Source organism: Paenibacillus sp. Dod16 (assembly GCF_049893405.1).
Lineage (GTDB): Bacteria > Bacillota > Bacilli > Paenibacillales > Paenibacillaceae > Paenibacillus_AQ.
Map to the genome: position 1 here is coordinate 1 of NZ_JBNDYG010000020.1, position 57671 is coordinate 57671.

Annotated in this window: 49 protein-coding genes, 2 pseudogenes and 1 riboswitch (1 of these 52 running past the window's edge); of the genes and pseudogenes, 10 read left to right on the forward strand and 41 right to left on the reverse strand. The window is 47.9% G+C overall.

The annotated features are described in order from the left end of the window. Positions 1–8 precede the first annotated feature (8 nt). Positions 9–104 (forward strand): IS3 family transposase, encoded by a 96-nt coding sequence (locus tag ACPV3A_RS15950; RefSeq protein ID WP_426200258.1) that lies wholly within the window; start codon positions 9–11, stop codon positions 102–104. A gap of 177 nt (positions 105–281) precedes the next feature. On the opposite strand, the gene ACPV3A_RS15955 is transcribed toward ACPV3A_RS15950, so the two are convergent. From ACPV3A_RS15955 to ACPV3A_RS16020, 14 genes and pseudogenes are all read right to left on the reverse strand, one after another. Continuing rightward, positions 282–2225: a beta-N-acetylhexosaminidase gene (locus tag ACPV3A_RS15955; RefSeq protein WP_426200221.1), complete on the reverse strand. Its 1944-nt coding sequence runs from the start codon at positions 2223–2225 to the stop codon at positions 282–284. Between the two features lie 100 nt (positions 2226–2325). After that, a complete protein-coding gene (locus tag ACPV3A_RS15960; protein ID WP_426200259.1) occupies positions 2326–4551 on the reverse strand; it encodes a beta-glucosidase in 2226 nt (741 codons plus the stop codon). A gap of 35 nt (positions 4552–4586) precedes the next feature. Next, positions 4587–7133, reverse strand: coding sequence for a glycoside hydrolase family 3 N-terminal domain-containing protein (locus tag ACPV3A_RS15965; protein ID WP_426200222.1), 2547 nt, complete (start codon positions 7131–7133; stop codon positions 4587–4589). Positions 7134–7180: 47 nt separating this feature from the next. Next, entirely contained in the window at positions 7181–8065 is an 885-nt protein-coding gene (locus tag ACPV3A_RS15970) for a carbohydrate ABC transporter permease (protein WP_194543030.1), read from the reverse strand. Positions 8066–8077: 12 nt separating this feature from the next. Continuing rightward, complete coding sequence (locus ACPV3A_RS15975; RefSeq protein ID WP_426200260.1) at positions 8078–8947, reverse strand: ABC transporter permease; 870 nt, start codon at positions 8945–8947, stop codon at positions 8078–8080. A gap of 396 nt (positions 8948–9343) precedes the next feature. Then, entirely contained in the window at positions 9344–10858 is a 1515-nt protein-coding gene (locus ACPV3A_RS15980) for an ABC transporter substrate-binding protein (protein WP_339294034.1), read from the reverse strand. Between the two features lie 95 nt (positions 10859–10953). Then, the gene (locus ACPV3A_RS15985) at positions 10954–12573 is read right to left on the reverse strand and encodes a response regulator (protein WP_426200223.1); all 1620 of its coding nucleotides are present in this window, start codon (positions 12571–12573) and stop codon (positions 10954–10956) included. Then, on the reverse strand, positions 12548–14332 hold the full coding sequence (locus tag ACPV3A_RS15990) for a sensor histidine kinase (RefSeq protein WP_426200224.1): 1785 nt from the start codon (positions 14330–14332) through the stop codon (positions 12548–12550). Before ACPV3A_RS15990 ends, ACPV3A_RS15985 begins: the two co-directional genes overlap by 26 nt. Positions 14333–14417: 85 nt before the next feature. Continuing rightward, positions 14418–15575: pseudogene (locus ACPV3A_RS15995) on the reverse strand (alpha/beta hydrolase). A gap of 143 nt (positions 15576–15718) precedes the next feature. Beyond that, positions 15719–16798 carry a glycoside hydrolase family 88/105 protein gene (locus tag ACPV3A_RS16000; protein ID WP_426200225.1) on the reverse strand — a complete coding sequence of 360 codons (1080 nt, stop codon included), beginning with the start codon at positions 16796–16798 and terminating at the stop codon, positions 15719–15721. Between the two features lie 70 nt (positions 16799–16868). Beyond that, positions 16869–18512 (reverse strand): extracellular solute-binding protein, encoded by a 1644-nt coding sequence (locus tag ACPV3A_RS16005; protein WP_426200226.1) that lies wholly within the window; start codon positions 18510–18512, stop codon positions 16869–16871. 53 nt (positions 18513–18565) lie between these two features. Continuing rightward, positions 18566–19465 carry a carbohydrate ABC transporter permease gene (locus tag ACPV3A_RS16010; protein ID WP_071220825.1) on the reverse strand — a complete coding sequence of 300 codons (900 nt, stop codon included), beginning with the start codon at positions 19463–19465 and terminating at the stop codon, positions 18566–18568. 14 nt (positions 19466–19479) lie between these two features. Beyond that, a complete protein-coding gene (locus ACPV3A_RS16015; RefSeq protein WP_233354967.1) occupies positions 19480–20445 on the reverse strand; it encodes an ABC transporter permease in 966 nt (321 codons plus the stop codon). Positions 20446–20655: 210 nt separating this feature from the next. After that, on the reverse strand, positions 20656–22926 hold the full coding sequence (locus tag ACPV3A_RS16020) for a helix-turn-helix domain-containing protein (protein WP_426200227.1): 2271 nt from the start codon (positions 22924–22926) through the stop codon (positions 20656–20658). A 395-nt stretch (positions 22927–23321) separates the two neighbouring features. On the opposite strand from ACPV3A_RS16020, the gene ACPV3A_RS16025 reads away from it, so the two are divergent. The 4 genes from ACPV3A_RS16025 to ACPV3A_RS16040 are packed head-to-tail and all read left to right on the forward strand — an operon-like array spanning position 23322 to position 27923. Beyond that, positions 23322–25445 (forward strand): MMPL family transporter, encoded by a 2124-nt coding sequence (locus tag ACPV3A_RS16025; RefSeq protein WP_426200228.1) that lies wholly within the window; start codon positions 23322–23324, stop codon positions 25443–25445. 23 nt (positions 25446–25468) lie between these two features. Next, positions 25469–26140: a response regulator transcription factor gene (locus tag ACPV3A_RS16030; protein WP_426200229.1), complete on the forward strand. Its 672-nt coding sequence runs from the start codon at positions 25469–25471 to the stop codon at positions 26138–26140. After that, positions 26137–27555: an ATP-binding protein gene (locus tag ACPV3A_RS16035; RefSeq protein ID WP_426200230.1), complete on the forward strand. Its 1419-nt coding sequence runs from the start codon at positions 26137–26139 to the stop codon at positions 27553–27555. The genes ACPV3A_RS16030 and ACPV3A_RS16035 overlap by 4 nt, the downstream gene beginning before the upstream one ends. Continuing rightward, the gene (locus tag ACPV3A_RS16040) at positions 27528–27923 is read left to right on the forward strand and encodes a hypothetical protein (protein ID WP_220684992.1); all 396 of its coding nucleotides are present in this window, start codon (positions 27528–27530) and stop codon (positions 27921–27923) included. The genes ACPV3A_RS16035 and ACPV3A_RS16040 overlap by 28 nt, the downstream gene beginning before the upstream one ends. A gap of 138 nt (positions 27924–28061) precedes the next feature. Here the strand turns inward: ACPV3A_RS16040 and ACPV3A_RS16045 are convergent, their stop codons facing one another. After that, positions 28062–28424: a DUF4181 domain-containing protein gene (locus tag ACPV3A_RS16045; protein WP_220684991.1), complete on the reverse strand. Its 363-nt coding sequence runs from the start codon at positions 28422–28424 to the stop codon at positions 28062–28064. A gap of 177 nt (positions 28425–28601) precedes the next feature. On the opposite strand from ACPV3A_RS16045, the gene ACPV3A_RS16050 reads away from it, so the two are divergent. Continuing rightward, positions 28602–28991, forward strand: a complete 390-nt coding sequence (locus ACPV3A_RS16050) for a hypothetical protein (RefSeq protein ID WP_220684990.1) — start codon at positions 28602–28604, stop codon at positions 28989–28991. Here the strand turns inward: ACPV3A_RS16050 and ACPV3A_RS16055 are convergent. The 7 genes and pseudogenes from ACPV3A_RS16055 to ACPV3A_RS16085 form a co-directional block, all read right to left on the reverse strand. Further along, the gene (locus ACPV3A_RS16055; RefSeq protein WP_426200231.1) at positions 28986–29864 is read right to left on the reverse strand and encodes an ADP-ribosylglycohydrolase family protein; all 879 of its coding nucleotides are present in this window, start codon (positions 29862–29864) and stop codon (positions 28986–28988) included. The two genes, ACPV3A_RS16050 and ACPV3A_RS16055, sit on opposite strands and share 6 nt — an antisense overlap. A gap of 264 nt (positions 29865–30128) precedes the next feature. Beyond that, positions 30129–31379, reverse strand: a complete 1251-nt coding sequence (locus tag ACPV3A_RS16060; protein ID WP_071220814.1) for an MFS transporter — start codon at positions 31377–31379, stop codon at positions 30129–30131. A 241-nt stretch (positions 31380–31620) separates the two neighbouring features. Then, a pseudogene (locus tag ACPV3A_RS16065) lies at positions 31621–31983 on the reverse strand (SRPBCC domain-containing protein); the annotation flags it as partial. Positions 31984–32175: 192 nt separating this feature from the next. After that, a complete protein-coding gene (locus ACPV3A_RS16070) occupies positions 32176–32673 on the reverse strand; it encodes a DinB family protein (RefSeq protein WP_220684987.1) in 498 nt (165 codons plus the stop codon). 44 nt (positions 32674–32717) lie between these two features. Continuing rightward, entirely contained in the window at positions 32718–34973 is a 2256-nt protein-coding gene (locus tag ACPV3A_RS16075; RefSeq protein ID WP_426200232.1) for an ATP-binding cassette domain-containing protein, read from the reverse strand. A 240-nt stretch (positions 34974–35213) separates the two neighbouring features. After that, positions 35214–35990, reverse strand: a complete 777-nt coding sequence (locus ACPV3A_RS16080) for a TerC family protein (protein WP_220684985.1) — start codon at positions 35988–35990, stop codon at positions 35214–35216. Between the two features lie 259 nt (positions 35991–36249). After that, the gene (locus tag ACPV3A_RS16085) at positions 36250–36621 is read right to left on the reverse strand and encodes an iron chaperone (RefSeq protein ID WP_194543050.1); all 372 of its coding nucleotides are present in this window, start codon (positions 36619–36621) and stop codon (positions 36250–36252) included. 488 nt (positions 36622–37109) lie between these two features. On the opposite strand from ACPV3A_RS16085, the gene ACPV3A_RS16090 reads away from it, so the two are divergent. Then, positions 37110–37517: a FixH family protein gene (locus ACPV3A_RS16090; protein ID WP_426200233.1), complete on the forward strand. Its 408-nt coding sequence runs from the start codon at positions 37110–37112 to the stop codon at positions 37515–37517. Positions 37518–37523: 6 nt separating this feature from the next. On the opposite strand, the gene ACPV3A_RS16095 is transcribed toward ACPV3A_RS16090, so the two are convergent. The 12 genes from ACPV3A_RS16095 to ACPV3A_RS16150 form a co-directional block, all read right to left on the reverse strand. Beyond that, positions 37524–38210: a sulfite exporter TauE/SafE family protein gene (locus ACPV3A_RS16095; RefSeq protein WP_339296695.1), complete on the reverse strand. Its 687-nt coding sequence runs from the start codon at positions 38208–38210 to the stop codon at positions 37524–37526. Positions 38211–38305: 95 nt separating this feature from the next. Further along, positions 38306–38929 (reverse strand): flavin reductase family protein, encoded by a 624-nt coding sequence (locus tag ACPV3A_RS16100; protein ID WP_426200234.1) that lies wholly within the window; start codon positions 38927–38929, stop codon positions 38306–38308. Positions 38930–39109: 180 nt separating this feature from the next. Then, a complete protein-coding gene (locus tag ACPV3A_RS16105) occupies positions 39110–39535 on the reverse strand; it encodes a disulfide oxidoreductase (protein ID WP_426200235.1) in 426 nt (141 codons plus the stop codon). 231 nt (positions 39536–39766) lie between these two features. Beyond that, positions 39767–40180 (reverse strand): nuclear transport factor 2 family protein, encoded by a 414-nt coding sequence (locus tag ACPV3A_RS16110; RefSeq protein ID WP_426200236.1) that lies wholly within the window; start codon positions 40178–40180, stop codon positions 39767–39769. A gap of 20 nt (positions 40181–40200) precedes the next feature. Further along, positions 40201–40677 (reverse strand): MarR family transcriptional regulator, encoded by a 477-nt coding sequence (locus tag ACPV3A_RS16115; protein WP_259445235.1) that lies wholly within the window; start codon positions 40675–40677, stop codon positions 40201–40203. Positions 40678–40959: 282 nt separating this feature from the next. Further along, on the reverse strand, positions 40960–42504 hold the full coding sequence (locus tag ACPV3A_RS16120; RefSeq protein ID WP_426200237.1) for a right-handed parallel beta-helix repeat-containing protein: 1545 nt from the start codon (positions 42502–42504) through the stop codon (positions 40960–40962). A 76-nt stretch (positions 42505–42580) separates the two neighbouring features. Continuing rightward, a complete protein-coding gene (gene trxA, locus ACPV3A_RS16125) occupies positions 42581–42892 on the reverse strand; it encodes a thioredoxin (RefSeq protein ID WP_220687390.1) in 312 nt (103 codons plus the stop codon). 13 nt (positions 42893–42905) lie between these two features. Further along, positions 42906–43796: a class I SAM-dependent methyltransferase gene (locus tag ACPV3A_RS16130; protein ID WP_426200238.1), complete on the reverse strand. Its 891-nt coding sequence runs from the start codon at positions 43794–43796 to the stop codon at positions 42906–42908. Positions 43797–44315: 519 nt separating this feature from the next. Continuing rightward, positions 44316–45041 (reverse strand): hypothetical protein, encoded by a 726-nt coding sequence (locus ACPV3A_RS16135; RefSeq protein ID WP_194543057.1) that lies wholly within the window; start codon positions 45039–45041, stop codon positions 44316–44318. After that, entirely contained in the window at positions 45028–45750 is a 723-nt protein-coding gene (locus ACPV3A_RS16140; RefSeq protein WP_194543058.1) for an ABC transporter permease, read from the reverse strand. Before ACPV3A_RS16140 ends, ACPV3A_RS16135 begins: the two co-directional genes overlap by 14 nt. Beyond that, positions 45747–46601, reverse strand: a complete 855-nt coding sequence (locus ACPV3A_RS16145; RefSeq protein WP_220684977.1) for an ABC transporter ATP-binding protein — start codon at positions 46599–46601, stop codon at positions 45747–45749. Before ACPV3A_RS16145 ends, ACPV3A_RS16140 begins: the two co-directional genes overlap by 4 nt. After that, on the reverse strand, positions 46598–47230 hold the full coding sequence (locus ACPV3A_RS16150; RefSeq protein WP_426200239.1) for a TetR/AcrR family transcriptional regulator: 633 nt from the start codon (positions 47228–47230) through the stop codon (positions 46598–46600). The genes ACPV3A_RS16145 and ACPV3A_RS16150 overlap by 4 nt, the downstream gene beginning before the upstream one ends. Before the next feature lie 163 nt (positions 47231–47393). On the opposite strand from ACPV3A_RS16150, the gene ACPV3A_RS16155 reads away from it, so the two are divergent. Then, positions 47394–48638, forward strand: a complete 1245-nt coding sequence (locus ACPV3A_RS16155) for a cation:proton antiporter (RefSeq protein ID WP_426200240.1) — start codon at positions 47394–47396, stop codon at positions 48636–48638. 121 nt (positions 48639–48759) lie between these two features. Here the strand turns inward: ACPV3A_RS16155 and ACPV3A_RS16160 are convergent, their stop codons facing one another. Next, a complete protein-coding gene (locus ACPV3A_RS16160) occupies positions 48760–50124 on the reverse strand; it encodes a TrkH family potassium uptake protein (protein ID WP_194543062.1) in 1365 nt (454 codons plus the stop codon). Positions 50125–50299: 175 nt separating this feature from the next. After that, positions 50300–50447: riboswitch (cyclic di-AMP (ydaO/yuaA leader) on the forward strand. A gap of 110 nt (positions 50448–50557) precedes the next feature. Here ACPV3A_RS16160 and ACPV3A_RS16165 point away from each other — a divergent pair. Next, positions 50558–51241, forward strand: coding sequence for a universal stress protein (locus tag ACPV3A_RS16165; protein ID WP_194544833.1), 684 nt, complete (start codon positions 50558–50560; stop codon positions 51239–51241). A 78-nt stretch (positions 51242–51319) separates the two neighbouring features. Beyond that, positions 51320–52669 carry a TrkH family potassium uptake protein gene (locus ACPV3A_RS16170; RefSeq protein WP_374198236.1) on the forward strand — a complete coding sequence of 450 codons (1350 nt, stop codon included), beginning with the start codon at positions 51320–51322 and terminating at the stop codon, positions 52667–52669. A gap of 80 nt (positions 52670–52749) precedes the next feature. On the opposite strand, the gene ACPV3A_RS16175 is transcribed toward ACPV3A_RS16170, so the two are convergent. The 6 genes from ACPV3A_RS16175 to ACPV3A_RS16200 all read right to left on the reverse strand — a co-directional run. Further along, a complete protein-coding gene (locus tag ACPV3A_RS16175) occupies positions 52750–54009 on the reverse strand; it encodes a glycosyltransferase (protein ID WP_339217691.1) in 1260 nt (419 codons plus the stop codon). Next, on the reverse strand, positions 54006–54623 hold the full coding sequence (locus tag ACPV3A_RS16180; protein WP_426200241.1) for a TetR/AcrR family transcriptional regulator: 618 nt from the start codon (positions 54621–54623) through the stop codon (positions 54006–54008). Before ACPV3A_RS16180 ends, ACPV3A_RS16175 begins: the two co-directional genes overlap by 4 nt. A 205-nt stretch (positions 54624–54828) precedes the next feature. After that, positions 54829–55671 carry a formylglycine-generating enzyme family protein gene (locus ACPV3A_RS16185; RefSeq protein ID WP_426200242.1) on the reverse strand — a complete coding sequence of 281 codons (843 nt, stop codon included), beginning with the start codon at positions 55669–55671 and terminating at the stop codon, positions 54829–54831. Positions 55672–55893: 222 nt separating this feature from the next. Continuing rightward, positions 55894–56529: a glycoside hydrolase family 11 protein gene (locus tag ACPV3A_RS16190; RefSeq protein WP_339217694.1), complete on the reverse strand. Its 636-nt coding sequence runs from the start codon at positions 56527–56529 to the stop codon at positions 55894–55896. Between the two features lie 303 nt (positions 56530–56832). Next, a complete protein-coding gene (locus tag ACPV3A_RS16195; protein WP_426200243.1) occupies positions 56833–57270 on the reverse strand; it encodes a hypothetical protein in 438 nt (145 codons plus the stop codon). Next, positions 57260–57671, reverse strand: partial view of a MerR family transcriptional regulator gene (locus tag ACPV3A_RS16200; RefSeq protein WP_339217698.1) — the 3' portion only. The gene runs 56 nt beyond the window's last position; only the last 412 of its 468 coding nucleotides appear in the window; its start codon lies off the right edge, out of view — the gene reads right to left on this strand; the stop codon is at positions 57260–57262. The genes ACPV3A_RS16195 and ACPV3A_RS16200 overlap by 11 nt, the downstream gene beginning before the upstream one ends.

The following is a 57671-nucleotide window of genomic DNA, read 5'->3' on the forward strand; positions in this document are numbered from 1 at the left end:
AACAGCAAGTGAATGAATACATTCTGTTCTATAACCAGAACCGATTCCAGAAAAAATTAAACGACCGTTCCCCGGTAGAATACCGGGAAACGGTCGCAGCATAAATCATGTCTTTTTTGTACTGTCTACTTGACAGGGTTATGACCATTATCGCGACTTTAAATGCTATGAGTATATCCTCGTAGAAATGAAATTTTCTCCTGTAACTCACCAAACATGACTCCAGACTACCTCTTTCAATTATTGGCGTTTGAATGTGTTGAGGTCTGCTGCTCTAAAACTTATTCTTGAGTTTGCCGAATCCCTTCGTATTGTTCAAGCAGCCTATACATCGCTCGGGTGCTGGTTGTAAGACCGCCTTCCTTATTGCGGATCCGCCATAATCGATTAAATTCTTCAATAACCAGCTTGAGCTGAGATTCCAGATCAATGATGCAATTGACCTCATCTTGTGCATCAGACATATCGATCCGGCACATATATCGGTGAATGCCAACTGCCTGTTCAATCAATCGCAGGGTATTACGCAGTTCGTCTGTAATGACGTCGGCATCGCGAACTTGAAGATCAACTCTTCCCAGCTGTTCTTTACGCTTCTTCAGCCACGCCAGCATGTCATGATATTGAAAATTCAGCTGAAACGAATCGACTGTCGTGCCGTTAAGCTCTGCAAATATCCGCAAAAACAAGCTAAGTTCTTTCTCCAGCTGCTCCCGGCTCTTTAATCCGCGGGTCAGCAAAGCACTCAGATAGGTGCCGTTATCAAGCGAGCTGTTCTCCAAATGGTAGTATCGTCCCAATTCCATCAGGAAATGCCCGATCTCACCGCTGGCGTCTTTAAATACGTACTCCGACAGATAGCTCTTCAGTTCATCTTCCCGATGCAGGTTGCCTTCCGTGCACCAGCTTAACCCCGCTGCATACGCATACCCTGGATAGCTGATGACCGGAACCTGCCAATGTCCGTTATCTCCCCAGTCGGTCACGATAAGTCCTCCGGCTCCGTATTTCTGACCTTGGACCGCTGCGTCCGCGATATTGTCCAGCATATTGTCGGTCCGCCCGGACAGGGAGGACCAAGAGCTGGTACCCGGACAGACGAAATACGATATTCCGTGCTTTTGCAGCATGCTGCAGTGCTCAGCAAAAGAAATGCTGCTGTCATAATTCCAGTCGAGGATCGTCACATCGTCCGGGATCCGTTCGGCCACTTCCGGATGGCGGGTCAATACATCTCCCCACATCATCGCTTTCTTTCCGTGGCTTCGAACGATATCCGTCACGCCCTCTGCATACTCCATATACAGCGGGCCCAATCCGATCGCATCGCAGCGCTCCTTGCTTTTGCCGGATCCAAGACCAAACGGCTCATCCATATTGATGTTCACCCAATCGGATGTGAACGCGGGCAGCAATTCGTCGAACATCCCCCGGATCAAATCTAGAGAACGCGGGTCCACAGGATTCAAGGTGGTGGGAGGGAATGTCAATGGATACGGACCATCAATCGGCATTCCATCCGGATGCTCCGCAAGGTCACGGTATGCCGGTTTACTGAGCCAATCTCCCATGTGGCCCAGACAATTCTGATTCGGCACCAGATCGATAAATCGGCTTGCGGCGTATGCGTCCAATCTCCGGAAATCTTCCGCAGTCATTGGCGTGCTTTCAGGGAACGCCGTCTTATGCTGCGTATATTCGAAGCAGTATCCCTCCATATACAGCTGCAGATGATTCAGCTTTAAACTCTCCATCTGGTCTAGCAGCTGGAACAGCTCGGTCAGCTTCGGAATTTTGCTCCGTCCGATATCCAGCATTAAGCCGCGTACCGGGTAATCGGGCTCATCTTCTATTCGGAAGCAACTCCAAGTAAGGCCTTGGCGAGAGAGTAGCTGCTCCAAGGTAACCACTGCATAATTCAACCCGGCCGGTTGACTGTATTCGATATGGAGACCTGCTTCATCCCATTGTAAGACATAGCCTTCCGGATGCAGCCTCTCCTGTAAAGAGACCGATATCGGAATGGACGAATCTGTTGAAGGATCATCCCGAAAAGAACCAGACAACGCCTGCTCCAATCGAGTTTTCAGTCTCACCTGCTCCACGGCTGGGACTTCTCTTTCCTGAATTTCATACGAAACGCTGCCCGACCAGTTCTTCTCTCCACCCAGCCATTTCACAAGTCGCGGCCGTGGATACAACGGCATGGGTTGCTCCTGTTTCATTGAATAGACACTTCCTTTCCCTGATCCGACACATGAAAAATTTTTTCATATCATGATTGTGGTAATGTTTGAATCAGCTATTCTTAGCGACTCATTCCAGTCAGTTATTCAAATAGTCAATCAAGTCACTCAGCTGCTTCTCTGTCGTTTTGCCGCCGCTGAACGACAACAAGCCGCGCAATGGCATGGCGTCCAGGAACGCCCGAAACATTTCCGCATGGGAACTGTCTTCAATCGCTGATGCAAACGGGAGCTTGCCGATAAAATCCTCTACAAAAGCCGCGCCTTTGACGGTCATTTTCAAATCCGATACGGTGGAGTTGCGATGGAATACAATCTCCCGCACCGTTGTGGACTGCACCTCAACGATCTCCGTAAGCACGATGTCCCGGGAGGACTTGCCGATTCGAAGTTCAAATTCGCCGCTCTCGACGACCCAGTCCTTCAGCTCAACGTCATAATAGGCGAAGCTTCTGTGATCCAACTCGAACGTAATGGTCTTGGCTTCCCCCGGAGCCAATTCCACCTTGTCAAAGCCCTTCAGCTCCTGTTCAGGCCGAATCACGCTGCTCTCCATATCATGAACATAGAGCTGAACGATCTCCTTGCCAGGTCGGGCTCCCGTATTCATCACATCGACGGAAACGGTGAGCTTCTCATTATCTTTTAGCCGCTTCTTATCCACGGTCAGATTGGAGTATTCGAATCTGGTATAGCTCAGCCCGTGACCGAAAGGAAACAGGGGAGCCAGCTTTTTCGAATCATAATAGCGGTACCCGACAAACAAACCTTCGCGGTATTCGACACGGTCGCCTTCCCCGGGAAAAAACAAGTACGAGGGATTGTCGCTTAGCTTAACCGGGAACGTCTCGGCCAGCTTTCCGGACGGATTCGCGTCACCGAATAGAATGTCGGCTATTGCTCCGCCAAGCGCCTGTCCGCCAAGATACGCTTCCAGCACCGCCTTGGCTTCTCCAAGCCACGGCATTTCCACCGGTGCGCCGTTGCTGAGCACCACTGCCAGATTCGGCTGCACCTTCGCTACCGCTTCGATCAGAGCGATCTGATTCGGCGGAATCCGCAGATGCTTCCGGTCGAAGCCTTCCGATTCATAACGGTTTGGCAACCCGGCAAAAACAACGGCAACGGTAGCCTCGGATGCGAGGGCAATCGCTTCCTGAAGCAGCTGCGGGTCAATGTCCTCTTCGTTCAGTTTATAGCCGGGGGCGTAATGGACCTTCGCATCGCCGGCCGATGCCTCTAATTCCTCTAAGATATCGTCCAGCCGGGTCGGACGAATCTTGGAGCTGCCACTGCCCTGATAGCGCGGCTCTTTAGCTAATTCGCCGATGACGGCAATGCGGCCGCTTCGGGCCAAAGGCAGCAGTCCGCCTTCATTTTTAAGCAGCACCATACTCTCTTGAGCCACCTCGCGAGTCAGACGGTGATGCTCCGCCTGATCGAAGGCCGCATCAGGCTTTCGCTGATTTACGGCCTTGAAGATCACGGCAAGCAGACGCTCCACCGCAGCGTCCAGCTTGGATTCGGGCAGCTGGCCGTTTCTTACGGCCTCTACAATTTTTGCATCCCCCTCGCCGTGACTTGACGGCATCTCCAGCTCCATTCCGGCCGCGAGCGCCTTGGCCCGCTCATTAACCGCACCCCAATCCGAAATGACAAAGCCTTCATGGCCCCATTCGTTTTTCAAAATATCGGTCAGCAGCGTCTCATTCTCGGAAGCAAATTCCCCGTTCACTTTATTGTAGGAGCACATCACCGTCCACGGCTGTGCTTGCTTGACGGCGCCTTCAAAACTGGCCAAATAAATTTCACGCAGCGTCCGCTCGTCGACCACAGAGTCCGACGTCATCCGCCGATGCTCCTGGTTGTTGGCCGCGAAATGCTTGAGCGAGGTCCCTACCCCCTGACTCTGTACCCCTTGGATATGATGGGTCGCCATCTCGGTTGATAAGTAAGGATCTTCAGAGAAATACTCAAAGTTGCGCCCGCATAAGGGAGAACGCTTGATATTAGCTCCAGGCCCCAGCAATACGGCTACGTTCTCCGCCTGGCATTCTCTGCCGAGCGCTTCGCCCATCCGGTAGATCAAATCACGGTTCCATGAGCTCGCTACGCCCGCCGCCGACGGAAAACATGTTGCAGGCACGCTGTCGAACAAGCCCAGATGGTCGGACGATGCGCGCTGCTTACGCAGACCGTGCGGTCCGTCCGTCACCATGACGGATGGAATCCCCAGTCTCTCCCCCCCTTTCGTATGCCAGTTATCCAGGCCCGAGCAAAGACTCGCCTTCTCCTCCAAGGTCATCTGCGAAACCAGTGCTTTCAAATCCCGCTGATCGGTCAATTCAATTCCTCCCCGTTATGATTCATTTCATCCAGCAATTCAAACTCTATCCCATCCGATAGATCCCGGCTGCTGGAACCGATGTACACCTTGAATGTGCCGGGCTCAGCCGCGTAGCCGGAAGCCGGCGACCAGAACGTCAATGCCTCGACTTTAATCGTAAACGTAACCTCCTGGCCCTCTCCCGGTTCCAGCCATACTGTCCGGAAGCCCTTCAGCTCTTTAACCGGTCTTACAATACTCCCGCAGCAGTCCTGAATGTACATCTGAACGGTTTCCTCCCCGGAAACACCGCCCGTATTCGTCACTTTCACCGTTACCGTAATCGTATCGTCCGCCGTCATTTCGCGTCGGTCCAGGGTAATCCCCGAGATATCAAAAGTCGTATAACTCAGCCCATATCCGAATGGATATAACGGGTCATTCGGTCCGTCCAAGTATTTGGATATGAATTTATCCTTTCCATTCGTATCAGTTACCGGTCTGCCGGTGTTAAAGCTGTTGTAGTATACCGGCACCTGCCCGATGCGGGCAGGAAAGCTCATCGTCAGCTTCCCTGACGGGTTGTAATCTCCTGTCAACACGTCTGCGATCGCGTGACCTGCCTGCGAGCCTAAGAACCAGGTTTCCAGAATGGCATCGACATGCCGGTCATACCAGTCCAGGACCAGCGGACGTCCGTTCGTCAGGACAAGAACCGTCGGTTTGCCTTCCGCGATCACGGCTTCCGCCAGCCGCTGCTGCGCCTCGGGAATGACGACATCCATGCGGGAAGCGGCTTCACCCGACATATCGCTGCTCTCACCCAGCGCCAGAACGACGATATCGGCCTCTCTCGCCTGCAAGATTGCAGCCTCGATTCCGCCGTCAATCGCTTTATTCACGCCGCTGCCTTGAGCGTAGAGGAGGCGTTCTGCAGGGATGCCCTTCTCCAGCAGCCCTTCGTACAGGGTCACCGTTTCATGGCCGTACCGGGAGAACTGCCACGGTCCGAGCAGGTCCTTGCTATCGGCAAACGGACCTATCAGCGCGATTTTGCCGGCATCCTTTGCCAGCGGGAGCACGCCGTCATTCTTGAGCAGAACGGCCGATTTGCGCGCCAACTCCAAACTCGCCTGCAGATGCGCTTTGTTAAAGTGATATTCGATTTCTTTCTCAGGGCGAATATATCGATATGGGTCGTCCATTATACCAGTTTTGTACTTCACGTATAAAATGCGGCGAACAGCATCATCGATTTGCCGTTCGCTCACCTTACCTTCCCTGACCAGCGTAGGCAAATAATCGAAAGCGCGCGTCACCATTTCGATGTCCATCGTGGCATGAACTGCTTTTAGCGCAGCCTCCTTCGTATCCTTCGCGTGTCCGTGAATCCGAATCTCGTCAACAGAGCCGTAATCGGAAATCAGGATTCCGTCAAAGCCCAGCTCTTCCCGCAGCAGCTCTTTCAGGACGAACATATTAGCCGCAACCGGGACGCCCTGATAAATATTAAAGGCATTCATCACCGAGCCGGCTCCCGCTTTCAGTGCAGCCTTAAACGGCGGAAGGTACACGTTTCGCAGCGTGCCCTCCGAGATGTCCACACTGTTATAATCCCTGCCGGCTTCTGCTGCACCATAGGCAATGAAGTGCTTCAGGCAGGCGACCAGCGTCTCTTCGTTATGCAGAGACGCTCCTTGGTACCCTGCAACTTGAGCTTTGGCAATTAACGCCCCTAAAAACGGATCCTCGCCCGTCCCTTCCGATACCCTGCCCCACCGGGCATCACGGGTAATGTCGATCATCGGGCCGTGATTGAATATCGTTCCGGAAGCGCTGGCCTCCTTAGCGGCGATCGCGCACGCTTCTTGGATCGCTTCCATGTCCCAGCTGCAGGACCATGCCAGCGGAATTGGGAAAATGGTCTGCGAGCCGTGGATGACGTCCGCATGAAACAGCAGCGGGATGCCGTGCGGCGATTGCTCGACGGCTATTCTCTGCAATTCGAATACTCTTGTAATGTCAAAGGCTCCCAGTACCGACCCTGCCCTGCCCTCAGCAATCAGCTTCTCGGGCGGGTCGGATTCCACGGCATTCCCGAAGGAGAAATTGGAGGCCTGGCACTGGCACATTTGACCAACCTTCTCCTCCAGCGACATGTCGGCAAGCAACGCTTCTACAGCCTCTGCAATCTCTTCGTCCGTACGCTCCCGTACCCCGCTCTTTCGATGCACCGCTGCTTCCTCCAGCAAGGATTGCGCTAGATAGGGCCCCCGCCCCCTTTCACCTTGAAGGGGGAAGCTCCCGAACGAGGGGATGCGGAGCTCGCCGGTGAACGAGTCCCCGTCGAACGACAGCTGGACGGAAAGATCCTCATCCGGCTTCCAAAACACTTTACCCAGTCCCCGTAGTTGGCTGCCCTGCACCGTAACGTCGGGGAATGAGAGCGGAACCGGAAGGGGCTCCATGACGGCATCGAGGGTGTAGTCTGCTTTTTTGCTGATTTTAAACTGTATTTTCATTCGCGGTTTGTCGATGATGCAATGCCAATTTCCTATCATTTCGACTTCACTCCTGTCCTTGGTCATCTTGTTTTATACGTTCTGGTTTAGCCCTTTACCGCACCGATCGTCATGCCTTTAACAAAGTATTTCTGGAAGAACGGATAGGCGACGAGGATCGGCAGGACGCCAATGACGGCCACGGCCATCCGGAATGTCTCGCTTGGTAGCTGCTCCAGTGCATTCCCTGAATTCATGCTGCTGTTGCGGGTCAAATACTGGATATCGCTCATGATCCGGTTCAGAAGATTTTGCAGGCTGAACAGCTCCGGATCCGTTACAAAGACCAATCCGTTATTCCAGTCGTTCCAGTATGCCAGCCCTTGGAACATGCCGACCGTTGCCATAATCGGCAGCGACAGCGGCAGAATGATCTTGTAATACATTCTGAACTCCCCGGCACCGTCCATGCTGGCCGATTCCAGCACCGCCGAAGGGATCGTGGTGGCAAAGAAGGTCCGCATCAGCAGCACATTGAAGCCATTCATGAGCAGCCAGGGGATCAACAGAGCTAGCAGCGTGTTTTTCATATCGAACAGCTGGGTATAGACCAGATAGGTCGGAACCAGTCCCCCGTTAAACAGCAGCGTGAAGAACACGATGAACGACAGCACGACGCCGCCGGGAAGATCCTTGCGGGATAGCGGATAGGCCAGCAGCGAAGTGATGACAAGACTTGCGCTCGTGCCGATCACTGTGATCAGGATCGTGATCCCGTACGCATGGAAGATCTGTGCCGATTCTCTCCATAGATATTCATATGCGCCCAGGCTGAGCTTGGAGGGGAAGAAGGAATAGCCCTCCACGGCAATTGTGTGATCGTCCGTGATCGATGAGATGAACAGCAGGATGAACGGAAGAATGCACGCCAGGGAAAAAACAATCATGATAATGTGCGCTGCCCATTGCAGACCGCGAGATTCGTTTTTCATATGGTTCGCTCCTTAGAACAAAGCATTGTTTTTATCAATTTTCCGCACGACATAATTGGAGACCAGCACGAGAACGAAGCCGACCAGCGACTGATAGAATCCTGCCGCCGAAGACATACCGACATCACCGAGCTGCATCAACCCGCGGAATACATAGGTGTCTATCACATTGGTGGTCGAGAACAGTGCGCCGGAATCCATCGGCACCTGGTAGAACAATCCGAAATCCGAATAGAAGATGCGCCCGATACCGAGCAGAGTCAGAATGGTGATCACCGGCGTAATCATCGGAAGCGTGATCTTGCGGATCTGCATCCATTTGGAGGCCCCGTCCAGCTTTGCAGCCTCGTAGTATTCGGGATCGATGCCGATGATGGCTGCCAAATAAACGATGCAGGAATACCCCGCTGCCTTCCAAATATGCACGACCGTCAGAATGAAGGGCCAATATTTCGGCTCCGTATACCATGAGATAGGATCCAGCCCAAGTGCCGGAAGCAGCGTCTTGTTCACCATTCCCGTATTCACGCTGAACATGGCGTAAACCAGGTAGCTGACGATAATGATGGAGATAAGGAACGGCAGAATGATGACGCTTTGATAAAAGCGTGATGCCACTTTGTTTCGGATCTCGTTCAGCAATATCGCGACACCAACCGAAACGATCAAGCCGAGAACGATAAACGCAGCATTGTAAAGAATCGTGTTACGCGTAATGATAAATGCATCATCCGTTTTGAACAGATACTCAAAGTTTTTGAAGCCGATCCAGTCACTGTCCCATATCCCTTTGCTGTAGTTCACGTCTTTAAAAGCGATGCTTAGACCGAACAGCGGCAAATAATTGTTGATGAGCAGGTAGATAAGCCCCGGCAACATCATGATGTATAGCGGAACGTACTTCCGAAGGGATCTCCGTCCCTTACGGCGTGTTGTACTTGTCACCGCACTTCCCCCCTTTGCGGCTTTATAGCCGAATCTATATCTTCATTTTAAAGAGCAAGCACACGGGCCACTACCGCTTAAACGACTTCACATTTGTGCTTTCCCGACTTCAGCGCCAGTAGAGTAGAACCTAGGACAGAAAACGCGCTGGATCATCCCAATTCCCTTGGAAGCGCTATGTCAACAAGAAAAAAGCAGGCTGCCAAGGATATAGCCTTGTGCAGCCTGCCGTTCATGCTTCACTTGATCGATGAGCTTAAACTTTAAACATTTCCTTTCACTATACAAATCAGAAACAGTCACGGGGTAACCCGTGACTGTTCACATGATGTTTTACTTCACGCCGTTGGTTTTAGCCCATTCATCCAATTGCTTCTGTTTCTCCGCAATAATCTTATCGATTCCGGCCGATTTCAATTTGGAGATGAACTCCGGCAAAATTTGTTCCGGATCGACGCTGCCCGTCTCCAGCGGCATTTTATATTGCGTAATGACGTTGCTTACGGCTGCATACTCGGTCTTCACCGGAGAAGCATCAAACAGGAAGCCCATCGCTTTGGAGCGCTTGGAGCTCTTGTTGAATTCATCCATCTTGGACCAAATTTCCGGATCGTCGCCATTTATGACATAAGACAAGAACTGATTCCCGAACAGCCAGCCAAGCGGCATTTTATAACCCACCGAGTTGTAATCAACACCCTCCGGATAATCGATCACATTGTCAAAGCCGTCCACCTTTACATAATGGGTGCCTTCGATCCCCCAGTCATACAGGTTCACGATATCCTTGTCGGTGTACATCAGATTTAAAAATTCCATCGCTTTCTCAGGAGTTTCGGAATTGACCGGAATGCCCCACATCGCGCCCGTTACCGTGCTCGTCGTAGCTACAGGAGGTACGAGTTCTGCAGTGACCAGCTCAAGCCCGGACAGCTTCTTCTCGCTCTCCGCAAAGCCGGGTTTTTGCATAGCCATATAGGCAAAGGCTTTGCCTGCCTTGATCATGTCAAACCGCGTTGCCTGCGTTGTAGCCATATCCTGTGGAATCAGCCCGTCCTGATACCAGCCGCGAATCTTGTTGACAAAGTCGGCATATTCCTTCGTCTCGTAATAATTGACAATCTTGAGGCCATTGTCATAGCTCGGAAGAACACCGATCGTGTCGTTCAGACTATCGTAGTTGACATAATTCTCTCGGAAGGATTGCCCCGCTGCACCGGTAACCAGCGGTGTCATGGTAGGACCCTCTCCTTCCTTTACCTTCCGCAGCACGGCCTCCACGTCATCAAGCGTCTTGATCGAGGCAACATCGATCTTGTATTTATCAACCAAGTCTTTGCTCATGGTCAGCCCATAGCTGGCCGCCAAATCCCGTACCGTCGGCGTTCCATATATCTCGCCTCCGATGCGCGTAGCTTGCAAATAATCTTTACCCAAGGCGTCGGCGATCCCCTGACCATGCTGCTCAAGCAATTGATCCAGAGGCTTCAGCTGACCTTTCGCAACGATGTTGCTGAAGTTATAACCGGATAAGTACAGCAGATCCATTTTCTCACCGCTTGCAAACATCAGATTCGTTTGCTGCTCCCAGTCTCCGACAGAAATATGCTCAAATTTGACCTTGGCCTGTATTTTCTCGGCCGCGATCTTGTTGATGGCGTCCTCCACTTGCTGCATATCCTTCGGTATGGAGCCTGCCACCGGAAGCACGACCGTCAGCTCCGTGAGAGCTTTTTGTTCACTTGCCGGCTCATTGTCTTGGTCGGCTGCTTTCCCTCCTCCGCAGGCCGACAATAGTATGACGGCGCTCAAAAGCATCGTAGATAGTCGTGCGAATGATTTTTTCATCTGTTCCCCCGCCTTTGTGATTGATGTATTTCTAGCTATATTGTAAGAGGGGACGTGATTGTGCACTGCTCTTGTAACGACTTTTCACTGTCACTTTACCGACTTTCCCCGGAGCTGGTGATGCCGGCATGCTCTTGCCGGTACTCGACCGGGCTCATATTCATATATTTTTTGAACATGCGGGAAAAATGAGAGAAGTTGGCGTAGCCGATTCGCGTCGCAATCGAACTGACGGACAGCTCGGTATTTGCGAGCAGCCCGGCCGCCATGCGCAATCGCTGCTGGAGCAGGTAATCCGAGATCGACATGCCGGTCCCTTTTTTGAAGATTCGGGTCAAATAATCCGGATTCAAAAACACATGACTCGCGATATCCTCCCTCGACAGATCCTCGGATAGATGCTCGCGGATATAAGCCTTTACTTTCTCTACGATGCTTGGCGAATGCTCCACCGATGATGCAAAATCCATCGCCCTTTGAACGATATGATGAATCCAGGCCAACGCATCCGTAGCCGAGCGCACCGATCTGGCATATAACTCCAAGGAACGGCTGTCCCTGAGAGGCTGATGCGCCTGGATCCCCTTCAGATGAAGCACATAATAGAGCATTTGCTGAAAATCCTGAATGAATTGATTCAGTAAATCCGAAGTGAGTGAGTTACCTTCGATCTGAGACCTGATGTAAGCCTCCGCCTCCTTCAGGACCTGTCCGCTCGCGCCCTCCTTTAGCAGAATCGCCCACATGCTCATATCCGGAAGCATCTGCTGGAGGGCAGCCGACGGCTTCTCTTCCTTCAGCAAAAAGACTTGCTGATCATAAGCCACATTCATTTCGTTCATCCGATCCAATTGAATATACATCGAAGGGACTTCATGTCCGTGACCCGGCTCCCCGATATAACAGGCGACGCCCGCATAGAAATATTTCCTGCAAGCATCGATATACCTCTCACACATATCCTTGTATGCATCATCATCCACCGATGCCGTATCCCTGTTGATCAAGCCGAGCCAGCGCCCTTTCTCCACCGGCACCAGCATACCATGCTCGGCCCTCTCTTGGATGTGCTCCTCGGCGGATTTGCGTATCGCGTATTCAATGATTTTTTCGTCCCGCAGCGTGACTTCCTTATACCATCTCCGAACTTGAATCAGTATCGGGGTAAAGATCATATCCTCCGAATACGGAATATTGCGATTCTCCGCCTGCTCCTTGATTGCAGCGGAGCGGCTTGGAATCGTTTGATTCAGGATATCCAGCCAGAATCGTTCAACCAACAGGGGCTGATGCTGCATCCAAAACTTCCCATATTGACTGAACTCTGATTGCTCGCGCTCCTGGTCCAGCTTCTCGATCGCTTTACTTACAACGGATTCAAGATCGGCAAAAGGGACCGGTTTCAGTAAATAATCAAAGCTGCCCAGCTGAATGGCCTGCTTGGCATAGTGAAAGTCGGCATGACAGGTAAGGAATATCGCAACGATATCCGGATGATATCCCCGTACCCATTCCAATAGATCCAAGCCGGACCCATGCGGCATTTCAATATCGCATAACAGAAGATCCACGCGCTCCCGCCGGATGATCTCCATCGCCTGGCTGGCGCTATGGGCGGTAAATACAGCGGAAACACCCAGCCGATCCCAGTCCACGCCATGTTTCAGTCCCTCTACAGCAATAACCTCATCATCCACGATCAGTACATGACGCATTGGCGTCCTCCTTTCCATCTTGTCCAGGGCTTAACGGAATGAAGAGTTCGACGACCGCCCCGTGCGGATCGTCGTTATAGCAATCCATTACGGCCCCATTCCCATACTGCAGACGCAGACGTTCCCGTACATTCCACAAGCCAATATGCGCTCGCCCGGTGTTTGCACCTTGTCTGCCGCAGCGGATCGCCTCCAATACCTCATCCGAAAATCCATCTCCGGTATCACGTACGGTCAAGCAAACGGTCGGCTCTTCCGCCAGATCGTCGAGGATCGCTTCAATGACCAGCATCGTCCGAACATCTGCCCTTACGGCATGCTTGATCGTATTTTCTACAATCGTCTGAAGCATCAACGGAGGAACAGGGGTCTCCAGCAGATAATCCGGAACATGAATCTCGCTTTCGAATTGATTGGGAAGCCGCAGCTGCTGAATCCGCAAATAATTTCTCGTATGCTGCAGCTCATCCTTTAATAGAACCAAAGCCTGGTTATTGCTATGGAACATATATCTGAAGTATTGAACCAGGCAAATCGTCATCTCCTGGATCAATTCATATCGCTTCACCTGTGCCAAATGGTACAAAATATTCAGGGAATTCATGAAAAAATGCGGGTTGATCTGGAGCTGCAGTTGCTTCAGCTCCGCCCGCTGCTTGCTCAATTGTTCTTCATAGACGTCAATCTTCAGCTTTTCAATTTGCGACACCATCTGATCTAAGGTGCGATATACCAGCTGAAACTCCTCGGGAGCGGTCGGTACTTTCTCGATTCGCAAATTGAAGTTCCCTTCCCCGATTCTTCGCATTAATTGAACGATCTTCTGCAGTGGGCGAAGCAGCACTTTCCGCAGGAACCACAAGCTAACCGGCAGCAGCAGAACAGCGAATGCCGACAGGATGGCAGCCGTCTTTTTGAGATATGGCAGATTTTCGAGCGTCAGCTTGTCCGGAATGACGGCGACCATGCTGATGTCCGCTTTCTTCGAAGTCTCCCCCACGATGAGATAGTCCTTGTCCTTGCCTGACATGTAATAGCTGTTGAAACCATGGGTGAAATCCAACGTTTCATCCTGCAGGGACTTCGTGTTATAAAGCGGCTTCCCCTGGGCGTCGACGAACAGCATTGCTCCGGTTTCACCCGTGTTCAGAACCGACATCGGCGACATCAAGGTTTTGAGGGATACCCATGACCCGATGCTGATATTGTCATCCCTGAGCACCTTGATCGCGTAATAGGACCCTTCAATCTCTTGCAGCTGCCAGTTCGCCTCCATTCCATAGAAACGGTTCTGGCTCGTGCTGCTTTCCTGCAGGTAATCTCGCATTTTCAATAATCCGTTATAGGTCATCGACCCTTTGTAGGCTTCGACAAAATCATGCCGCGGCAATGAATATACGAAAAGTCCGTCAATATAAGGATAAACCGATAGATCGGAGGACAGCTTCCGGGAAACATCGCTTTTGGCCATCATATACGTATGGTCCGGCACTGCGTCTTTCATCGTCAGCACACTGACTTCCGATCTGGACAGATTCACCAGATGCCGTTCGATCTCCGCGAGCTGGTTATCGATCTGTCTCATTTGGATGGAGATCATATTTTTATTGGAGACCGCCACCTGATTATGAATGACGTTCACACTGTAATAGCTCATATAGATCAGTAAGGCGATTAAAGGGATTGCCACGCCCAAAAGGCCAAGCACCAGCTTGACGCGAATCGAATTCCAAGGAATTGCCTTGATATGGCTGTACATGATGAGACTCCTCTCCCTGGTATTGAGCTATCCCCATTTTACTACTACTCCCGATAAAAGTTGAAGCACCAGTCTTTGTCATTGTTTATCCCCGCTCTTGCAATTGTTCTTCCAAAAAGGATAACGTCATCTCAAAGCACTCCATGGCCTCTTTAGTGTTAAGCTGAAATTGATATTCGTGCTGCACGACGCCATGGGACAGCGGGTAAAACAATGACTTCACGGGCACGTTTGCCTCTTTGAGCCGCGCCTCCAATTCCTTGCCGTGTTTTTCAAAAGAACCCGTGTTGCCGTCCGTTATAAAGGTTGGCGGGAAATCAGTTGTCACATGGTTTGTCGTTGAAGCTTCTTCTGCTTCGGTCCCATCCTTCCAGTTCCGTGTTCCAATATAAGCCCACCCCAGCTGATTCAGGAAGAACTTCTCTAATCTGCCGGTAACGCTCGCCAGCTGTTTGACGTTATACGGACCGCAATACAGCAGCGCCGCTTGTATGGATTTCTCCGGAACCGCCTGTTCAATCCCTGTCCGCTGCGCCAAGTCGGCATTCGTCTGAATTGCGATGAATTGGGATGCAATTTGGGCGCCGGCTGAGTCTCCGCCGACAATTAGACGGTCCAAGTCCAAGGACGGGAAATCCGAAAGCTCCTTCAGATGCTGATAGACCTCAGTCATCTGAAGGACTGGTGCCGGATATCGTGCCTCGGGAGCCACCTCGTAATTCATGCTGACGACCGATTAACCTTTGCTGGCCATCATCGTACACCAATAGGCGGTGCCCGATTTATCTCCTGACACAAAAGCGCCGCCGTGAACCCATAGGATCGTAGGCAGTTTGCCCGCACGGTCTTTGGGGAGGTACAGGTCCATTTCGTTGGATTTGAATGTCGAAGGATACTTGAGGTCTTTATGAACCTCTACCACCTGCCTAAGCTCCGCCCAATTCGAAGGTGCTGCAGGTGCTGCTTCCGGCTGGCTGCGCAGCCAATGGATAAATGGAACAGGCGTTAAATCTACAAGCAGAAGCCCCCCTATGATAACAAGAACAATGACGGACAGCATCCATTTTATAATCTTCAGAATCAATATGCTTCTCTCCTTAATGCTTCTTTGGTGACGACATTCTACCTCCTTTGCATCCCTGTGATCTACCGTTAATCCGACTTCTTCGTTGTCATATGACGACCTGCGCCAGCATTCCGCGTGTTCTATAGAGTAATGATCCGAATCTAAGATATGGAGCATCCTCAGCTAAGGACAAAACTTACATCGCTATAGTAAAAAAAGCCGCTAACTTAGCGACTTCTAAATCATCTATGTTCATATCCTCCGGCATGCTCCATTCGAATCGCCGATGTCCGTTGTTATATGAGCAAGTAGCCTGAGGTCTAATCGACTTGATCGCTACGTTTGCTAAGCTCGCGATCTCCTTGGGCTTCGATAACGTCAATGACCGACGACAGGAACGCTAGCGCCAATCCTTGTCCCCAGCCTTGTGCCCATTTCCGGTCAATGCCGAGATATCCTTCGATGTCGTTCATGACCGCCGTTCCTCCGGACACGTTCAGAACCCGTCCGTTATCCGCTATATTGGCGAGAACCCCGGCCAAGGCTTTTCTCACATATTTCGCATGCAGCGGATTGCCCTGCATCACCATCGCTGCTGCAATACCCGCTGTAGCCGATACTTCGCCGTAAGCTTCCGGGTAATCGAGCACGGTGCCCCACAGACCGTCCTCATGCTGAATCCGTCTAATTGCCGCCAACTGGTCGCGTAAGGAGCTCCATATGTGCATCATGGGAGGATAAAGATAGCCTTCCGGCAGCCCTCTTGCCGCTCGGGACATCGTATAGGCTGCCCAGGCGTTGGCGCGCGCCCAATGAATGCCGGACATATGGTCCTTTTTGACATGGTTATAGCCATGGTACCACAGCCCGGAATCCTCATCTTGCAAGTAATGAATATGCCGTTCGAATTGATGGAGCGCGTCGTCGATGAGCGCCTTCTTTCCGAGGAGCACGCCGACCCGAAGCTCCAAAAATGCCGCCATGAACAAAGTATCCGCCCAGCACTGCTCCGGAAAGTCATTGTTAGCCGACACCGTATGCTGAAGGACCCGGTCACCGAATCGCAAAGCCTGATGCTCCAAATAATCAATCTTGCTTAAAATGAGATCCATATATTTTTGATCCTTCGTCTGTTCATATAGGGTCAGCAGCATATGCCCCATCGCACAGGTGTTCACGGTCCATCCTTCCGGAATGCCCGCCTCTAAGTACTCCTCAACCCAATCGATCATGCGTTCCAGATAAGCAAGATCGCCAGTCACCTCGAACAGCCGGCTTATCCCATAGAATGCGACACCTCCCGGCCAATCCCACGTCAAATCCATCCCGAACGTATAATCTGCAACACGCTTGGCGGTTTGCTTTAAATCTTCTAAAGCGATATCTAGTTTCAGATTCATATTGCCCTCCATATCATCCAGAGCCCCCGCTTTCGGCAGGAGCTCGGAGTTTTGGTTTAGATTTTCGTGATTACCGGAATTGACCTGCATCAATCGCTTTTTGCTTCTCGTCCAAAATCTCTTGATAGCCGGCGTCGAGGAATTTCTGCTTGGCCGCTTCGTATTTCGCATCGAACTGGTCTGCTGGCGCAAGGATAATGTCGAGATACAGCTCTTGGAAGAGGTTGTTCAAATCCGCCTTATACTCGGTAACCTTCTCGAGGACTACGGTGAACAGCGGATCCGGCGTCTGGTATGGCTTGGTCTCGTTTCGATATTGAATCATGTCTTCGACAATTTGCTCATAACCCGCAGGCGTCCAGTTATTTTTGTTAGCTTTAAGCGTTAGCTCTGGCGTTGCAAAGGATGGCGCTTCCGTTACAAGTGCCCAATAGTCCTTGTTATTGTTCTGAGAGAGTACGGATTCGCCCTTGAAATCCGGTTTTTTCACCGGCAAGCCATCGGAATCGAGCGTATAGTTCTCCCCTTCCACCCCGTTCTGCAGGAACATCAGGTTCTCCGCTTGGCTCATCCACTCGAGATACATCCATACAGCAGCACGCTCCTCTTCCGTCGATTCATGGTTAATTCCCATGATCAACCCGAACGGCCAGTCTGCGCGTCCTTGGGGCATATTTCCCTCCGGTACGCCGGAGCCAGGGGGAAGCACGGCAAATTCAGCTTCCGGATTATTCTTCAGCGTTGCTTCAAACGCATCGGTGTTATTGGTCAGGTACAAACCGTAGGTGCCCGTATTTCCCGCAACAAACTCGGCCTTGAGCTTGTTATCATCGTCGCGTAGATAGAACTCCTTATCGATAAGTCCGTTATGGTATTGATAGCTCAGGTTACGCAGCCAGGCTTCGGTTGCCGGTGTCGTAAAATCCGCAACGGATAGATCAGAATAAATCGCGTGCGTCTTCGGATCAACCGGCCAGTCACGGAATCCGTAACTATAGTTGAACACGTTCCGTGTCAAACCGGCCCCGGCAACGCCGATTCCTTCGTCCTTCCATTTCATGAGCATTTCATTGTACTTCTCGAGCGAAGTCAAGTCCTCGATTTTCATTCCTACTTTCTCAACCCAGTCTTTACGAATGATATTGACAAAGTTGCTGAAATCAGGACGAGCAGCGAAGAAGAAGGTGTTTTTTTCATCAACGACGCCGTATTGCAGAATCGTCTCGCTCAAATTGCTCCAATAGGTTGGGGCATAGTGCTCAATCTCTTGCCAGTCCAGCTCCTGCATGACACCTTCTCCATAGTATGCAAGCGCTTGCGGCATGTCGTAGTGGAAAATGATATCCGGCGCCTTGCCGGCTGCGAGCAGCTGCTGATAAGTCGTGACTTCGTTGGTACGGGCGATCGGCGTAAACTTGACCTCGATATTGTATTTGTCGCCGAATTCCTTCTGAATCCAGCGTGTATAGTAGTTGTCGGTTACGTTCCAGCCTTCGAACGCACGCTCATACACTGGAATTTCGAGTGTAACTCTTTCCGGGAAGCCTTGCGAATAATCGGGATAGCTGCCTTCCGCGTTTTGGCTTGGCGTGTTACCCTCATCCGATGGAGAAGGCTTCTTCTCACCATTGGTGCTGTTCCCCGTACACCCCGCTATAAGACCGGCAATTAATATTAAAACCATGAACATAGACATGATTTTCGGTTTGCTCATCGTATTTCCCCCTTATCATTCTCATCATATCGATGCAATAGAATCTGGAAATGCTATTCCTTGATAGCCCCAAGCATGACTCCCTGGACAAAATACTTCTGAATGAACGGATAGACACAAATGATCGGTAAAGTTGCAAAAACGACACATGCTGCTTTGAGCACTTCAGGATTGCTGAGCGAGACTTGCGTCATCTCTAGCTGAAAGCTCTCGCTGGCCTGAACCACCAGGTAATATAGTTTCAACTGCAGCGGCCGCAGATCGACATTATGCTTAATATAGAATAGGGCGTCCTGATAAGCGTTCCAGCGTCCGACCGCGTAAAAAAGGGACAATGTCGCTAGAATCGGCTTGGAGAGTGGAAGTACGATGCTGAACAGGATCCTGAAATGCCCCGCTCCATCCATCCGGGCCGATTCTTCCAGGCTCGCCGGAATATTGCTGGAGATCGAAGTCCTTAAGATCAGCAGGTTAAATGCGCTAAAGGATAGCGGTAATATAAGCGACCACATCGTATCAAGCATCCCCAGGCTGTTGATCAGCATATATTCGGGAATAATGCCGCCTCCAAAGAACATCGTAAACATAAAGATGAAGTTAAAAAACGAACGGCCTTTAAGCTGCTTACGGGATAGCGGGTAGGCTGCACAAATGGTGACGATCATGCCGATCAGTGTGAACAGCACCGTGATGATTACGGATATGTAAAGAGACCTCAGAATACTCTGATCGGCAAAAACTTTGCCGTACGCATCCAGAGTGAACCCCGCCGGCCAGAGAAACACCTTGTTAGCGATGACGTAGGCGTCTTCGCTTAAAGATTTTGCAACGACATGAACGAATGGCAGCAAGCAGGCGAGTGAGGCAGCAATAAGTATGAGCCGTATTAGAATATCCCATATGTCCAGTTTCCTGGTGCGGCGCACCGCATAGCTCCTAGTGAATGTTTTCATCGCTTCCCTCCTTTCTAAATGACTCCATCTTCACCCAGTTTCTTGGCAACCCGATCAGCAATTAAAATAAGGACAAGCCCCACGACAGCTTGGAACAACCCGAGAGCGGTTGCTCGGCTGAAGTTGCCGCCTTCAATTCCCCAGCGATATACCAGAACGGGAATGGTCGTGGTGAACTCCGTGGTTGCTTTGTTCGCTAAGGCAAAGACACGCTCAAAGGAACCCGCCATCACGTGGCCAAGGTTCAAAATCAGCAATGTCACGATCGTCACTCGGATCGAGGGCAGAGTAATGTTCCACATTTTCCGCCACCGGCCTGCACCATCGACGACCGCCGCTTCATACAGCTCGGGGTTAATGCCGCTAATTGCAGCCAGGTAGATGATGGTCCCCCAACCCATGCTTTGCCATACGCCAATAAAGATGTAACTGATTAGCCAATTGACGTTCTCTTGAAGGAACGGGATCCGTGTTCCCCCCAGATTCGCGATCAGATTATTGATCATACCGGTTCCTTCACCCAACAATTGATAAGCGATTGCGCCGATAATGACCCAAGACAGAAAGTGCGGTAAATAAAGCAGAGTCTGATTCACGCGTTTGAAGAAAGCATTCTTGACCTCGTTTAGCAGCAAAGAGAGTATAATCGGCATTGTAAAGCTAAATATAAGGTCCGACACATTCAGCAAAAGCGTGTTGCGGATGGCGCGAGCGAAATCGGGCTTTGCGAATATGTCTTTAAACACTTCCAGACCGACCCATTCGCTGCTCCAGAATCCGTGGGCAATCTTGTAATCCTTGAACGCAAGCACAAGACCGCTCATCGGCGCGTACTTAAAGACCAAGACAAACGCTAAAGGAATGAGAAGCAGAAAATAGAGCTGCCAATCCCGACGAAGATAATAGAGAGTTCCCTGTTTCTTGCCTGCGAAGGGGATTAAAGCGGTTTCATTTCCTGGTGCTGCATCTTGGACTTTCAAAATCTCACCTCCTCCATGCGTGATCTCCCCCCGGTTCATTTCCCTATTTCGGTGGCCCCGAGGTTGGATTTATCATATCGCCCCGTTCGTCCGAAGGTAAACGCCGAATATTGATAAGCTGCAGCCACTATTGATCCAAATTGCAGCCGATCCGTTATTCCTGAGAACCCAAGAATCATTTTTGTCTATTTGAATCAAATATTGTCCTGCTCACGAGGTTTTGGATCTCTGCAGCTTGAAGCTGCTCGGCGGCATGCCTTCAAATTTTCGGAACAGACGATTGAAGCTTCGAACATTCATGTAGCCTACCTCGGATGCAATCTGTGCAATCGACAGGTTACTCTCAAGAAGCAGCTCTTTTGCCTTCTCGATTCGGAGCAAATTGAGATAGTCGGACAAGCTTTTACCCGTATGTTCATAGACAATTTTTCGCATGTAGGAGTAACTGATTCCGATTTGCTTAGCCATTTCTTCAAACACGACTTCTTCACGATAGTGCTCATTCAAATAATGGATAATGCGATCGGCATACTTGTTGGACCCGCCCGGTGACCGCGTAAGGTAGTGAACAATCTCGCTGTAAAATTCAATAAGATATTCTTCAAGCTCGTCAAGCGTATCAATAGAAGCAAGGGCTGCGTAAATGTTCCCCCGCGTCGAGAAGATCCGCGCCGTGCTAACATTATTCTCCCTAAGGTGTTTAATGGTCACGCCAACCAATTGATGATAGATGAATAGGATATTATCGTAGGACACGTATTCGGCAGAACGGATTTCGTTACGAATGATTCTCAGTTCTTCGATGATGCTATCCAGATCGCTATGACCAAGGAAGTTCAGAATTCGTCTTTCGCTGTTAACAGGGTAAATGTATTTTTTATCCCGCCCTTCTTCCTCCTTCCAGCACGTAATGCCGCCATTGCCGGCAATCATGCGCTGCTTGATCGCTTCCATCGCCTCTGCAAAGCAATCCGAGATCAGGCGAATTGAATCTGCCGGACTGCTTACGCCGATCGTTACGGAGTGCTCGAGCAATTCCGCCGCACTGTTCCTCAACATGTCTAAAGCCGCATAAATGGCAAGCCTATAGTTGTCATCTTCCTCCTGTCTGTAGTTGATCAGGATTGCGAAGTGGCCGTCACCATGATAGACGCAGCGCGCGTGAACATCTTTCGGGAATAAATCGTCACATTTGGAGATGAGCAAGTAGCGATGGTAACTGCGCGTTTCCGGATTATTGAGGCTTATATAAGTTCGGTAACCGTCGATGGAAACGACGGCTACAAGAAAGTGCAAGTCCGGGAAAATCTCTTCCGCTTGTGGGGTCACTTCACCCCGCAGCAAACTATGGATGGCGTGGCTTTGGGCATCCTGCTCGCGGATACTTAGCAGCTTATAAAGACCTTCTTCCTCTTCCTGCATGCGTCTGAATGCCGCCTCCAGAAAGACGAGCTCATTCTTATCGCGCACCCCCGGATTGACTCGGCCGCGTACCGTACGGACCAATTCCCTGGCTGGCTTGGATAACCATGTCGCAATAAAAACGGTCAGTATGGACCCCGCAAAAATAATAACGATCGTAAGCAAAAGGATACTTCTCTGCAAGGTAAGGGGCTTATTCATCAATTCGTCGACCGAGTAGATGCTTACGTTCGTCCAACCGAATTCTTTCGTAGGGGACCACGCATATAGCAATCGCTCGCCGTTAAGCTCGCGGAACATGTACCCTTCAGGCAATGCTTGCCGGGCGATTTCGCGAATATACGGCTCCTCGTAGGCGTTCTTGAGCAATAAATCTTTGTCGTGATGTGAGATGATGGTACCGCTTGACTTCATAAGCAAATAGCCTTGCTTGCCTGACTTCGATGATTGCAAATACTGCTCGATTTGACTCTCCTTCAGATTGACAACGATCGTTCCGCGTGTAGCGGTTGACAGCCGGTTTAAAGGCAGTGCGAACGATAAGACCTTAACGCCCGAATCGAGCTTGCGCGGATACCATACGCCGCGTATCCCTTTTTGCTCCATAAGCGCCTCGTTCAGCCAGTCGATGGACTCGTATCTGTCCAAGCTCGTTATGCCTCTGTCCGTAGAAATCACGTAATTCGCGTCGTCCAGGTAAAAGAAAGATGAATACACCCCATCGACGCTCTGATTCAGATTCAACAATTCCTTGAGCACCGCCATCGCTTTGCTTACATTCACGTAATTCGTCTTAAGCTCTGCAAGAGACTTATAAGGACGGATTCGATCGAAGACGTCGGTGCCTCCTAGGCGTACCGTATTCTGGGACAAATTGTTCAACGCATTCTCATTAAGCTCGCGATTGGCATTTAATTCTGCAAGCGAAGTTTCCGCAAAGGCATGCTCTGAATTCTGTAGAATCTGAGAGCTGCTATACCAGGTTAAAATCGCCATCGGAATGGCCATGATGCAAAATAGGATTAATGCCAATTGCATCATCATTGGAATTCGCTTCATTGGACCCCTCCATACCCTTATTTTCTATAGAAAATCACTTATGTATTAAGATAACTAAAGCGCTTACATTTGTCTTCGTTTTTATGTTTATGGTGGTTAGATCTGAGTTTCGTATTATCTGAGTTTCCCATTATATGTTAAGTCAATCTTGTTCAACTCGTAAATCGCCACAATTGATATTCTTTATCAACATCTGATTCTCTTCGTATAAAGGATCATTTCTTACCATGATGATCAATAATGGCATGCCTGATATTTTGCAATTACCCTACCTTTTCCATGTTATTAAACTTGGTTATTTTGCTGCCGCTCGAATGGCCGGACTTCGAGTTTATATTAAATTTATTTAGCTGTGCTAGAGTAAGTGCGACAAATTAAAGAGGGGGAAACAACCTTTGAGGAAGCTATTAAGTCCCATTACCGATTGGGTCTCAACCAAAAAAGGGATGTGGATTACGATTCTGGTCTGGCTGATCGTTATGGTCGGTTTAAGCGCGGGTCCCACGCTTGGCGATTACAAAGCGACCAACTTCCAGTCACTTCCAGATGAAGCACAGTCCATCATAGCCGAGAACAAATTGGAGAACACATTTCCGAATGAGCAGGGAACGCCAGGAATCCTGGTTTTTCATAATGCATCAGGAAACGTAAACCTGGATGAAGTAAAGCATATTTTGAATGGAGTCCTATCCGCCAAGATTCAGGGAGTCAAATCCATAGTCGATATCGGCACCCTGCCGCCTCAAGCCCTGAAGGGTTTTACTTCGGAGGATAACTCTACCATCATCGTTCCCATGAGCCTGGAAGCCGGTCTTGGCAGCAGCGAATATTCGGAAATCAATGACGAAACCTCCAGACTTGGCAACGAGATTGCCAGGGGTCTGAGTACAGACTTCTATATTACAGGTCCAGCCGGGATAGCCGGCGATACGATCAAGCTCTTCGAGCAGGCGGATTTTGTTCTGCTACTTGCCACCATTGTCATCATTCTTGTATTATTGATCGTTATTTACCGTTCACCGCTGCTTGCCTTCATTCCTCTACTTGCGACGGCTATCGTATATCAGGTCGTCAACCAATCCGTAGCCTTGATGGGCTCAGCCGGACTCGAAATTAACAACTCGACCACCTCCATCATGAGCATCCTGCTGTTTGCCGCCGTCATCGACTACTCACTGTTTGTGTTCTCGCGATACCGCGAGGAATTGAATAAACATGAAAGCAAATATACTGCAATGCAGTTTGCCATGCGAGCTACCGGGGAACCTGTGTTTTTTGCAGGCGGCACCGTGCTCGCCGCGATGCTCGTTCTGTTCTTCATGGATTTCCGTGATTATCAAAATTTTGCGCCGGTATTCGGTTTGGCCATGCTTATTATTATGCTCGCTTCCGTCACCCTTGTCCCAGCCCTGTTCACCCTGTTTGGGAGAAAAGCGTTCTGGCCTAAGGTTCCTCAATTCGGTCAGAACAATGAAATCAAACACGGTTTCTGGGGGCCAGTAGCCAAATTCGTGGTGAACAAGCCGCTGCTCACCGGTGGAATCGTGGCTGTCTTCATGATCGTGACCGCCTTGAACGTATTCAACCTGAATTATGAATTCGACACCGTCAAAAAATTCCCCGAAAACTTGCCTTCGCGTGTAGGTTATGAGATCGTGGAATCTAAATATAACAAAGGCGAGCTTGCACCCTCGACGCTTCTTCTGGAATCCGAGAACGCGCTATCCGACGAGCAGATCGATCATTTCCTGAAAAAGCTGGAGAATTACGAAGAAATCGACTCCGTCCGCTTGGCCGGCATCACGGAAGATTCCAAGGCGGCAAAACTCAGCGTTGCCTTGACGATGAATCCTTATTCCACCGAAGCTATCGATTTTATTGAAGAGCTTCAGGGCCAGACTGACGCCCTTCTTAACGAGTTGTCTCTTCGGGGCGATGTTTACTACGGCGGCGTGACAGCCAAACTAGTCGATGAACGGACCGTAAACAACGGTGACATTATCAAAGTCATCATGCTGGAAACGGCTCTGATTCTCGTGCTGCTGGTTGCCTTGACTCGTTCGTTAAAAATGTCGATGTATATGATGGCCACCATCCTCATATCTTACGTGTCAGCCCTTGGCCTGGGCATCTTCCTGATCGATATGCTGTTCGGGTACGAATCCATCAGTACGCGAGTTCCTGTCTATGCGTTTATATTCTTGGTGGCGCTGGGGATCGATTATAATATTATTCTTATATCCCGCTTCCTCGAAGAGAGAAAAACATTAAAGATCAAGGTAGCTCTTGAAGTGGCCATCCGCAATACGGGTGGCGTCATTTCCTCGGCAGGCGTGATCTTGGCGGCAACCTTTGCCGCATTGACCACCATGCCGATTGCCGATCTCTTCGTGTTCGGTTTTATGGTTGCGATTGGTATTTTATTAGATACATTCCTGGTAAGAGGCATTCTGCTTCCATCCTTAATTCTATTTTTCGAAAAAGATAAGGATCCTAGAAAGCTCTCATCCCAGGCATAATGTAAGGTATGGAGGAGTCTTCCGTGAAAATTTTAGTCGTAGACGATGATTACGATATCCTGCAGCTTGTGACCATCCATTTGACGCGGGAAGGCTATACGGTTTTACAAGCTCATAACGGGAAGCACGCGCTGGAGCTTCTGGAAGAGTCGGAGGTAAACCTGGCCATCGTGGATGTCATGATGTCCGGGATGGATGGCTTCTCCCTGACTAGAATACTAACGAAAGAGCTCGACATTCCTGTCATCCTGCTGACCGCCAAGGGACAATTATCCGACAAGGAACAGGGGTTCAAATCAGGCTCCGAGGATTATCTTGTGAAGCCTTTTGAGCCAAAGGAGCTGCTGTTTCGGGTTGCCGTTGTTCTTCGCCGCTATGGCCGCGCAATGGAAAGTGTTTTGAAGGTCGGCAATGTGAAGATCAACCGGAACGATTTTGAAGTGATCATCAAGGATGAAACCATTATCTTTCCTCTAAAAGAGTTTGAGCTGCTGACTATGCTGGCAGTACGGGCCAACAAAGTCACTCCCCGGTCCGTTCTTATCGAACAGGCATGGGGCGAGGATTATCAAGGCAACGAGATGACATTGAATACGCATATGAACCGGATTCGCGACCGTCTCAAACGTTACAACGCTTCGATCGAGATCCAGACCATCAGGGGCATTGGTTATAAATTAGAGGCGGCCGAATGAAAACATTATATCGGGAGTTTATATCCACAACACTGCTCATTCTAGGGATCAGCATTTTTATCGGATTTATTCTGGCAAACGTTGTCTACGTGATATTTACCAAAGAAGAAATCACGCAGCAAAACATGGAGGTTGCCGAACAAATCGTCCACGTTCTCGAGGAAATGCATGTATCAAGCCATACCGTGCACCCCTTCCTTGAGTCCGTCGGACAACTAGGATACCAGATATATTTGGCTAACCGTTCCGGGGAGGCGTATTTTTTCGGTGAGCCTTTTGAGCATAGAAGGCTGCCTGACCACACCATGGACCAGGTGTTAAGCGGCACGCCGTATTTGGGGAAAGACGGCATATGGGATCAGCTCTGGATGATGGGGCATTTCTCCAATGATATTAGAAACACCGTCGGGCTCCCCCTTCAAATCGGAAATCAGACTTATGCTCTATTCGTCAAACCGGCCAGCAAAATCCTATTTTCCGATATCCATATGATGCTGGCGGGATTTATCGTAGCTGTCGCCATCGTGAGCCTATTAGGTGTAATCAAAATGACCAAACGGCTAATTCACCCCATCTCGGAGCTGTCCGAAGCGACGAAAGCGATCACCAACGAAGATTTTACGTATTCGCTGGATATCCATCGTAAGGATGAGCTGGGCCAGTTGGCTGAGAACTTCCTGCGTATGCAGCAGCAGCTGCAGCATAATGACGTCGCCCGGAAGTCCTTCATCAGCAACGTGTCTCATGATTTTCAATCTCCATTAATGAATATTCAAGGGTATGGAGACCTGCTCCTTCTTCCGAATCTGGATGAGAAGACGCGGCTGCAGTATGCGGGTATCGTGAGCGATGAAGCTAGACGATTATCGAATCTGACCAAGCAGCTTCTGCTGATTACGTCCCTGGATCAATCCGGTTACCCGGTGAAAAAGAGCCCTCTCCGACTGGATCTGCAAATCAAGGAATCCATCAAAAAACATCAATGGAGTCTGCAGGACCGGAACCTGACCATCTCGTATAAATTAGATAAAGCCGTGTTGTACTCCGATCGCGAGCTGCTGGCGATCGTGTGGGATAACTTGATAACGAACGCCATTAAGTACAACCAACCGAACGGCCATATCTTCATTTCCTGCACCACCGCCGGAAACAAGATCATCCTCACATTCGAGGACACCGGTGTCGGTCTGTCGGAGGCATCAGCCAAGCAAGTGTTCGAGCGCTTCTACCGGGTGGATGCAACCCGCAAGAAAGACGGGACAGGCCTTGGCCTGTCCATTGTTAAAGAAATCGTCACACTATTAAACGGAACCATAACGCTCGAGAGCGAGCTTGCGAAGGGTACGACCTTCACCGTTATTTTTCTAATGGAAGGACATGATGAATCATGGAACAAAAATGGAGTTTACGGTTAATTCGATATGCAGCGCTGTTCGGCATTTTTGGAACCTATCTTGGTTCCAAAATGTCTGGCGAGATGGACTACTCCCTTCGTCCGATCCACGCCCACATTTTACTGGTCGGCTGGTTGTCGGTATTTGCTTGGGGAATCTTCTACAAGGCATACAAAGTAAGATATAAGAAACTGGTTGCTGTCCACGGCTGGCTGGCGATCCTGGGGTCCTTCGGCTTAACGTTCGGAATGTGGATGTACAATTTGAATCCTTTTCAGCTGGACGACAGTTTGGTTTTGGTCTTGTTTATTGTGGGCGGTTCGCTCCTGCTGCTTGCCTTTCTGTTATTTGCCATCATTACATTTTTTACGGAAAAAGAACAACAATAAGCTTCTTCTAAATAGAAAACAGCCAATCCCTCTCCAAGCGAAGGATTGGCTGTTTTTCATTAGTGGATGCTGCGTCAATTTTATGAATCATCAAGGATTGAATTATAGATTTCTATAGGAATAGTGCTTCTTGTGTTGTTACGCAAACATCTCAATGCCAAGGAAAAGGAGCAGACCGCTAACACTTGCATAGGCACTGAGGATGTGCTGTTTGGAATCTTTCTTATAGCGTCTTTCAACAACGGAACGGAAAGCGTGTAGAACAGCTACCACAAGTATAACGTCCTGATAAGCCGACGATCTCCACTCCCAAACAATCCTCATGAAGTAAAGGGCGGTTAGGGACAAAGCTATGATGATCAACTCCCCAATCAGATGAAATCGATTGATATGCTTATAGAGCAGCTGATTTGAATCGTTGGATACCTTGAGCTTTTTTTTGATCCATAAGTACCCGGAGACGAATACGATCGAATATAAAATGAGACTGAGTAAGAGCATGCTTAAGTCACCCCTTTCCAAAGTTAGCGGCCGTGCAACAGCTGGTATTCCCGTAAAGGCGGTTGCAACGGGTTTAACCGAAGCACCTGGACACAAAGTATAACTTTTGGCATTGCAGGATAGTAAGAGGAATATAATATTCTTAAAAATAAACTACCAATTAAAGAGGAGAAATGTATGGAAGAGAGTATGCTCTACATATTATCCATTATCGTCACTTTTATGTTTATTTCTATCGCCGTTTTTCAGGTGTTGCTCGCGCTTGGTTTGCCTTTAGGCGAATTTGCAATGGGTGGATATTACAAAGTGCTGCCCTACAAATTACGGGTTGTAAGTGCTATAAACGCTATTATACTTCTCGTTATGGGAGTTGTTTTTTTGCAGCATACTAACGTCATAAATATCTTTAATGTTCTGCCTACGAATATTTTGGTTTGGGTGATTACTGTATTTCTGGGATTGAATACGATAGCAAATCTAATATCCAGAAGTACAAAAGAAAAATATGTAATGACACCATTATCGAGCATTGCGTTTATATTGTGTTTCATGATCTCTTTATCATAAAGTTTTCAATGCATACAATTGCGAAACGATCCGGTCGAGTCTATCTTTGATGAGGATCGCCTCTGCATATCGGACAGGAATTCCTTCATACCCATAATAGATACCTGCCAATCCACCGGCAATAGCTCCGATCGTATCCGAATCATCTCCTAGATTTGCCGCCTTTTGAACGACTCCTGCAAAATCCGACGTATGGAGCAAAATATGCAGTACCCACCGGAAGGTATGGACCACATAACCGCTTGCCGGGCAATCCGGCTGTGCTTCAATAATGCCTTCGTATTCGCTACCCACCACCTCGGCCATGATGGCTGCTCTTAAATGTTCACCCTGCAGAAGGAGCTGGGCCATTCGGTTATACATGACGCAGACTTCGGCACACCTTGGATCATAATGCGTCATCCGTGACTGCATGATGGTCACTCGGTCAATGTCCGCCGGGTCCTTGTAGGCAAGTGCTGCAGGCAGGCATCGCATGAGGGAGCCATTCCCGCCGCTTTGCCCCATATCCATGTGCACCACAAAGGCCGCTTCGAACCAGTCTCCCTCAAACTTTTGAAAAACTTGACGGATGATATTCCCGATATCTTTGGGCCTCGATTGGTACCATTCCATGAAGAAACGCCCGATCGCCTCCATTGGCTCCCCTGGATTTTCGTGAATTCCTTCTGCCACGCAAAGCGTCATCATCGTATCGTCGGTCACTTCGCCCGGTTCCAGCTGCCACACCCCGCCGCCGATGATCTCCGTCAAATAGCCGTGCTTCTCCTTAATCTCCTGCACGCTCATAAACTCCGTCGTTCCGCCAAGCGCGTCGCCTACAGCCACTCCATACAGGCCGCCTTTGATTCGGTTATATAATATATTGTCCATACAACCACCTTGTATCTGTTCATTAAATAAGAAATCCATTAAGTTAATTATAACAAAATGGACAGTCGTCATCTTCTAAATATAAAGAAATGGGGCATCGGTAAATTAAAAAAGCCGCGATTTTCGCGACTTCGGCTGCGCATATGCTCTAACCATCCCGATTCGTAAAGGTATTTGTGCTGGAAGTTCCCCCCCTGGGAATGAGGGAGAACCGACTTTTTTTTTGCCGGCCCTTCTTCACATAACCTTATCGATCGTGCGAGATTATGTCTCTTGTGCAGTAAGTACATGTTCCGGCGCTTTTTGGTTCATGATCGGCACCATGACGAGTGAGCCAAGAAGAAATAGTAATCCTGCTCCGCTATAGATCGTACTCAGCGAAAAGGCGTCCTTTAATGCGCCCGCGAAAGACATGGAAATGACCATCATCCCAACAAACATCGGATTCAGAACCCCATTCACCCGACCGACAATGGAAGCATGCGACCATTTCAGGATCATGGTACTGATCCCGATATGAATGCAAGGAAAAACAAGCCCATTTAGAAATTGAACGGTCAGCGTGACCGGAACACTAGTGGAATACCCCACAATGGTTGTACAGACCGCCCCTGCCAGCATGCCTATGGCAAGAAGAACCTGCGGCGGAACCCGCTTCGCGAAGACGGCCACGATCCCGCCCCCGATGAGCATGGCTGCGCCATTCACCATTAGCAGATATTGCAGGAACTCCTCGCTCCTGCCCAGCCGCTCCGTTACGATAAACAGGTTGAGCGCTTGGGCTACACCAACAGCGAGTCCGGCGAGAATAAACGCAAGCCCGAGCATGCGCAGCACTTGACTTTGCCAAACATAGCGGAAGCCTTCAACGAAATCTTTACGGAATTGCCCTTTTACGGCGGCTGTTTGAGATTTCATATCATCCTCCGGCAGGCGAATCAGGACGAGCGCGGATAACAGAAAAACTACGCCCATTACAGCGATCGATGTTTCAAGGCCGAACGTGCTGTAAACAAATGTACCAAGCATAGGGCCAAGGACCATGAAGATGGCCATCAGCGATTGGAACAAAGCCATCCCTTGCTGCAGTTGTTCTTCAGACACGTGATACTTAAACAATCGCATACTTGAAGGTTGAGAGAACTGCGAAAGAATAGCTGAGATGAATGCGACAAGGTAGACGGATTGCCATGAACCGTAATGGATGGTCAGAAGCACTACGAATACCGATACCGCGGATAATAAATCGCACCAGATCATCGTTCGCTTTGGCTTCCATCGGTCCGCAAATGTACCTCCGATGAACGAAAAAACAAATATCGGGGCAAATTCTGCTACGCTGATTAGCGAAATAGCGTATGGATCATTATTGGTTCTATCCGCTACATACAGGAGGATAGCAAAATTACGTACCCAGATTCCGATCTGCAGAAGCACGCTTGATAATAAAATCGTCTGCAGGAACCGATTGCGAAGAAGGCTTGGTGCATTAGTGCTTGTGTCGTGCCTATTCAATCTTTTCAACCTCCAATTTGTCTATAAAAATGCCAGCTTGAGTAGTGGTATGTCTCTCCTTTCCAATCCTTATTATACGGACTTCATCATCGTTGACCTCCTCCTTAAGACTGAATTTACATATTCAATATTCAAAATCTACTCACGACGTAAAGTACCATTTCATTTAACCAAAAAGCCGCCAATAGCAGCTTTTGCATACTGATTAAATCGGGCTCGGAACCAGCGTTTGCCGTTAGTGTCAAGACATACTTGCCAGATGTTCCTCAAGACGGTCCATGGTCTGTTCGACACCTGGAACGGCATAGGTTTTCACCTTATCGAATACAGCGACCGTTTCCTCAAAAACGGTTTGATACGTCAATTGTGTCTTACCTTCCAGTTCCTCAACGCTTACTGACGCCAGAAAATGCGGAAACACGGCATGTTTGATAACGATTCGCTCGGGTTTAACGACCACAACAAACACGTTGGTGTTGGGAAAATCAACGCCATCAGGACCGTGCATAATAAACTCCCATGTACCACCCGGTTTCATATCAAACTGCTGAGTAGTCATCGTAAAACCTTGAGGCCCCCACCACTTCGACAAGTGCTCCTGTTTTCGATCATAGCAGGTTATTCATTCATGGATTTCTTTCAGATTGCTCACTTCTATAACCCAATCGTCGCATACGATAACGCCCGATTTCGGAATATTTCTTTCTTGTCCATATCGGCTGACAAAAAAAGTCGCGATTTCCGCGACTTCGTATATGTCCTCATCCTCTGACCATGTCCTGCGACTTTCCTTACTTCACTTGCCTTCCTCATCGGCTGAGGGACCGTACATGCCCGGCACCGGAACATCAAGCAGCCGTAGATAAACTCCGAGCTGCGCCCGGTGGTGAACCATGTGACTTAAGCCGAAAGTGCGAAGCGCGATTGCACGCGGTTGACGCTGGAGAATATGGTCGCCGTTCCGCAAGGTCCATTCCTCGGCGAGCGATTTCTCGTCGCATTCGGCTAACAGCTTATTAATCTGTATAACGTTCGCGTCAAATTCCTCCAGCACGTGTTCGCGTCTTTCCAAAGCTTCCCGCCGAATCGGCACGGATGAAAGATCGAATTCCGGGTATAGAAGAATCGCGACTTGCCAGTTCAGCAGGTTGATCAGATGCGTGGCGAGCCCGCCTAATGTCATTGATTTTACGTGGGGCTTCCAGGTCATATGCTCCTCGGGTAAACACTCCAGAATTCGGCGCGTTTGAGCCAATTCATGTTCGGCATCTCCGACAATTAATGGTTTCGTCATAGTTTCCCTCTCCTTCTTTTATGGCAGACACAAGTGGGTTAAGATTACATCAAATATCTTCCCGTGATCGACTGCTCCGCATGGATGATCTTCGAAGGTGTGCCCTCGAATACCACTTGGCCACCCCGGCTCCCCCCGTCCGGTCCCATATCGATAATCCAATCCGCTTGACTGATCACGTCGAGGTTATGCTCGATGACGATCACCGTATTGCCTGCATCCACGAGACGGTTCATGATCCCAAGCAGGTCACCGATATCTGACATATGTAGGCCCGTCGTCGGCTCATCCATCACGTAGATGCTCCCCTTCTTATGCAGCTCGCTTGCCAGCTTGATCCGCTGGCATTCCCCGCCTGAGAGCGTACTGAGCGGCTGGCCGAGTGTAATATAGTTCAGCCCTACATCACTCATTGCTTGCAGCTTGCGCACAACCTCTTTTAGTTCAAAAAATTCCAATGCCTGCTCCACCGTCATCTCCAGCACTTCTGCAATGGATTTGCCGTTTAATTTGTACTCGAGCACCTCTTCCTTAAACCGTCTGCCTCCGCATACTTCGCATGGCAGCTTCACGTTCTCGAGGAATGCAAGATCTGTATACACTACACCCAGCCCTTGACAGTTATCGCAAGCCCCTTTGGAGTTGAAGCTGAACAAACCTTGATTGACCTTGTTTGCAGAAGCAAACGCTTTGCGAACATCGTCCATTATGCCCGTATAGGTTGCGGGATTCGAGCGTGTTGACACGCCTACCGCCGATTGGTCAATGACAATCGCATCTGGATGGTGGCTGAGGAATACTTCGTTAATCAGCGTACTCTTGCCAGAGCCTGCAACTCCAGTAACGACGGTCAGTACGCCGGTTGGAATATCTAAACTCACGTTCTGAAGGTTGTGAAGTGTGGCATCCTGGATAGATAGCTTGCCGGAGGGTTGCCTGCAATCTTGTTTCAGCTGAAGCGGCCGCTTCATATGAGTGCCTGTCAGCGTGCCTGCCTCCAATAAGCCTTCGAAGCTTCCTTCATATACGATCGTCCCGCCGCGGCTGCCGGCGTGAGGTCCTACGTCTACGATATGATCCGCCACCTTGATCACATCGGGATCATGCTCGACAACAATCACGGTATTGCCCTTGTCGCGCAGTTTCTGAAGCAATTCATTTAACCGGTGTACATCACGGGGGTGTAGGCCCACGCTGGGCTCATCGAAGATGTAGGTGACATCTACCAGACTGCCGCTCAGGTGCTTCACCATCTTGACGCGCTGCGACTCGCCGCCGGACAAAGTGTCCGTTTCGCGATCCAGCGTCAGGTAGTCAAGCCCGATATCCACCAGATGCTGCAGCCGCTCCGTTAGTGACTTCACCATCGGCGCTGCGACCGCGTTGTCAATCTCCCGGATAACTCGAATGAGCTGACCAACCTCCATGGAGGACATTTCCGCAATGTTGAGTCCATTGATCCTGCAGCTAAGGGCTGCCTGACTTAGTCTGGCACCGCGGCAGCTGGAACACGGGCCCTCTGAAATGTAGGGTGCAACAGCTTTTTGTGTGCGCTCGGACTTCGTCTTCACATCCTGCTTGATGTATTTGTTCGTGAACTTCTCAATGACGCCTTCTACTGTAATATTCGTTGCCTTGCCGGCGAAGTCCATCTTTACTTTCCTTGCCTTGGCGTACAGCAGCTGATCCAGTTCATCATCCGAATAGTCGTTCAGCTTCTTATCGAGATCAAAGTCCCCGGTCTGCACGATCATGTTCCACTCCCAGCCGTTCACCGAATAGTCCGGCAGCATAATAGCCCCTTCGTTGAGCGACTTTGACATATCCAGCGCCTTGCTCATATCGACGCCTAGTTTCCGGCCAATCCCGTTACATTCGGGACACATGCCTTGCGGATCGTTAAACGAGAACATGTTCGCTTGTCCGACATAAGGCTGTCCCACTCGGGAAAAGAGAAGACGAAGAATGGGAGAAATATCGGTAATCGTGCCCATCGTGGAATGGGAACCGCCGCCTAGCCGCTTCTGATCAACGATTACAGCCATGCTCAGATTCTCGATCGCGTCCGCATCTGGCTGCGGATAACGAGGAAGAAAGTTACGCACGAACATACTGAAGTTCTCATTCAGCAAACGCGTGGATTCTGCGGCAATCGTATCGAAGACGATCGATGACTTGCCGGATCCGGATACCCCGGTGAATATCGTGATCTTCCGCTTGGGAATACGCAAGGATACGTTCTTGAGATTGTTTTCCCTCGCAGCCGAGATTACGATATATTCCTGATTCGATTCGCTCATGGCTAACATCCTTCCGATCTGGGTTCAAACGCAACCTGTTTTGTAATATGAAGAGTGGGCTGAAGTGTGGTATGTATAAGCATATACTAATTGGACACCATTTAGTGACACAATGATTATAGGAAACTACTTCGTGTCATGTCAATCCATAATTTTGCTCATATTGAATTTTAGACAGGCATGCAAAAATGGCCCTCCCTTAAGGGAAGGCCATCTGTCAACTATGATCGAAAGACGGAACTATAGTTGCTCGGTCTGTGATTGTTTGCTTTTACCAGGTGCAAACCAACCGAGAAGGGCTATCGCCACCAAGACACCATAGAAGATTATGGTCCAGACTGTGCTATGTGGGAAATGGTGATCCAACACCCCAATATCTTCATGGGCTAAGGTAATCACAGCGAGCTTGACACCGACCCATGCCACGATTGCATAAGCCGTGGTCTCCAGCGCTGGCCGTTGAGCAAGCAGCTTAACAAACCATGTGGCTGCAAATTTGATCAGAATAAGCCCGGCGATTCCGCCAAGCACAACAACCAAGAATTTTCCTCCGTCCATACCACCGAAATCAGGAAGCGGTGAATCCGGGAGACCCAGTGCCAAAGCCACAGCAGCAAGAATGGAATCAATCGCAAAGGCCAGATCCGCAATCGCAATTTTGCTTACCGTTGGCCAGAAGCCTTTACCGGCAGCATCTTTCTTTATGTCCTCGCGAATATTTTTATTTTCCTTACCGAAACGTGCTTTGATGATGTGCTTTAATCCGAGGTACAGAAGATAAGCAGCTCCAATCGCCTGTATTTGCCAGACGTTCGCAATAAACGATATCGCAAATAAAGCCGCGAAGCGAAAAACAAAAGCCATAATGATCCCGTAATTGATCGCTTTCTTCTTCTGGTCCTCCGGTAAGTGCTTCGCGATAACTGCCAACACAAGGGCATTATCCGCCGATAGTAAACCTTCCAATCCAATAAGAATTAGTAATGCCCATGCATACTCTAGCCAAATTGACTCCAACAGTACTTCCCCTCTCTTATGTGCGATGTTCATGGTTAAACTTCTGGCTGAAAACATCTAATCTCCACTTTAAAGAGCAGAGGTTTTTCCCCAGTTTTGATTGTTCCATGACTTCCTTTCGTTATTACGTTGTCAAGTAACGTCTCGTTTCATTCATTTCAGGCCAAATTTTCAGACCCACGGTCAGCTTGGCGACTTCCCGAAGCCAGCATCAAAAACCCCCTTTTCAAAGGGGATTTTCCTATACATTCTTTTTTTGCTATTTTCGCCAAAAAGTTGTACAGTCAGCTTTATCCATAATATTAAACTCGATCATTTTCTCAAGTAATGAGAAGTCAACCGGTCTTTCCCACCGGATACGTACTAACTCTTTGGTGTGATCATAGCCTGCCTGTACAATTTCATCAGAAAAATGCTGAATCACTACTCTTTCGGGTGCAACAGCCAAATGTTGTTTGGCAATGCTAAAGCCAATGATAAATGTACCGTGGTCGGTAAACATAGGCTGGTTCCACGCCATTTTCGGCATTAATTCCGGAAATTTTTTAGTTACCCAAGCCAAAACCTCTTCCGTACGTTCACGATGTTCAGGGTTATCAATATGTGCTAAATATTCTGCAAAGACTTCCATGTTGTTCCTCCTAATATGAAAATGATGTCGATCGGAGAAGCAACTATATATTCTCAACATATACGATCCCCACACAATTCTAATACAAGAGGATTTTCTTATGCAAGAGAGTTTTTTATTTCCCCCATTAAGTTTTTTTTTCAATATATAATGATATGTCTTGGTTTCTACGCTTTTGTATTCAAATAGAAAATGACCCCATATTGCGATTCACCTTTGTTATCATGTCCATTTTATCCACATTGTAATTAAACGCCCCTGGTTGGCATCAAAAGCGGAGCCTACGGGAAACTTAATGGTGCAATAAGATAAAAGTTCATTTGGCACAAAAAAACCTCCGCAGCCATTTCACAGGGAAGTTCCTAAATCCCTAGAAAGTTGTAGAGGGTCCGGCCCGGTATTTCTTGTCATCCATATGTGCATGTTCTGACCTTTTTTTACATACCTATGAGAGAATACTCATGTTTTCAGGCGAAAGAAGGGATATCATGAAGACAAGATGGGGCATGGCTTTGTTGTTGCTCTTTATAATCGCGGCTATGATTCTTTACCGGCAGGTTCATGATCGTTCCAAAGTAGAAAACCTGTATACTGATGGGCAGCTTCGCATGGAAATACAAACCGTTCAATCTGTCGCAGAACCCATGAAAGAAACGTCCTTCCAGGTTTTCATTACCGAGCTGCCTAAGAAGCCCATTGCTAATGCCGATATTAAACTAAACCTCAAGATGCCCGATATGTTTTGTGGTGTGTTTCCCGCCGAGATTGTCGAATCAAAGCCGGGTGTATACAGCGCAACGGCCGTACCTGTTATGCAAGGACTTTGGGAAGCGGAAGCGGTCCTTCGTTGGGAGGATCAAAATGTCACGGTGAGGACGTTGTTCAACGTTCGCTAGCCCTGCTTACCATAACCATGGGTGAATTCCCGGGATCCATCCGTTAGCGCTAATTCCTTTTAAAATGGAAAGCACCCCCATTAAAAAGGCCAGAAATCCGCCGAGTTTACGCATTCCTCTGCGCCACTTTTTCGTTAAACTGCCGGCGGACAGCGCCGTTAGGAGTAGAATGGGAAAAGTCGAAAGTCCAAATACCAGCATGATCAAGAGGCCTTCCAGACCAGATCCGGATGCCGCTGCATTCATATGCATCGCATAGGTCAAACCGCATGGAAGAAAACCGAGCAGGAGGCCCGTTAGAAAAGTCGCAAACAACTCATACCGCTGACCAAGCCGTTCCAATTTCAGATGCAACAAAGAATGTCTCGGCAGATGCGCGTTATAAATGGGCAGTGTGTACCGACGAAATGTCCACAGCAGAATGAGCAGACCTCCAATGATGCTGGCCGCGCCTTGAAAGCCAACAAAGCTGCCAGCCACATCCAGGAAGGAGCCCACCATCCCCATAAAGCCTCCGATCACCGTGTACGTTGTCACTCTGCCAGCGTTGTAGGCTAACGTAGAAGCAAGCGGAGATCTGCTGGTTCGAAGGGCCAAAGAAGAAACGATCCCTCCGCACATCACCAGGCAATGCGGCGCCCCCATCAAGCCTGTCAGAGCTACTAACAGTAATCCGCTCCCCGTCCAGTCCATGTTCTCAAACCCCTTCCCGGCCGGACAATATACGCCGTTCTTCATAGGATCGCACATCCATTCATTGTATGAAGGTGCACGAATATTAAGAATAACTATTCTACTGAATCAGGTCCGAATACCGGCGCTAATTTTGATGAGGACAATTGCTCGCTTAGACCGAAATATTCGCAAAAATTCATAATCATCGGATTCCATTTCGAAGGATCGACATAGTTTGAATGGGCATCCATAAGAAGATCTGCCTCGACACGAACTTTATCAACGCGCACTTCGATGGCAACAAGTGAGCTTGGTTCTTCAAAAGGATGGAGCTTAACAAACCTGGCTTCCAGATGGACAGGGCATTCTTTCACACGCGGCGCTTGAACGAGCTGGGACGGAAGTGGTGTTAACCCTGCGACACCGAATTTATTCGCCTCAAACTGATACCCCCTTGCTGCTTTCGACTCAGGGACCGGGTTGCGACCTGTTAACAGGGTCAGACGCTCAACTGCGGGAATCAAGTCAGTCGACGGGAGATTAAGCACGCACTCCCCTTCACGAATGATATTTTGAACAGTCTGAGACTTGCTGCTCATACCAAGCATGCATGATTGATTGAGCCACCAGGCTGAGGACATCGGAGCCAGGTTGGGTGTGCCGTCTTCGTTGATGGTACTTATCAACACGACCGAAGTCCCGAAATAATGAATTTTTGGATGTATGACTTTATGCATATCAGATTCCATCTCCTCGACATGATTTTTATGTAATGTATCACAAGCTCGTTATTGGAGCATAGGGTTATGGAATAAGACCGCAAGATATAAAAACTGGATCCCTACCATTCATTGTTGATTGAAAACAGCCGACCCTAAGGCCGGCTGTTACAGGTCATTCAATAAGAGCAGCTTTCATCACTGGTTTGTATGTTGCTTCTGCGAGCGCAGGGCCAGCAATAGAGCCACGGCGATGAGCACGAATGCGGCAAATGCCAGCATCGGAATGGTCAACCAACCGAACCAATTCAAATAGTCATTCAAGCAGGACACCGGCCCGCATGCGGCAATATCCGAATCTTTGGGGAGTTTTTGAATGATACTATGATATGTAGATATGCCTCCGCCAATGATGACAAGGGGTAGGATGTATGGGACAATGTGCGTCTTTTGCCGATATGCCGCGATTCCCAAGACAATGACTAATGGGTACATGAAGATCCTTTGGTACCAACATAAGACGCATGGCGTAAAATGCCATACTTCACTAAGAAACAAACTTCCGCTAGTTGCCACAGCTGATACAGTCCATGCAAAAAACAGCCATACTCCCGTTTTATTCATTGTTCAAACGACCTCCCTTCTATTTTTGTTCTAGCCATCATACGAGATTTGGTCATATGTTTTCTCATTTTCTCTTAATTATCTATAAATGAAAATGGCTCCTTCGGGCTATAGATTCATAAAACACGTTCCTTTCAACTTTCAATATCCTTATCCTCTCCTTAGATCATGAGTCAAAAAGACTGCCGGTAATAATACCGACAGTGTTAATTGCGCTCCAGGACACCAAGATTAAACAACTGGAGAAGAAATGCTTGCAAGTTCCTTAAACTCGTTAACATGATGAAGGGCATGCGAGATTTCATTACAACGAACAATCTTGCCGTTTTTTATTTCAAAAATCGCGATAAGCTCAATTAATCCCCGGGTTCCGCTTTTCTTGGTAACATCTACGGTGTATCGCAATGCCAAAGTTTGAAGCTCTTCGTCATAGAGGGTATCGTAAAATGGAGAAACGGTAATTTTGTCTACTGTAGCTTTTAATGCAGTTAGATGATCCTTAAATGCTTCCAAGTTTATCTTTTTGCCATCAGTCACTTGATAGTATTGGTTATGAAAATAATCGGGTATTTTAACAAAATCAAAATTAACTATAATGTCGTTATACATTTGCGATATAAAACGAATAGCTTCCTGCTTGTTCATTTTGGTCATCTCCTACAGAGTTATTTGGATTCCGAAGTCATCAGCAGCCACGTATTAAGAAAGCGAATAATCACATCGATTTCGTTATCATTAAAATGACTGAACAGTTCGTAGTACTTCTCTTCAGCGTGCTGATGCAGCTTATCGTGCTCTGCAGCCAACTGCTTCCCTTGATCTGTAGCCTCATAATAAATTTCTTTAAGATTGTCCGTTTTCTTTGCAGTCACGACTAAATCGTGTTGAATCAATGTATTTATGGCTTTGGTTATAGCGGATTTTGATAAATTTAATTCCGTTGCTAAAGACGTATTATTTAATTGACATGGGTGACGCTTTACTAAAGATAAGATGTGAAGTTGCGTCATGGACCAGTTTTTTACTGAATCTGAACCAACAGCACTCTCAATCGACGTGTTCCGAGCCCTTAAACTTTTCTCTCTATTCATAATGAAATGTTGGACAGCTTCAATCGCTTCTTTACGTTTATTTGAGGTCATGGGAGTCACCTCCTTTGAGAATATTGTTAACCATTCAACAATTATAGTTTACCGGTTAACAAAAATATGTCAAGAAACTAAGCTCATAAAACATATTGGGGAAAAGTAATAACAGGAAGACAAAAAAGCCGCCAAAATTGGCGACAGTTGATGGGTTCGAAGATGTTAGCTTAAAATAATACAACGTTGTCCACATAAGAACATACGATTGCTGCCGAAACAGCCTATTATTAGTCTCTCTAAACATTCCAACTCTGTTACTCGTTTCTAAAAAGCATAACATTACTCATCTGCGCCAATGTTCACATCGGCCCCTTGCACTCTTGGCTGCCCGTCAATGTCCTGGGTACCGATGATACCGTTATCCGTCGAACCGGCATCAATCGCTGGGGACGAAGATTGAAGATGAAAGTTGCCTCCGGAAGCATTGACGAATGCAGGATCCTTGAAGAATGAATGCGCATCGTTGCCGGTTCCCGCTTGATATGCGGAAAAGCCAGCATAATCTTTGTTCTTCCATGTCCAGAAAGCATCCGTGCTACCGCCTGGTGAAAAATATAGATTGTAATCCACCACGTTACCTGAATTTTTTGTATATTCATTGTAGATCAGCACACCCGTTGAACTGGCCACAATGATATTGTTCTTAATCACGTTATTTTTCGTATCATACTGCACATAGAGCTGACCGCTGCCCTCACCTAAAAGATCGTTATTGTAGACGGTGTTGTTCACGATCTTGCAATTCACCGTTGACCCCCGTTCGTCGTCGTATCCACCCATGGCGATGCCCGTCAACCGGTTATTGTGCACAACGTTGCTTCGGATCGTAATATCACTGGTGGATTTGCCCGCATGCTCCGAGGCAATTTCAATGCCGATGTCATTGTTGTTGCTGTAGTTCTGCTCAATAATGCTGTCTTTACCGCCATCAATATAAATACCACCGGCTGCATTACTGTTATTCGGGAGTTTTTTCCCATAAGAAGGATTGTTGTTGGAGGAAATATTATATACCCGATTGCCTTTCACCAAACCATTTCGGGCCTGGTCGTATGCTTCTTCCGGCGCAGTTCCCTCGAAACCGATAATATCGATCCCGATGTTGTCGTTATCGTGAATGAGATTGTCCGTTACTTTAAACGTATCTACATTACCATTCAGCACCAGTGTTTCACTGGAACCCAAGATTAGATTGTACAGCTCATTCCCGTGAATCGTAATGTCATGAAGCGATTCCGGAGCTTTGGTACCGTATACGGCGATACCATGAGCATCTCTGCCAAGCAAATCGCTGCCGATAGGTGTGACTGTGCTCTTGATATCATGGATTTTGTTATTCGTCAGATTTATAAAGCCGCCAGAACCTTGAACATAAATTCCAACAGGAACCGCGTTTCTGGAAGTCGTTGTATAGTTGCGAATCTCCAAGCCTTGAATCGTAATGTAATTCACATTGGTTAGCTCGACAAGCCCTTCGATCCCGTTGACTGAAAGTCCAGTACCATCGATGATAGCTTTCTCTGAACCATAGTTCTTGAAAGTTATGGGACCCTGCGAGGCTGTACCGGAACGTGTTATCTTGAGTTTTTGATTATATACGCCGCCCCGAACGTAAATCAAGCTGCCCGGATCAGCCTCCTCAGCCGCATGCTGCAGCGTCTTCCAAGGCGCAATCATCGTCCCTGGATTGGAGTCACTCCCGTCGGTAGCTACATAGTACTCAGTACCGGCTGCCGACACGGGGGAAGATTGTACATTTCCAGAATCCAAACCAAATACAGTTATGCTCAATCCCACCAGCAACGCCTTTACTAATTTCAACATCGTTCCTCATCTCCCATCTGTTCCTATTTATATTACATGGAGATCAATACTCGAGTCACTACGAATATGGGAAAGCCTAAAAGGCAGTGCGTTGTTTCAAGACATGTTTCGGCAATATGCCCGCTTCTTTATATAGAAGCTTCCCATCTTTGAAAACAAGGGTGGTCGGTATGCTCATGATCTGAAATTGGGAAGACGTCGCCGGGTTTTCGTCTACATTTACCTTAACTACTTTAATGGAATCTTTTGCCTCCCTTTCAAATTCCTCAAGAACAGGTGCAAACATTCTGCACGGACCACACCAGGAAGCCCAAAAATTCACTACGGTTACTCCGTCGGTTTGGATCATCCCTTTAAAAGTAGAATCTGTTGCGTGTTGAATCGCCATCATCATCATCCCTTCAAATTTTTCTTGTGTACATACTTAGATCCTGCATTCGAACCAGTACTTTGCCATAACGACCACTCTGTCGAACCGTTACTTTGCCGGACGGGTACGCTTGTTCCAAATAGTCTGCAACCAATTTCCGATTCTGCTCATCTGTAGCCAGACTGTGACTGCGAAGCCAGTTCATCATTTCCTCTAACGCCGCTTCTCTTGTAACTTCCGTCGTTTTCGTTTCCCGTGTTATAAGAGACTCATAGGAATAGCCTTTGAGATACAGCAGATGAAGCAAATATCCGAACTCCAAGTGCTTCGATTGGAAGGGCTGACCGGTGATGAGCGGCCAGATTTCATTCACCAAACTGATTTCCGTGGAGCCTGCCGGCATACTGATATAACAATAATCCCGGGCGCATTGTAGAATCTTTTCGACGCTATCCCAATCCAGAATGACCGGACACATCGAGACAAAAACCAGATCAAAGGCATTACTCCAGTCTCTAGCCAGCACGTCAATATCTTCAAAAGGTTCGGGCACAATCTTTACCTGGTCATCGGCGAATTTTGTGATATTTTCCTTCAGCAGTTCGATCAAGGGTAGAGAGGATTCTACAGCAGTAACGCGGGCCCCCCGCTCTGCAAACGGCACCGAGAATACTCCCGAAGCGGCGCCAATGTCCAGCACAGACGCGTTGTTGAATTGAACTCCTTGTCCTTCAATCCAATTCATGATCCGTGTGGTCCGTTTTCTTCCCTCTTCATTAAACGATTGCTCATTGAAAGTCTTCGCCTTGTGATCAAAGGCACGGGTCGGGTCGGTTCCGGCCTTTTTCATCTTGTTCACAACACGTTCGCCATGTTCTTTCCAAGCCTTTTCCCAAATAGCCTCATTAAAAAAATCATTCATAACTTCCATCTCTCTTTCCGTTATAGTTTCTGGTTGCGGTTGTGAAACCCGTTGACGCTTCCAATGATCACCACATCGAAAGTTGGTTGATTCATTGGTTTTTTCATTAATGGATCTGCATTATCCATAATCATGATGCAAAACATGTATCCCTTATTGTTTAGTATACGCTCACTTCCCGAATGTTCCTGAGCCTGCTGTACTTCTGGAGAACAGCATGTCCCCTCCCCTCTTCCTAGCTCTTCTTCTTAAGATCGCTATTATTATGGATGTATAATATCCATAATAAACGAGTCAACTTCAATATGCAATACCATTTTTTAGCCATAGTCTGCTTCTGCCTTATGCTGACATTGAACATTTAACAATCTTACTTTCGATGTACCCATCAAAAACGTAACGTTTACTTCGGGGGCTGAATGGTATAACCGATTGTTAGACCATAGCAAAAGCAGCCGATCATTCAGATCGGCTGCTTTCTGCTCAGATGTCACATGAACCTATACTTTGGTCGCCCCTTTAAGATTGTCTATTGTTAAACACAGATACCATAAAATATAAGTAGGCGGCATGTAACAGCAATCCGACCGAAAAGAAAACGATTGCCAACATAGGTTCATTCTGCGTGATCAGATAGGGCACTTTTGCAGGCCAATACGTTGGGAGCCAAGCGCCTAACACCTGCCAAGCTCCTGGAACGAAGTTGGCCACCACAGGTCCGGCTATGAACAGCCCTCCTATTTTAGATAAGGCTAATCCTTCTACCTTGTTCGCTGAGAAAGCGGCAAGGAACAACGAGAATATTGGAGCTTCCGATGCCAGCAACAGCAAAACACCCAATTTAGCCCAGTGAATATCCGATAAAGTCGAAAAAGACAGATATAGAATGGATAATACGGTGCATAACAGAAAAGGAAGCGTCACTCTATATAGCAAATAACCTTTACGCATTAGTGGGGTAACCGCATAATATGCAATCACATTCTCGTCGCGTTCATCGAGAATAAGGAGACCGGTGAGCATTCCTGTCAGCATGGGGATCGTAACAATTAATAACGATGCCGCAAAGCCGCGATACGGCTCCAAATGAAACGAATAGTTTACATCGAGCCAATTAACGGCAACCGGGAATCCAAACCTCGATAGAAACAAAAGCAGCAGCGGACCGAACATAGCTGCCATCAGAACGGGATCCTTCCACGCATGCCGTAGATCCATGATCATGAGGGCTTTATATCTCTCCATTAATGCCCCCTCCTTCACCTACGCGCATCAACACATGTCGAGTATAGGATCGCTGCGCCCAGATGTAAGCCGCAAAGTTCCAAATCAACAGAATACATATGGAATATAGAACGCTGCCAATAGATAAGCCGTCACTGGGAGACACAAGTAACCGGAGAGTTCCTTCGGTTGGAAGGACGAGAAACAGGTCTTCATGCCACAATTGAAGAAAACTTAACAATGGAAGGATGAATGGCAGCGCGTAGACCTGCACCATCAGAATAAAACCGTTAATTGTCCGTTGGCGTGCCGCCACGCCAATCGACAGCAAGGTCATGAAGGTTGATGTTAAGACAATACCGGCAGAAAAAGCAAGCGGATATTCCGGGAGACTGCCGGTCGCCATATGAATCACCCAGCCTGCCGCAAGGGATAACACCGACAGGGACGCAGCCTTCGCCAGCAAATATTCCCGAATGTGTACCGGCGCTACAAACAACGGATCGTGGACGCCCTGGTCCCTCTCCAGCAGGACCATACCGCCTGCCATGATAAGCCCAAGGGCTGCGGGATCGCTGAATGTCAACACAATCGCTGTTGTCTCCTGGTAGGCCTCGGGTACGAATCGGAGCAAAATCCAATAACAGGTACAGACAAACATATAAACCCAATAGAATCCGTGGCGCCACTGGAAACGCAGATCGAATACAAATAAGCTTAGGCCCTTCATACAAGCTGCCTCCCGGTTACCTCAATAAAAATTTGTTCGAGCGACGCCTCTTGCGAATGAATGGTATCGAGGGGATAATCCTGTATCAGCTTAAGAAATTGGTTATTCTCACCGATGCCATCCAGAGAAAATACCGCTCCCTTTAATTCGCCATCCCTACTGTATTCGACTCGGACCTCCTTTCTTCCCTTACGAAGTTTCAACTCTCTGGGTGAATCGATTAATTTGATTTCACCGTCGACGATAAAGGCTACCCGATCGCAAAGTTCTTCTGCCGCTTGCATATTATGCGTTGTTATTAGAACCGTCTTGCCGGCAGCCTTTTTAGCAAGTATCAATTCCTTCATTCGGTGGGCATTGACCGGGTCTAATCCGGAAGTAGGTTCATCCAGAAATAGGATTTCTGGATCATGCTGTAACGCCCGACAGAAATTCAACCTCATCTTCATGCCCTTGGATAGCTGGGAAACCTTCATATTTGCGGCATCTGTTAGATCGACTTGTTCCAGCAATTTCATGGGATCCTCCGTCTCCCCCTTGTAAAGGGAACGAAAGAGCTTTAAATTGTCAAGAACCGAAAATTTACTGTAGAAGTTCGGGAATTCAAAAGCTACTCCAATTCGCTCATAATAATCGGGACCAGTATCCCTGATTTCGTTGCCCATGACTTTTATACTTCCTTGATAACCTTTCAGAACACCGATCAGCAGTTTTTGCGTCGTGCTTTTACCAGCGCCGGACGGGCCGAGAAAGCCAAAGATTTCGCCAGGCGGGATGACAAAATCAAGCCCATGCAGGGTGGGCTCTTTTCGATTCGGATACGTGTAATGAAGCCCTCTTACTTCGATCACAACGCTCCATCTCCCTTCAGCGCATTAGACACCGCAAGCATGCCGGCAGATAATAACTCGACTAGCAATTCGATCGTAGATGTAAATTGCTCCTCTCCAATCTCTTTTTGGTGCAGCGTAAGCAGTGCCAAGGATCTGATCATGCCCACGATGGATTCGGGTGCCGTACCAGGTAAAATGCCAGCCTTCTGCCAAGCCGTAATCACAGGCAAGAGCGCGTCTTGATCCTCCGTAAAGTTACGCTCCAGCAAGTCTTTCGGCAATTTCCTGAACAAGAACTCCATCTCCCCGCGATCCATCATCTGGCGAAGCATTGGGCTCTCGTCCATCATCCTCAGTGAATATAAGRGAAACCGTTTAATGCTTTCCTTACTGCAGACCTCTTCAGGAGGGAATAAATCAAGAACGGCATTGCGAATTCGCTGCTCCTCCTCCAGAATCAGTTCATAATATAATTCCTCTTTCGATCCGAAAAACATGTAGAACGAGCCTTGGGCAATGCCGGCGGCCTTCGTCAGATCTTCAACACTCGTTTTGCGAAGGCCCGCCGTTTCGAAATGATGGCGTGCCTCCGTCAGCAGTTTTTGGCGTATCCATTCACGTTCTTCATCCGAGAATTTTTTGGGCATGTTGCATATCACATCCTTAATCAGGCCGTTTGTGATCCTGTGAATAATTTTATTTTATATTCATAAAAGTACTCCCTAAATCCCCATATGTCAATATATTTGGTGTTAGGGAGTCTTTAGGTTACAATAAATGGAGATTTAATCCTTTGATGAGGGGTGCCGTATGCATCATTTTAATGAGGTTTTCGTGCAGTTGCTGATTTTGCTTGCGATATCGATGGGTGTTATCTCGATAGCCAAAAAAATGAATCAGCCCTACTCTATTGCACTTGTTATTGTAGGCCTGCTGCTTGGTTTGATCCATGTGCCTGTGTTGGATGAAGCCGAATCGTTTATAACCCAATCGAATGTGTTTCAGGCAATCATTATCTCCCTGTTCCTTCCTATCCTTCTTGGAGATGCAACATTAAAGCTTCCGTTCTCGCATCTTCGTAAACAAGGAAAGCCGGTGATTGCCCTCGCGTTTGGCGGCACCTTGCTCTCTTTCCTTCTTATAGCTCTAGCCATGTATGGGTTTATGGGATTACCTTTGATTGTTGCATTTACCTTTGCAGCATTGATGAGTGCCACGGACCCGATCAGTGTCATCTCCATCTTCAAATCATTAGGCGTACCGAAGAAAATTGTAACCATCATCGAAGGGGAGTCGCTGTTTAATGACGGAATTGCCGTTGTGTTATTTCAGATCTCCTCTGTTTATTTGCTCACGTACATGGAAATGGGTTGGGCGGGAATAGGCAGCGGTGTATTGCTCTTTTTGAAGTTTAGTATTGGCGGTATCGCTGTTGGAGGCGTGTTAGGATATCTGTTCTCACAGCTCATTCGCTTCTATGATGATTATCCGCTGGAGATAGCTTTCTCTATGCTCCTGTTCTTCGGAAGTTTCTTTATTGCCGAACATTTCCATGTATCTGGCGTCATTGCCGTTGTCGTGGGCGGCTTGATTTTTGGCAGTTACGGAGCGCGCATCGGGATGTCGGATACAACCAAGATGAATATTAATTCGTTCTGGGACGTCATCACGTTAATCGCAAATTCATTGATTTTTTTAATGATCGGTCTAGAAATCAAGCATATTAACTTCGCGGACAAGTGGGCGTTAATCGGAGCAGCCATTCTTATCGTTCTACTCGGAAGAACATTGGCCGTCTACGTAAGCTTGTACTTCCTGAAATCCTTCCCATCTTCATGGAAGGTGGTTTTGAATTGGGGAGGGTTAAAGGGCAGCTTGTCAATCGCTCTCGCCTTAAGCTTGCCCGCAACCTTCGACGGACGCGATGATATACTCGTTCTCACCTTTAGCGTTGTCCTTTTCTCACTTCTCGTTCAGGGGTTAACCATCAAACCTTTGGTTAAGAAGTTTGGATTAGCCAGCCCCGTGAAGGAAAAAGACGGGGCAGATATGTAAGAACCCTCCGTATAAGCAAAACAGAACATAAAACGAGTATAAGGTTCAGCCCCGGAGATCGAATTAAACGACTCCAGCTGAACCTTATTTTTTCGTATCCCGATTTGCGGATCGACCACTCTTAACCAATAAGCACTTTCTCTTCAGGCAACCGGTACTTTTGTTTGACTACTCTTTGCGACAGCGCGAAGGCCAGCGTTAAGGGGCCGAGTCTGCCGATGTACATGGTCAAAATGATGACTCCTTTACCAAAAGGAGACAGCTCAGGCGTCAATCCCATCGATAGGCCAACGGTGCCGAAGGCTGAGGTCACTTCGAACAGAACTTCCATAAAGTCCTTTTGCAAGCTATGCTCGCTTATGGTTAACAAGAATGTAGCGACAATCACAACGCTCACTGAGATCACCATGACGGCTATGGATCGGAGGATAATCGATTGGGGGATGCGTCGATTTAACAACTGCACGTCCTGCTTCCCCTTAATAATACTAATCAATGTGAATAACAGTACGGCAAATGTATTGGTTTTGATCCCGCCTCCCGTGGATCCGGAGGAAGCACCGATAAACATGAGGAAAATCATGAAAAACTGAGAAGTCGTCATCATCGCGGCTATGTCGATGGTATTAAACCCGGCCGTACGAGTCACCACGCCTTGAAAATAAGCCGCCCATACTCGCTCTCCCCAGCTCAAAGAGCCGAACGTACGGGAGTTGAACAACTCAATAATGAAAATTACGATAAACCCGGCTAAACATAGACATGCTGAAGTCGACAAAACGATTCTTGAATGAAGGGACAACTTATTCCACCTTCTATGCTTCCATAAGTCCAGAACAACAGTAAATCCAAGCCCACCAATGATAAAAAGCAGGGTGATGACGATGTTGACCAGCGGGTCTCCCACATACCGGCTCAAACTGTCTGACCAAAGACTGAAGCCAGCGTTATTAAATGATGAGATGGAGTGGAACACCCCATAATAAATAGCTTGCCCCAAGCCCAGTTCCTCCTCCCAACGAACAATTAACAAGGCTGCTCCGACGAACTCGATAATGAGCGCAATCAGAAAAATACCTAGCGATAGCCTCACTACGCCTTGCGTTGATAATGCGTTAGTGGATTCTTGGAGGAGCAGTCGATTTTTCAGTCCAATTTTCTTTCCAAGCACAACGGCGATCAAAACTCCGAAGGTCATGAAACCAAGACCGCCGACTTGAATCAGGCACATGATCATGATTTGACCAAAAAGGGAAAAGTCGGTTCCTGTATCCACTACGGCCAATCCGGTTACGCACACTGCAGATGTTGAGGTGAACAAAGCGTTTAACCAACCTACACCTTCACCTGATGACGATGATATGGGCAAGGCTAACAAGATCGCGCCGATTACAATCGGTGCGGCGAAACCAAGAAGGATCAGTCGTGAAGATGATAGGTTAAACTGTTTTAATGATTTTAGCGGCTCCGATTTGCCTTTAGCCATCCTATTTTCCCCTTTCAGATACGACAGACCATGAAACCCCGTAGACTTCTTTGCGTAGTATATACCATAGTAAAGCATAATTTTTGCTGCAATCCAATGATATGATGTTGTTGACTGATCGCTAACTGTTTACTTTCAGCATGTTTTAGCATAATATTTATTACGATAAATTTCATACGCATGAATGCTTAATCCTCTATGAGGAACGGGGGAACCAACAAAGCGACTAAGCTTTAGGGGTGAATTCTTTCTGGATAAGAAGGAACGGGAACTCTCAATCCCGAATCCGACAGCTAACCTCGTCAGCGTCTTGGGAAAGAACACTCTTACTACTTTGACTTGTCCATGATCCGTACAGCCAAGGCCTAGAAGCAGATTTTTCTCTGCCTCCAGGCCTTTTTTGTTAAAGCTGTTGTGTTTAGAAAAGAAAGGAATGATTATTCTGCTTAACAATGAAAAGATACTGGTATGCGTGTATTACGGTCCAAACGGAGAACGTCTCATCCGTCGAGGCGGCGAATTAGCCAGACTTCTTCAGTGTCCCCTGTTTGTGTTGAGCGTTATACCCTTGCGTGAAGATGAGTTAGATCAGGCACAAGAAAGGTATATGGCTGAGTGGCAAATGAAATGCGACGAGTATGGGGCAACCTTCATTGTCAAAACGAATGAAGATCGCAAAGCTTCGGAAATCATAGCGGAAACCGCCAAGAATCATCAAATTACCCAGCTAATCATCGGACAATCCGGTCAAACGCGGTGGCAAGAAATTACGCGTGGTTCGTTTGTCAACGAACTCCTAAACCAGATCGGCGAAACGGATTTGCACATTGTAGCGGTTCAAAGGATGGATGATCAAATGGCTGACACCCATGAACGGGGAATTCGAGTCACTGTGTTCAGGGAGGGTTCTCATTATCTGCTTGGCGGTAAGGAATCCGGGGGCGATCCAATAGCCGAAGGTCTATTTTTCAAAGAGTTAAATACCGATTTTGACACCGGCTTGCTGAAAATAAAAACAGACCACGAGATCCAATATTTGAAAATAAGTCACGGAAAAGTGGTAGAGTCGTCTTTTTTCCAAAACAGAAAATTCTTTGATAAACCCGGCGATCAATAAAGAATGGGGGTGGAACTTGTGAGAAGAACATTTATGAATTCAAAAGATCGAAATACACAACATTCCGCTCCTGACACAATGGAGTTGTTTATCAACAAGCTTAAAAAAAATATGAGTCCCCCTCAACTCGTCATGCTTGTCTTTTTCACTTTAATAATAATCGGGACCACATTGCTCGCGCTGCCCTACTCTTCCTCCACCGGGAGGTCAATTGGTCTGCTGGATGCTTTATTTACAGCCACCTCAGCAATATGCGTAAACGGGCTCGTTGTCTTGGATACCGGTAGTGTTTTTTCAACTTTTGGACAAGTCATTATCATGATCTTGATTCAAATTGGCGGGCTCGGCTTTATGACCTTTGGCGTTATGGTTGCCATTGTTCTGGGGAAAAGGATTGGCTTGAAGCAACGAATGATTATTCAGCAAACCACGCATTCGACCTCGGCACAAGGTTTGGTTAAATTATCCATGTATATGGTACTCATTGCATTCGCGTTTGAAGCCTTGGCTACGATTGTCCTTACGCTCCGTTGGCAACAGGACGTCGGGTGGGGACAGGCAGCCTACTACGCACTTTTCCATTCCGTTTCGGCATTCAACAATGCCGGATTTGCCCTGTGGTCTGACAGCCTTTCTCCCTTTGTCGGCGATCCGATCGTCAATATTACGATTGTCCTGCTATTTATCATTGGAGGCCTCGGCTATATCGTCATTGTGGATGTATTCCAAAAACGTTCATGGAAGAAGCTTTCGCTTCACTCCAAGGTTGTCCTAGTCGGAACAGGAACGTTGTCCCTGCTCGGTTTTCTATTTATATACTTTTTAGAGAGCTGGAATCCGTCAACCTTTGGCCAATTGAGCGAAAGCGAACAAGTGCTGGCTGCTTTTTTCCAAGGCATAACGCCTCGAAGCTCGGGGTTTAACACGATAGATATCGGTAGCATGCTGGCGGCTTCTCAGTTTTTCATTATTATTCTGATGTTCATCGGTGCTGCTTCCGGAGGAACAGGCGGCGGTATTAAGATCAATACGCTTGTTGTACTCATCCTAGCTACGATCCAAACCTTTCGCGGGGGCGGTCAAATCCATGCCTTCAAACGCAAAATTGCAGGAGAAACCGTCATGCGCGCCCTGGCGGTTGTCATGAGTTCTTTGGTGGTCGTGCTGGGTGTTTCCCTGTTGCTGACCATCTCCGAAGGTATGCTTGAAGAACACTTCTTGGAAGTGTTGTTTGAAGCGACATCAGCATTTAGCACCACCGGTTTGTCGATGGGATTGACAAGTGAATTGTCCCCCGTAGGGAAAGTCATTGTAACGATAACGATGTTTGCCGGTCGTCTGGGTCCCTTAACACTGGCTTACGCATTGGCTCAGAAAAAACGCACATCCAAAATTGGTTATGCGGAAGATCATATCTTGATTGGGTAACTCAGGGTTCCCAATCAAGAATTTTCTTGTCCATTAACACCTTAACTTTTGGACACATATCCCTTGTTAAAGGAATTCTCTCAAAAGTGATGGTGTAGCCGTCTCTCAATAAAATCTACAGTTCGATCAACACCTCTCTCCTCTGAAATTTTATCTGACAGTGCCATTACATTGGCTGTCAATGTTGAATGACTGGTTAGCTCCGCTATTCGCTCAGCCAAACTGGCTACTGACATTGATTTTTCAGGAATCGGCTTTGTCGATACACCTAGCTCATACATACGCTTGGCCCAGAAGGGTTGATCCGCATTGAACGGGGATATGGTCATCGGCTTACCTGCTCTCAAAACGGCCGCTGTCGTCCCTGCTCCACCATGATGAATAACGCCTGCAGCTCGCGGAAACAGCCATGCATGCGGTGCTTCCTGTATACACAGGATGTTCTCGGCCCCATTACCGGATACTTGCATTCCACTCCAGCCAACCAGAATGATGCCGCGTTGCCCCGTTTGTCGTAAAGCCTGCATAGTCATCTCGAGCACATGGTCCGGATGCTTTAGAGGCATGCTGCTATAACTGATAACGATTGGCGGGGATCCTGACGCGATAAAAGACTCCAACTCCCTTGGTGGGTCCCAATCGGTATCTTCCAGAAACCAAAACCCCTCCATACAGACGCGATCCTTCCATTTCGGATCAAATGGAATAATCGAAGGACTGCAACCGTAAAGCACCGGAATATCGCGTCCATTTACGTGCAGATCATCGGAGAATAGACTTCGTGGAGGTAAATGTAACGTATCTCTTCTCCATGTATTCAACAATTTTTTGAAGGATAACAGCATGAAACGGTTGAGATGATAGCTTTTTTCATTTAACCATCGATTCCTGAAGGTGAAAGGTAAAATGGGATTGGTGAAAGCGCCTGTCGGTGCAATGATCGGAATTGGATGGGCTGCAAATACGGGAATATTCAGCTTTTGGGCAATATCATATCCAGCGAATGCTTTGGGATGGTAGATGAGGCAGTCCGCATCTTGAGAAGCGGTCCACAGGTCATCGAGCATTTGCTGCATCATAGGATATATAAGCTTTTTCATCTGCTTCATAATCTCGAAGGGATTGCTGCCCAGCATGCGTTTCCCTTCTGCAGATTGGGCTAGTTTCATAATATTTGCCTGTATTGGCGCGAAACCGACACCATGCCCTCGAACGAAGCCTTCGAAATCCTGCGATGTGCATATAACCACGTCATGTCCGTTGTTCTGGAGACCTCGGGCAAGGGCAATGAACGGCTGTACATCTCCCCTTGTTCCGATGGTGAGCAACTTTATTTTCACTCATTTCCCTCCTTACGATAAATGCCGTACCTTAATATGTCCAAATAGGGTTTCGTGTCTAAAGCCGCACTTGCCTCGAGTTCTCCTATAGATTTCTCGTCGTACCGTTTGGTCATTTGCTTCGTAATTAGAGATTCAAGGGAAAGCAATACGAATTCGATTGCTTTCTTGGGATCGATTCCTTCCCTAAAACGGCTCTGATCGATCCTGCTTGCCAGGAGGTGTATGGAATCCTTGTTCATCTGTTGTTGTTTGAGCAGAAGATCCGCTCTCAGCTCTTCCGGCATAATCAGAAATGTTTTAGCCATAAATCCAAACCTGATGGGGTCACTTTTAAATACATCCATCTTTTTTTGAGATAATTGCTCTATCGCCTGAAACAGATCCTCGGAGAGATCCATAGGTGACGAAGTCAGTGAATGGTAGTAATGCTTTAAGCATTCATCCACCACCGTTAAATACAACGTTCTTTTATCCGAAAAATAATGAAACAAAATTCCTTTGGATACGCCAGCTGCTTTGGTAATTTGATTGGTTGAAGCTCCTTCATAGCCCTTGTGATAAAACTCCACTAAAGCTGCTTGCAAAATGGTTTGTTTTTTATCTGGCTCCATTGGTTTGTACGCCACCCCACCGATTGACCACCTGGTCAATATCATTTTGACCAAATTGTATTACACATTGACCACCTGGTCAATAGTGTGGTGACTTGCTTGCATCAAGCCAGGAAATCAGCGGCCACCTTGCGGTAAGACTCACGGATAAACACCAACTTCACAAACTAAGTCCGGAATAAAAAAAGAAACATGACATGAAATGTCATATTTCTCCGCGAACGACACGAAAACCTTGATCGGGGCCAAAGCCATTGGGATCGAACTTCCCTCGGAAGGATATCTCGTTGTTGGTAACGTCGCCGATCCAACCGCCGCCCTTCACTACCCGGAAGGAACCGCTTGGACTATCCAATTCGCCGTGCCAGTCCCAGCACCATTCCCTTACGTTTCCAGACATATCGTAAATTCCTAACTCGTTGGGTTTCTGGGTACCGATCGATTTTGTTTGATTCTGATTGCTCTCTATGATAGGCCAGTTCCAATCCCCAGATAGGTATTTGTCTCCGGCGTTTTTCCAATACCATGCGACCTCATCGGCATTATTGCTCCCGCTATACATGTAACCCTTGCTATTCTGACCTCCGCCCGCAGCGTATTCCCATTCCGCTTCTGTAGGCAACCGGTAACCGTTAGCTCCCTCATTGATCGTGACGGTCCATTTGATATCATCGTTATCGTTCTTATTATTCGCATCCTTTTTCACCTTGTCTATGTTGTAATACGGATTCAAGCCCTCCTGGATACTTCTTTGATTACAATACTCCACAACGTCATACCAGCTCACCATTTCTACCGGCAAATGATCGCCTTTGAATGCAGATGGATTACTGCCCATTACTTCCACCCACTCTTTTTGGGTGACCTCATATTTGCCGATGTAAAAGTTCGATATGGCTTCTTTTTTATCGGAATAGTTAGACTGGTTGTTCTTAAAGGTCCCGCCTTTCACCAATACCAAATCATCCTTCTTTTCAGGCTGATCTTGCGAACAAGCGCTGATCACAGCCATTGCTGATATTAAAAGGAACATTATTAGCTTTCTCATTGATAATTTCTCCTTTAAGCTAATAAAAAAATGAGAGCCCATTGTTGCCCGCAACTTGCCTGCCCGTTACGTCGAAGGCCGTTCGTCTCCGCGAAAAACGACCCGCAACGTATCCGGATTTAGGGCTAAACGAAGGGAACGGTCAATCGGATAGCCGAACTCCGTTTTCCTAAGAGATGCTCCCCTCCGTGTCCGTTAGTTGAGTTTACGGATGGCGATTGGCTACCATACCGTTACGTTAGAGCTTCCGCTGCTTTGATAACCCTCTGTTGCTAACACCTGATAAGACCAGCTGCTCCCCAGATTCATTCCTTTACTTGCCCATGCGTTCACGTGGTTGCTGAAAGTGATGGAGGAGTTGACCCCCGTAGCTCTTTTCGATTGTCGAACGCTCCAGTACTGGGCAAACGTTTGTGTTCCGTCAATGGAAGGTGCATTGTATCGCATGGTCGTATAGATGTCGTATGTGCCTCCATCACTTGTGACTGTCCCTTTATGTGTTCCGGTAGGTCGATAAGTACCCCAGCTATCTACGACGTAGTACTCAATGAGTGCGTTTCTCGTCCATCCGTAGAGTGTCAAATACCCATTGCCGGACGGTGACCAGACGCCGGCATTGTAGTTAATCGTTCGGTTAGGCGATCCGGTATTCCAGCCTTTGCCGACAACGAAATTTCCGGTATTTTGCCATGTCACGCTGTAATTACCGCCGGAGCCGTTAACAGCATTCACGGTTCCGCCCCCATCGGTCCAATTTTGCCAGTAGTCGGTCGCTGCACTTGAGGTTGTCGCAAACATACCAAAACTCATGGTTGCTGCAAGAATAACCGTCATCATTTTCTTTCTAAACTTAAACATAATCTACCTCCTCATATTGTCGAATTGTGCCTTGCGTTGATTTTCTTGGCTGTGCTTAGCATGCGATTTCCCTTGTATTTTTCCTTTTACCTCCTTTCCAAGTAAATTATAGAATGATATCGGTTTCAAAACACTTAGCAAATTAAATATGATATCTAGATTATTTTACAATTTTAGGAACTTGCGAGGGCGGATAGATCATAAAAAAGACTGCCGGAATATTACCGACAGTCCTTCTATTTCACAAAAGTAGTATCCCCCTTATCCTTTTCCCTTGTTCCACCCGATGAATGGACAGTCTTTTCATGAATAGTCGCTCATCTGACCTCCGAACCCCTTCGGCTTTCTTCTTATGCCCATTATGATGAAGATGAGATAGATTACGATCGCAATCGAATCGATTAACGTATCCGTAAGCGCCGATATGTCTTGTAATGCCGTTATACCAAGAATGACCAGCAGCCGGACGATCAGAAGCGATACGATGGTCCAGGCGGCGAAGTGGGTCTTTGATCGTTCACTTTGGAATGACATAAGAATGAACACAAAGCCGAAAATCAGATTTTCCGCCGTGATGATGTGCCATACATACATGAATACTGTTTGGGAGTCCATCGCTATCGCACTCACATGGAGCACTGGCAGCACATTGGATTGCCCGTTCCATGCGTGCGTAAAGGCGAACAGTATCGCCAGAAGGCCGGCAGTCAAAAAATAAAAATTCCTAACCTTAATGCCCATGACATCCCTCCTCAGATATTTCCGGTTCCTTCTTGTGAATAGAGCGGTAAAGCTCGCGAACGATTTCTGCCAGTCGTTGGTCGCTTTCATGATTAAAGTCCCTTAGCGTTTCGGCTGCTACGTCAAGCAACTGACTGACCTTTTCCAGATGGGCCATTTTCTTGCGCGTTTCTGCATTCTTGGCATCGAGGAACGAAGCAACCTCACGGCAATAAGCAGGGTCTACCTTCTCCTTCCTGTGGAATCCAAACGTTCCCTTGATCTCGTCAAGCGTGAAGTCCGCATACTGCATGATTTGGATATTCATCAATTCGATGAGGTCGTTCTTCGAATACCTGCGGTACCGATTGTCTTCACGGGACGGTGATACGATTCCTATCCGGTCATAGTACCGAAGCGTA

What these genes read in the sequence shown, in the direction of transcription:
- ACPV3A_RS15955 (WP_426200221.1), bottom strand. Translation starts at nt 2,225, where the DNA reads ATGAAACAGGAGCAACCCATGCCGTTGTATCCACGGCCGCGACTTGTG.
- ACPV3A_RS15960 (WP_426200259.1), bottom strand. Translation starts at nt 4,551, where the DNA reads ATGACCTTGGAGGAGAAGGCGAGTCTTTGCTCGGGCCTGGATAACTGG.
- ACPV3A_RS15965 (WP_426200222.1), bottom strand. Translation starts at nt 7,133, where the DNA reads ATGATAGGAAATTGGCATTGCATCATCGACAAACCGCGAATGAAAATA.
- ACPV3A_RS15970 (WP_194543030.1), bottom strand. Translation starts at nt 8,065, where the DNA reads ATGAAAAACGAATCTCGCGGTCTGCAATGGGCAGCGCACATTATCATG.
- ACPV3A_RS15975 (WP_426200260.1), bottom strand. Translation starts at nt 8,947, where the DNA reads ATGATGTTGCCGGGGCTTATCTACCTGCTCATCAACAATTATTTGCCG.
- ACPV3A_RS15980 (WP_339294034.1), bottom strand. Translation starts at nt 10,858, where the DNA reads ATGAAAAAATCATTCGCACGACTATCTACGATGCTTTTGAGCGCCGTC.
- ACPV3A_RS15985 (WP_426200223.1), bottom strand. Translation starts at nt 12,573, where the DNA reads ATGCGTCATGTACTGATCGTGGATGATGAGGTTATTGCTGTAGAGGGA.
- ACPV3A_RS15990 (WP_426200224.1), bottom strand. Translation starts at nt 14,332, where the DNA reads ATGTACAGCCATATCAAGGCAATTCCTTGGAATTCGATTCGCGTCAAG.
- ACPV3A_RS16000 (WP_426200225.1), bottom strand. Translation starts at nt 16,798, where the DNA reads ATGAATCTGAAACTAGATATCGCTTTAGAAGATTTAAAGCAAACCGCC.
- ACPV3A_RS16005 (WP_426200226.1), bottom strand. Translation starts at nt 18,512, where the DNA reads ATGAGCAAACCGAAAATCATGTCTATGTTCATGGTTTTAATATTAATT.
- ACPV3A_RS16010 (WP_071220825.1), bottom strand. Translation starts at nt 19,465, where the DNA reads ATGAAAACATTCACTAGGAGCTATGCGGTGCGCCGCACCAGGAAACTG.
- ACPV3A_RS16020 (WP_426200227.1), bottom strand. Translation starts at nt 22,926, where the DNA reads ATGAAGCGAATTCCAATGATGATGCAATTGGCATTAATCCTATTTTGC.
- ACPV3A_RS16035 (WP_426200230.1), top strand. Translation starts at nt 26,137, where the DNA reads ATGAAAACATTATATCGGGAGTTTATATCCACAACACTGCTCATTCTA.
- ACPV3A_RS16040 (WP_220684992.1), top strand. Translation starts at nt 27,528, where the DNA reads ATGGAACAAAAATGGAGTTTACGGTTAATTCGATATGCAGCGCTGTTC.
- ACPV3A_RS16045 (WP_220684991.1), bottom strand. Translation starts at nt 28,424, where the DNA reads ATGCTCTTACTCAGTCTCATTTTATATTCGATCGTATTCGTCTCCGGG.
- ACPV3A_RS16050 (WP_220684990.1), top strand. Translation starts at nt 28,602, where the DNA reads ATGGAAGAGAGTATGCTCTACATATTATCCATTATCGTCACTTTTATG.
- ACPV3A_RS16055 (WP_426200231.1), bottom strand. Translation starts at nt 29,864, where the DNA reads ATGGACAATATATTATATAACCGAATCAAAGGCGGCCTGTATGGAGTG.
- ACPV3A_RS16070 (WP_220684987.1), bottom strand. Translation starts at nt 32,673, where the DNA reads ATGACGAAACCATTAATTGTCGGAGATGCCGAACATGAATTGGCTCAA.
- ACPV3A_RS16075 (WP_426200232.1), bottom strand. Translation starts at nt 34,973, where the DNA reads ATGAGCGAATCGAATCAGGAATATATCGTAATCTCGGCTGCGAGGGAA.
- ACPV3A_RS16085 (WP_194543050.1), bottom strand. Translation starts at nt 36,621, where the DNA reads ATGGAAGTCTTTGCAGAATATTTAGCACATATTGATAACCCTGAACAT.
- ACPV3A_RS16090 (WP_426200233.1), top strand. Translation starts at nt 37,110, where the DNA reads ATGAAGACAAGATGGGGCATGGCTTTGTTGTTGCTCTTTATAATCGCG.
- ACPV3A_RS16095 (WP_339296695.1), bottom strand. Translation starts at nt 38,210, where the DNA reads ATGGACTGGACGGGGAGCGGATTACTGTTAGTAGCTCTGACAGGCTTG.
- ACPV3A_RS16100 (WP_426200234.1), bottom strand. Translation starts at nt 38,929, where the DNA reads ATGCATAAAGTCATACATCCAAAAATTCATTATTTCGGGACTTCGGTC.
- ACPV3A_RS16105 (WP_426200235.1), bottom strand. Translation starts at nt 39,535, where the DNA reads ATGAATAAAACGGGAGTATGGCTGTTTTTTGCATGGACTGTATCAGCT.
- ACPV3A_RS16110 (WP_426200236.1), bottom strand. Translation starts at nt 40,180, where the DNA reads ATGAACAAGCAGGAAGCTATTCGTTTTATATCGCAAATGTATAACGAC.
- ACPV3A_RS16115 (WP_259445235.1), bottom strand. Translation starts at nt 40,677, where the DNA reads ATGACCTCAAATAAACGTAAAGAAGCGATTGAAGCTGTCCAACATTTC.
- ACPV3A_RS16120 (WP_426200237.1), bottom strand. Translation starts at nt 42,504, where the DNA reads ATGTTGAAATTAGTAAAGGCGTTGCTGGTGGGATTGAGCATAACTGTA.
- trxA (WP_220687390.1), bottom strand. Translation starts at nt 42,892, where the DNA reads ATGGCGATTCAACACGCAACAGATTCTACTTTTAAAGGGATGATCCAA.
- ACPV3A_RS16130 (WP_426200238.1), bottom strand. Translation starts at nt 43,796, where the DNA reads ATGAATGATTTTTTTAATGAGGCTATTTGGGAAAAGGCTTGGAAAGAA.
- ACPV3A_RS16135 (WP_194543057.1), bottom strand. Translation starts at nt 45,041, where the DNA reads ATGGAGAGATATAAAGCCCTCATGATCATGGATCTACGGCATGCGTGG.
- ACPV3A_RS16140 (WP_194543058.1), bottom strand. Translation starts at nt 45,750, where the DNA reads ATGAAGGGCCTAAGCTTATTTGTATTCGATCTGCGTTTCCAGTGGCGC.
- ACPV3A_RS16155 (WP_426200240.1), top strand. Translation starts at nt 47,394, where the DNA reads ATGCATCATTTTAATGAGGTTTTCGTGCAGTTGCTGATTTTGCTTGCG.
- ACPV3A_RS16160 (WP_194543062.1), bottom strand. Translation starts at nt 50,124, where the DNA reads ATGGCTAAAGGCAAATCGGAGCCGCTAAAATCATTAAAACAGTTTAAC.
- ACPV3A_RS16165 (WP_194544833.1), top strand. Translation starts at nt 50,558, where the DNA reads ATGATTATTCTGCTTAACAATGAAAAGATACTGGTATGCGTGTATTAC.
- ACPV3A_RS16170 (WP_374198236.1), top strand. Translation starts at nt 51,320, where the DNA reads ATGGAGTTGTTTATCAACAAGCTTAAAAAAAATATGAGTCCCCCTCAA.
- ACPV3A_RS16180 (WP_426200241.1), bottom strand. Translation starts at nt 54,623, where the DNA reads ATGGAGCCAGATAAAAAACAAACCATTTTGCAAGCAGCTTTAGTGGAG.
- ACPV3A_RS16185 (WP_426200242.1), bottom strand. Translation starts at nt 55,671, where the DNA reads ATGAGAAAGCTAATAATGTTCCTTTTAATATCAGCAATGGCTGTGATC.
- ACPV3A_RS16190 (WP_339217694.1), bottom strand. Translation starts at nt 56,529, where the DNA reads ATGTTTAAGTTTAGAAAGAAAATGATGACGGTTATTCTTGCAGCAACC.
- ACPV3A_RS16195 (WP_426200243.1), bottom strand. Translation starts at nt 57,270, where the DNA reads ATGGGCATTAAGGTTAGGAATTTTTATTTTTTGACTGCCGGCCTTCTG.